44 protein-coding genes are annotated in these 55,900 nt (G+C 48.3%); 28 read left to right on the plus strand and 16 right to left on the minus strand.

Annotation, left to right across the window (positions count from 1 at the left end; all coding sequences use genetic code 11):
• Positions 1–277 precede the first annotated feature (277 nt).
• Positions 278–1,435, plus strand: coding sequence for a glycosyltransferase (locus tag B5F78_RS04385; RefSeq protein ID WP_087406145.1), 1,158 nt, complete (start codon positions 278–280; stop codon positions 1,433–1,435).
• Between the two features lie 53 nt (positions 1,436–1,488).
• On the opposite strand, the gene B5F78_RS04390 is transcribed toward B5F78_RS04385, so the two are convergent.
• On the minus strand, positions 1,489–3,690 hold the full coding sequence (locus B5F78_RS04390; protein WP_087406146.1) for a DUF5686 family protein: 2,202 nt from the start codon (positions 3,688–3,690) through the stop codon (positions 1,489–1,491).
• A 118-nt stretch (positions 3,691–3,808) separates the two neighbouring features.
• Between B5F78_RS04390 and B5F78_RS04395 the strand changes: the two genes are divergently transcribed.
• On the plus strand, positions 3,809–4,510 hold the full coding sequence (locus B5F78_RS04395) for a Crp/Fnr family transcriptional regulator (RefSeq protein ID WP_087207713.1): 702 nt from the start codon (positions 3,809–3,811) through the stop codon (positions 4,508–4,510).
• Between the two features lie 540 nt (positions 4,511–5,050).
• Here B5F78_RS04395 and B5F78_RS04400 read toward each other — a convergent pair.
• The 8 genes from B5F78_RS04400 to gltB form a co-directional block, all read right to left on the minus strand.
• Positions 5,051–5,461, minus strand: a complete 411-nt coding sequence (locus tag B5F78_RS04400) for a DUF1893 domain-containing protein (protein ID WP_087207715.1) — start codon at positions 5,459–5,461, stop codon at positions 5,051–5,053.
• 184 nt (positions 5,462–5,645) lie between these two features.
• The gene (locus B5F78_RS04405; RefSeq protein ID WP_087406132.1) at positions 5,646–7,022 is read right to left on the minus strand and encodes an aldo/keto reductase; all 1,377 of its coding nucleotides are present in this window, start codon (positions 7,020–7,022) and stop codon (positions 5,646–5,648) included.
• 123 nt (positions 7,023–7,145) lie between these two features.
• Positions 7,146–8,651, minus strand: a complete 1,506-nt coding sequence (locus B5F78_RS04410; protein WP_087406133.1) for a 4Fe-4S binding protein — start codon at positions 8,649–8,651, stop codon at positions 7,146–7,148.
• 370 nt (positions 8,652–9,021) lie between these two features.
• Positions 9,022–10,248 (minus strand): LL-diaminopimelate aminotransferase, encoded by a 1,227-nt coding sequence (locus tag B5F78_RS04415; RefSeq protein ID WP_087207720.1) that lies wholly within the window; start codon positions 10,246–10,248, stop codon positions 9,022–9,024.
• 170 nt (positions 10,249–10,418) lie between these two features.
• On the minus strand, positions 10,419–11,219 hold the full coding sequence (dapF, locus tag B5F78_RS04420) for a diaminopimelate epimerase (RefSeq protein WP_022041060.1): 801 nt from the start codon (positions 11,217–11,219) through the stop codon (positions 10,419–10,421).
• Positions 11,220–11,372: 153 nt separating this feature from the next.
• Positions 11,373–13,064: an asparagine synthase B gene (asnB, locus tag B5F78_RS04425; RefSeq protein WP_022041061.1), complete on the minus strand. Its 1,692-nt coding sequence runs from the start codon at positions 13,062–13,064 to the stop codon at positions 11,373–11,375.
• Positions 13,065–13,246: 182 nt separating this feature from the next.
• Positions 13,247–14,593 (minus strand): glutamate synthase subunit beta, encoded by a 1,347-nt coding sequence (locus tag B5F78_RS04430; RefSeq protein WP_022041062.1) that lies wholly within the window; start codon positions 14,591–14,593, stop codon positions 13,247–13,249.
• 108 nt (positions 14,594–14,701) lie between these two features.
• Positions 14,702–19,219 (minus strand): glutamate synthase large subunit, encoded by a 4,518-nt coding sequence (gene gltB, locus B5F78_RS04435; protein ID WP_087406134.1) that lies wholly within the window; start codon positions 19,217–19,219, stop codon positions 14,702–14,704.
• 586 nt (positions 19,220–19,805) lie between these two features.
• On the opposite strand from gltB, the gene B5F78_RS04440 reads away from it, so the two are divergent.
• From B5F78_RS04440 to B5F78_RS04495, 12 genes are all read left to right on the plus strand, one after another.
• Positions 19,806–20,225, plus strand: coding sequence for a SoxR reducing system RseC family protein (locus B5F78_RS04440; protein ID WP_087396225.1), 420 nt, complete (start codon positions 19,806–19,808; stop codon positions 20,223–20,225).
• Positions 20,226–20,248: 23 nt separating this feature from the next.
• Complete coding sequence (locus tag B5F78_RS04445) at positions 20,249–21,121, plus strand: Fe-S cluster domain-containing protein (RefSeq protein ID WP_087406135.1); 873 nt, start codon at positions 20,249–20,251, stop codon at positions 21,119–21,121.
• 14 nt (positions 21,122–21,135) lie between these two features.
• On the plus strand, positions 21,136–22,473 hold the full coding sequence (rsxC, locus tag B5F78_RS04450; RefSeq protein ID WP_087396223.1) for an electron transport complex subunit RsxC: 1,338 nt from the start codon (positions 21,136–21,138) through the stop codon (positions 22,471–22,473).
• Positions 22,474–22,508: 35 nt separating this feature from the next.
• Entirely contained in the window at positions 22,509–23,516 is a 1,008-nt protein-coding gene (locus B5F78_RS04455; RefSeq protein ID WP_022041067.1) for an RnfABCDGE type electron transport complex subunit D, read from the plus strand.
• A complete protein-coding gene (locus B5F78_RS04460) occupies positions 23,513–24,118 on the plus strand; it encodes an RnfABCDGE type electron transport complex subunit G (protein WP_087406136.1) in 606 nt (201 codons plus the stop codon). The genes B5F78_RS04455 and B5F78_RS04460 overlap by 4 nt, the downstream gene beginning before the upstream one ends.
• Positions 24,119–24,135: 17 nt before the next feature.
• Positions 24,136–24,723, plus strand: a complete 588-nt coding sequence (gene rsxE, locus B5F78_RS04465; protein WP_022041069.1) for an electron transport complex subunit RsxE — start codon at positions 24,136–24,138, stop codon at positions 24,721–24,723.
• Positions 24,724–24,807: 84 nt separating this feature from the next.
• A complete protein-coding gene (gene rsxA / locus B5F78_RS04470; protein WP_022041070.1) occupies positions 24,808–25,407 on the plus strand; it encodes an electron transport complex subunit RsxA in 600 nt (199 codons plus the stop codon).
• A 316-nt stretch (positions 25,408–25,723) separates the two neighbouring features.
• Positions 25,724–27,196, plus strand: a complete 1,473-nt coding sequence (locus tag B5F78_RS04475; protein WP_087396218.1) for a TolC family protein — start codon at positions 25,724–25,726, stop codon at positions 27,194–27,196.
• 10 nt (positions 27,197–27,206) lie between these two features.
• Positions 27,207–28,193 (plus strand): HlyD family secretion protein, encoded by a 987-nt coding sequence (locus B5F78_RS04480; RefSeq protein ID WP_087207736.1) that lies wholly within the window; start codon positions 27,207–27,209, stop codon positions 28,191–28,193.
• Between the two features lie 116 nt (positions 28,194–28,309).
• Positions 28,310–29,485 carry an ABC transporter permease gene (locus B5F78_RS04485; RefSeq protein ID WP_087207738.1) on the plus strand — a complete coding sequence of 392 codons (1,176 nt, stop codon included), beginning with the start codon at positions 28,310–28,312 and terminating at the stop codon, positions 29,483–29,485.
• A 12-nt stretch (positions 29,486–29,497) separates the two neighbouring features.
• Positions 29,498–30,748 (plus strand): ABC transporter permease, encoded by a 1,251-nt coding sequence (locus tag B5F78_RS04490; protein ID WP_087396214.1) that lies wholly within the window; start codon positions 29,498–29,500, stop codon positions 30,746–30,748.
• Between the two features lie 124 nt (positions 30,749–30,872).
• Positions 30,873–31,496 (plus strand): ORF6N domain-containing protein, encoded by a 624-nt coding sequence (locus B5F78_RS04495; RefSeq protein WP_022041075.1) that lies wholly within the window; start codon positions 30,873–30,875, stop codon positions 31,494–31,496.
• Positions 31,497–31,503: 7 nt separating this feature from the next.
• Here the strand turns inward: B5F78_RS04495 and B5F78_RS04500 are convergent, their stop codons facing one another.
• Positions 31,504–33,396: an AAA domain-containing protein gene (locus B5F78_RS04500; RefSeq protein ID WP_087406147.1), complete on the minus strand. Its 1,893-nt coding sequence runs from the start codon at positions 33,394–33,396 to the stop codon at positions 31,504–31,506.
• Positions 33,397–33,514: 118 nt separating this feature from the next.
• Between B5F78_RS04500 and B5F78_RS04505 the strand changes: the two genes are divergently transcribed.
• Both B5F78_RS04505 and B5F78_RS04510 read left to right on the plus strand, forming a co-directional pair.
• On the plus strand, positions 33,515–34,339 hold the full coding sequence (locus tag B5F78_RS04505) for an AAA family ATPase (protein WP_022041077.1): 825 nt from the start codon (positions 33,515–33,517) through the stop codon (positions 34,337–34,339).
• A gap of 12 nt (positions 34,340–34,351) precedes the next feature.
• The gene (locus tag B5F78_RS04510; protein WP_022041078.1) at positions 34,352–35,353 is read left to right on the plus strand and encodes a DUF4435 domain-containing protein; all 1,002 of its coding nucleotides are present in this window, start codon (positions 34,352–34,354) and stop codon (positions 35,351–35,353) included.
• 401 nt (positions 35,354–35,754) lie between these two features.
• Here B5F78_RS04510 and B5F78_RS04515 read toward each other — a convergent pair whose 3' ends face one another.
• Complete coding sequence (locus tag B5F78_RS04515) at positions 35,755–37,212, minus strand: aminoacyl-histidine dipeptidase (protein ID WP_087207744.1); 1,458 nt, start codon at positions 37,210–37,212, stop codon at positions 35,755–35,757.
• Positions 37,213–37,217: 5 nt separating this feature from the next.
• Entirely contained in the window at positions 37,218–38,228 is a 1,011-nt protein-coding gene (locus B5F78_RS04520) for a lysylphosphatidylglycerol synthase transmembrane domain-containing protein (RefSeq protein ID WP_225226262.1), read from the minus strand.
• Between the two features lie 89 nt (positions 38,229–38,317).
• Here B5F78_RS04520 and rsmA point away from each other — a divergent pair, with 89 nt between their 5' ends.
• From rsmA to B5F78_RS04535, 3 genes are all read left to right on the plus strand, one after another.
• The gene (gene rsmA / locus B5F78_RS04525) at positions 38,318–39,133 is read left to right on the plus strand and encodes a 16S rRNA (adenine(1518)-N(6)/adenine(1519)-N(6))-dimethyltransferase RsmA (RefSeq protein ID WP_087406137.1); all 816 of its coding nucleotides are present in this window, start codon (positions 38,318–38,320) and stop codon (positions 39,131–39,133) included.
• Positions 39,134–39,247: 114 nt separating this feature from the next.
• Positions 39,248–40,588: a magnesium transporter gene (mgtE, locus tag B5F78_RS04530; protein WP_022041083.1), complete on the plus strand. Its 1,341-nt coding sequence runs from the start codon at positions 39,248–39,250 to the stop codon at positions 40,586–40,588.
• A gap of 126 nt (positions 40,589–40,714) precedes the next feature.
• Positions 40,715–42,526, plus strand: a complete 1,812-nt coding sequence (locus B5F78_RS04535) for a DUF349 domain-containing protein (protein WP_022041084.1) — start codon at positions 40,715–40,717, stop codon at positions 42,524–42,526.
• A gap of 82 nt (positions 42,527–42,608) precedes the next feature.
• On the opposite strand, the gene B5F78_RS04540 is transcribed toward B5F78_RS04535, so the two are convergent.
• The 3 genes from B5F78_RS04540 to B5F78_RS16770 all read right to left on the minus strand — a co-directional run bounded on the left by B5F78_RS04540 (position 42,609) and on the right by B5F78_RS16770 (position 45,538).
• On the minus strand, positions 42,609–44,030 hold the full coding sequence (locus B5F78_RS04540; protein WP_087406138.1) for a sialate O-acetylesterase: 1,422 nt from the start codon (positions 44,028–44,030) through the stop codon (positions 42,609–42,611).
• Positions 44,031–44,032: 2 nt separating this feature from the next.
• Entirely contained in the window at positions 44,033–45,145 is a 1,113-nt protein-coding gene (locus B5F78_RS04545; protein ID WP_087406139.1) for an SGNH/GDSL hydrolase family protein, read from the minus strand.
• 114 nt (positions 45,146–45,259) lie between these two features.
• Positions 45,260–45,538, minus strand: coding sequence for a hypothetical protein (locus tag B5F78_RS16770; protein ID WP_140400033.1), 279 nt, complete (start codon positions 45,536–45,538; stop codon positions 45,260–45,262).
• A 288-nt stretch (positions 45,539–45,826) separates the two neighbouring features.
• Between B5F78_RS16770 and B5F78_RS04555 the strand changes: the two genes are divergently transcribed.
• From B5F78_RS04555 to B5F78_RS04565, 3 genes are all read left to right on the plus strand, one after another.
• On the plus strand, positions 45,827–47,545 hold the full coding sequence (locus B5F78_RS04555) for a hypothetical protein (RefSeq protein ID WP_087406141.1): 1,719 nt from the start codon (positions 45,827–45,829) through the stop codon (positions 47,543–47,545).
• A gap of 293 nt (positions 47,546–47,838) precedes the next feature.
• Complete coding sequence (locus tag B5F78_RS04560; protein ID WP_087396202.1) at positions 47,839–48,075, plus strand: hypothetical protein; 237 nt, start codon at positions 47,839–47,841, stop codon at positions 48,073–48,075.
• A 114-nt stretch (positions 48,076–48,189) separates the two neighbouring features.
• The gene (locus B5F78_RS04565) at positions 48,190–48,762 is read left to right on the plus strand and encodes a hypothetical protein (protein WP_087251344.1); all 573 of its coding nucleotides are present in this window, start codon (positions 48,190–48,192) and stop codon (positions 48,760–48,762) included.
• 283 nt (positions 48,763–49,045) lie between these two features.
• Here B5F78_RS04565 and B5F78_RS04570 read toward each other — a convergent pair whose 3' ends face one another.
• Positions 49,046–49,954: an IS982 family transposase gene (locus B5F78_RS04570; protein ID WP_087251341.1), complete on the minus strand. Its 909-nt coding sequence runs from the start codon at positions 49,952–49,954 to the stop codon at positions 49,046–49,048.
• A 117-nt stretch (positions 49,955–50,071) separates the two neighbouring features.
• Here B5F78_RS04570 and B5F78_RS17065 point away from each other — a divergent pair, with 117 nt between their 5' ends.
• The 6 genes from B5F78_RS17065 to B5F78_RS04595 all read left to right on the plus strand — a co-directional run bounded on the left by B5F78_RS17065 (position 50,072) and on the right by B5F78_RS04595 (position 55,672).
• Positions 50,072–50,221 carry a hypothetical protein gene (locus B5F78_RS17065; RefSeq protein WP_158100058.1) on the plus strand — a complete coding sequence of 50 codons (150 nt, stop codon included), beginning with the start codon at positions 50,072–50,074 and terminating at the stop codon, positions 50,219–50,221.
• 285 nt (positions 50,222–50,506) lie between these two features.
• Entirely contained in the window at positions 50,507–52,777 is a 2,271-nt protein-coding gene (locus B5F78_RS04575) for an outer membrane beta-barrel protein (protein ID WP_162608486.1), read from the plus strand.
• Between the two features lie 4 nt (positions 52,778–52,781).
• Entirely contained in the window at positions 52,782–53,426 is a 645-nt protein-coding gene (locus B5F78_RS04580; RefSeq protein ID WP_337959690.1) for a cysteine peptidase family C39 domain-containing protein, read from the plus strand.
• A gap of 120 nt (positions 53,427–53,546) precedes the next feature.
• Positions 53,547–53,741 carry a hypothetical protein gene (locus B5F78_RS04585; protein WP_087207762.1) on the plus strand — a complete coding sequence of 65 codons (195 nt, stop codon included), beginning with the start codon at positions 53,547–53,549 and terminating at the stop codon, positions 53,739–53,741.
• 376 nt (positions 53,742–54,117) lie between these two features.
• A complete protein-coding gene (locus tag B5F78_RS04590; protein ID WP_255376588.1) occupies positions 54,118–54,474 on the plus strand; it encodes a DUF4870 domain-containing protein in 357 nt (118 codons plus the stop codon).
• 94 nt (positions 54,475–54,568) lie between these two features.
• Complete coding sequence (locus B5F78_RS04595; RefSeq protein ID WP_087406148.1) at positions 54,569–55,672, plus strand: phosphotransferase enzyme family protein; 1,104 nt, start codon at positions 54,569–54,571, stop codon at positions 55,670–55,672.
• The last annotated feature ends 228 nt before the right edge of the window (positions 55,673–55,900 follow it).

Raw genomic sequence — 55,900 nt, forward strand, 5'->3', positions numbered from 1 at the left:
GGATGAGTTTTTGAGGCATTTTCGCTTCTGTGATGAGGAAGATAGCGGGCTATCTGACGAAGAACAGGGGCGAAAAGGACCAAAAAATCGCCCAAAGCACACACGAAAAAGGATACATCAAGCCAAGAAAAACTTTTTGGAGAAATTCAAAACAGCTTCTGAATTCAGTTTCTGAATACGGTTGCGTTCTTATAGATTATGTGGTGAAAAAATCAGCGTATGTTGCTATCGAATGAAGATTTGCCCTATTTTTGCACCGTTATTTAGAAGAGATGATATGATGACGATAGACTTTACTTCGATTGCTGCCCTGTTGGCGGGTATATGTGTCGTATTCTTTGTGGTTCAAATGAGTGTGATGTGCGGCTTTTACAGCAGGATTCACCGCCATTTCCGGAAAGATGCTGGAACGGATCCCGTAGAATATCCTCCGCTTTCGGTGATTGTCGTGACCAAAGATACGGGCGAGCTGCTGCACGATAGCCTGGCAGCTATTCTGGAACAGGACTATCCGGCATTTGAAGTGATTGTAGTGAACGATTTGTCGGCTGGTGAAGACGAACTGATATTGAAACGTCTGGCAAACATATATCCGAATTTGTATCATACGTTTATTCCAGAAACGGCACGTTATGTGAGCCGGAAGAAACTGGGAGTGGCGATGGGTATACGTGCCAGTCATTACGAATGGGTGGTAGTGACCAGTCCTTATGCCAGACCCGAAAGTAAGGAATGGCTGCGCAGCCTTGCCCGCGAGATGACACCCGAAACCGATATCGTGCTGGGTTACAGCAACTATGTGTACGGGAAAGGAATGTTTGCCTTGCGTGTCAGGACAGATGCTTTTTTCCGTTCGCTGCGTTACCTCGGCATGGCACTTGCCGGGCATCCTTATATGGGACTTGGGCATAATCTGGCATATCGCAAGCGTGCCTATCTGGAACACAAGGGCTTCAGCAGTCATTTGCAGTTGCAGCGTGGTGAAGACGATTTGCTGGTGAATGCCATTGCCGACAAGTATAACACACGGGTAGCACGGGGAAAGGAAAGCATTGTACGTCTGCCATTGCCTGTTTCCCGGAAAAGCTGGAGGGAAGAGATGTTGGGAAGCGTATTGACGGGACGTTTCTACCAGGGTGTGGCACCGTTGCTGAATGCGTTGGAAACGTGGACATGTTTCTTGTTTCACCTGGGATGTGCCGTTGCTTTTGCTGTAGGCCTGGTAAGCGGGCAATGGATATGGGCAGGTATGGCTGCAGGGCTGTGGCTGGTCCGTTTGCTGGCGGTGATGCATATATGGTATCATACAGCGTGGGATTTGGGCGAGAAGTTCGGCGTGTTTTTACCAATCTTCGATGTGCTGCGCCCGTGGTGGAGTCTGGCACACCATATCCGCTTCTGGTTTTGCCGGAAGGATGCTTTTCTCAGGAAATAGTTTTATTTTGAACACAGACCACACAGAATGTGCAGGGAGAGGCACTAGAATGATTAACGGTTGAATAGTTCGAAAGTGAATTTACATCCTACCGAAGTGAATTTGCCTTGCTCATTGCCTATGAAAATGCCGAAATCGAAGATGTGCGTGCCTATGCCATACCCTAATTCGATATAGGGGTTAAGGTGTGGCATAAAGAGGATGCCCCCATACAGCCGTTCTTTCTGGATGAAGGACAGCAGACTGCCTACCGGATAGAGTAGCAAGAACGGTGTTTCGTAAGTCATATTACCCCGGATGTAATGGCGTGAGGCATTGTACCAGCGTGAATCAAGCATCTGGAAGGTGCCGCCGATATCATCGTTCCAGCCTTGTGGCAGGTTGCGGTTGGCAAAATTGACATAATCTACAAAATACATGTCATCCTGGTTGGTAAAAAAACCTCCTCCTACGTGGTAGGCAATGGTATGCATACCCCGTATCCGGATTTTCTGTTCGGCAGAGAACTCGAAACGTTCGTAGGCTCCAGAGTTGTTCAGTACTTTGATGCCCCGTTCATAGTCGATAAGGAAAGTAGGATAGCGTGAACCTATATTTACTTTGCGGTTGCCGTTGGTATAATAATGGTACATGCATGGGGTCCATTCGATGCGCAGCCGGGGGGCGAAGCTATTGTAGCGTAACCTTACCCGCTGTGCCACTTCGGGAGTGCCGTTGACAGCATGACGCCAATGCATCGATACACCGGTCCATAACGTCAGCCCGTTGATGATTTCGATGTTGTGCGAAACGTTGAGATACACATCCTTGAAGTAATCCAGTTCCAGTCCGTCAAAGCTGAATGTACTGTCGGGCTGAGCCTGAAGCTGGTCGAGCACGATACTGCTGTAGATGCGGTTACCGTTTCCTACACTTACAGAAATGGCTCCGTGTTTTCGGGGATTGTAGACATATTCTCCGTCAAGTTTGGCATAAAATTCTTTTTTCGTGAAGTTATAGCCGATTTGCGGCACCAGATGAAGCAGCCGTCCGTTATGAAACAGTTTGTTGTATTTGAATTCTTGCCGGTAAGCGATTCCGTTACGGTGGCTATAGCTGATTAACAACGGGTTGATAAGCGGCGAACAGGAGATATTTCCTATTTTGTTGATGTCAATGTTATAGCTGCTTATCAAGGCATCGCCCATCTGCCCCAGAAGTACCAGGTTTTTGCGGAGTTTGGTAGGAGGAGCTTTCAGTGTATCTTCCGGACTTATTCTACGGCGTTCGTTATAAGCTTGGTAAAGGCTGTCTTCCATATCGCTGAGTGGTAGCGGACGGATACGTGCGAAAGAATCACGGTCGTGCATGAGCCGGGTGGTGTCGCAGGTTAGTGTGTACGAGTCGGTCAGGTTATATCGCTGTTGCTCTTTTGTCAACCATTTGTCGGGCAGGTCCGACTTTTTATGAAATTTTACCTCTTCGTAATTGAGCCAGCCAGTACAATTCATTTCCAGATCGTTGCGCAGGAACTTGAAGCGGATGTCGAGGTTCATCATGTGTGGCAGGTACTTGGTTTCTGGCGTGTCGCCCATATACATGGTGATGTGGAAAGTTATCAGGTCATATTTCCCTTGAAAATCGAGGTAGCGGATGGTCCAGTCACTGGAAGAAATCCAGCACGACCCTTCCAATAGCTGGGTACTGGGATAGCGTGGGATGATACGCAGCTTGTAGATTTTTCCGTTACGGCGGTAGGCGACCGAGTCGAGCAGGTAATTGTAATGGATGCTTGATTCCTTGCTGAGTGGGGAAAGTACTTTGTCTTCCATGATGGAAGGAGCATAGAGGTTGAACTTCAGGAAGTCGGCTATATCGAAGAAACGGCTTTCGCTTCCCGGAAACGTGCTCGATATCGACTGTACCTTCCGGTCGTAGATACTGGGAGCTGTATAGTGAAGCTTGCTGATGGACTCGTGGATGTATGTGTTCACTCCTTTCTCCAAACGGAACATCGAAGGGATGTACTTGATGATACGGTTTCGTTTGTGGATTTTCAGCAGGCCTTTCAAGTATAATTCAGCCTTGTATTCTTCCACTTCAGAGGCATAGAAGTTGGCGGCATTGAATATATGTGTCAGGATGGAATCGGGCACATCAGTCTTGTGAGGTAAAGATTTCTGAAACGAGCCTATCTCTCCCCGTGCCGGACATATTGCCAGTAAGAGCAGGACAATCCAGCATATAAAACCCTGTACAATTTTCATATTTGCCATTCTAAAGGCAAATATATAATAAATCCTCGTGTCACGGAGGCAATTTTTAGGGTTTGAAATAAAGATTTTCATTTTTTCTTACTACCTTTGTGCTCCACAACATCGTTTTATAGCACCTATGGTAAAGAAGGAACTGACAGAAGCCGAGATTGCCGAAAGTATCCCCGATTTATGGCAACCTCTTACAGAGGCGCAACGTGAATATCTTGCGCAGAACTTTACAATTCAAAAATACAAGAAAAATGAGGTTATTTATTGCGAAGGCGAAACTCCGCAGTATATGATGTGTCTGTTGAATGGCAAGGTAAAAATTTATAAGGACGGAGTAGGTGGGCGCAGCCAGATTATCCGGGTTGTGAAGAACAAGGAATATTTTGCCTATCGTGCCTATTTCGCGCATGAAAACTTTGTGACGGCGGCGGCGGCTTTCGAACCTTGTACGATGTGCCTGATTCCGATGGCTGTTATTGAAGAATTGGTGGTCCAAAATGCGGAGTTGGCGATGTATTTCATCCGTCAGCTGTCGAAAGATCTGGGTATTTCGGATGCGCGTACGGTAAACCTGACGCAAAAGCATATCCGTGGACGCCTTGCCGAATCGCTCTTGTTCCTGAAAGATACGTACGGATTGGAGGAAGACCAGTGTACGCTGAGTATTTATCTTTCGCGTGAAGACCTTGCCAATTTGTCGAATATGACGACATCGAATGCTATCCGTACTCTGTCGAACTTTGCCGCCGAGAAACTGATTATCATCGACGGGCGTAAAATCAAGATTGTGGACGAAGAAAAACTGAAGAAAATCAGTAAAATCGGATAACTCTCTCTTTAGGGGCACGATTGCCTCAAAAAACTTTCCCGCCACAGATTACACCGATTCCCATTCCATCGAACCTCCATCCAGACCGGTGCAATCCGTGGCTTTTCTTTTTCCCTGTCCGGTTGGTCCGCGCAGGCATATAGCTTCATTGGGCGCATCAGCCGGAAGCCTTTGGCAAAGCAGCCTGGTTTCAGCCTGGTTTTATTATACTGAAACTATAGTTTATTTGCATTGAAACTATAGTTTATATATCTTGAAACTTCAGTTTCAGTGCATTGAAACTGCTGATACTTATAATTCCTTCTGGAAAGGCAATGTAGCTGCCTTTCTCACTACGGAGGACACAGGTACACAGATTTAATGTGTCAATGAATAATAGGGCAATGTGCTAATTTATTTTCACATTAGCATATTGTTTAATTGACCTATTCTTCTGTGGCACTCTGTGGCCTCTGTGGTGAATAGTTATGTTTCATTAAAATCATAAATCTATACCGCATATAGTATAAGAAACTTTTTGGAAAAATTCAGAACAGTTTCTCATTTGTGCGCCATAACGAAATCGGTGATAATCTGGTAAAGCCGTTGCAGGTCGGTTTCTTCTCCGCATGCTGTTTCCAATGGGCAATATCCGGTCTGCTGGCGGTTGATGATGTGAGGCACTTCCTGTGCGCAAGACACTTTTACTCCATATTGTTCGAATAACTTTCGTGCGGGGGTGCTTAACACATCGGCATAGACTTCCGTCATTCCGCCCAATATCATCAGGGCGGCGGCTCCCTTGCCGATGACTTTGTCGGCTATGGTAGCACCTTGCATAAAAGCAGGGTCATTATTATATAAGGTATAAAGATCGGCTACGCCACGTTGCGTAAACGTGCGCGTCTCACCACGGTTGGCAATGACGCACGAATAACCTCCTGCATGGAGGAGGGAGATAAGTTGGTTCATCTTTTTTATTTACGATTTTGCGATTTACTATTTACGATTTATGCCAATCAGGAGTTAAGGAGTTAAAAGGAGTTATCACTCCGCTCCGCTTCGTTAGGAGTTAAGCCAATAGTTTTGTTGGTGGAAGCAGGAGTGAAGGTATTGGCTTAACTCCTTAACTTCTTAACTCCCTCTAACTCCTAATTCACAATGTTTCCTGCTTCAATTTTTCCACATACTGGTCGATGCGTTGCATTTCGCGTGGGATATCGATGTATTGCGGGCAATGCGGATTGCATTGCTCACACCCGATGCAGTGGGATGCCTGGCGCAACTTCGGCACGCTGCGGTCGTAGCCTATCAGGAAGGTGCGGCGTGCCTCGGCGTAGTTGGGGTCGAGCTTGCTTTGCGGCATATTGCCTTCGTTCACACATTTGTTGTAGTGGAGCAATACCCCCGGAATGTCGATGCCATAGGGGCAAGGCATGCAGTATTGGCAGTTGTTGCATGGGATGGTGGGGTATTTGAGCATCAGCTCGGCGGTATCGAGCAGGAATTGCTGTTCCTCCTGGGTGAGAGGAACCAGCGGCGAATAGGTGCGGATGTTGTCTTGCAGATGCTCCATGTAGGTCATGCCGCTCAGTACGGTGAGCACCATGGGCGGTGTGCCGGCAAAGCGGAATGCCCACGAAGCGACGCTGTTTTCGGGGTTGCGTGTCTTCAGACGTGCTACGATGTGTTCGGGCACTTTCGACAAGCGTCCTCCCTGCAGGGGTTCCATGATAACCATCGGAATGTTTCGCTTGGAGATTTCGGCATACAGGTAGTCGGCGTTGACGTTTCTGCCCGATGCGTGCTTCCAGTCGGAATAGTTCAGCTGGATTTGGATGAAATCCCAGTGCACCTGCTCGTGGTATGCCAGTATCTTGTCGAACTCTTCCTTGCTTCCGTGAAATGACCAGCCGAGGTGACGGATGCGTCCTGCCTCACGCTCCTTGATTAAGTAATCGAGCAGGCCGTTGTCGATGAAGCGGTTCTGGAAGCTGCGCTTGCCGGTGTTGCCCAGCGAGTGGAGCAGGTAGTAGTCGATGTAGTCCGTCTGGAGCTTCTTCATCGAGTCGTGGTACATTTCTACGCTCGACTTGAAGTCCGTAAGGTCGAAGTTCGACATCTTGGTGGCGATGAAGTATTTTTCTCTCGGGTGTCGTTTCAGGGCGATGCCTGTCGAGGTTTCCGACCAGCCCTGCACATATACGGGTGCAGTATCGAAGTAATTCACTCCGTGTTCGATGGCGTAGTCTATCAGGCGGTTCACCTCTTCCTGGTCGATGACGTTTCCGCCTTTCTCGGGTGCGGGGAGCGTAGGCCAGCGCATACATCCGTAGCCCAGAATGGAGACTTGGTCTTTTGAAGGCGGGAAGTTGCGGTAAGTCATCTTGCCTATTGGCACAGGGCTTTGTGCAGATGTCTCGGCTGATTCTTTGGGGGAGCATCCCGTCAGGGCTGCGGCGGTACCGGCGGTGCTGATGCCTACTATTTTCAGGAAATCCCTGCGGTTCATGCGGTTATCTTGTTTGTTCATAATAGCAATTTTTTATTCGTTCTGATTTTTAGAAACGCGGATTATCGCAGATTAACGCAGATTTATAAGGAAAATGAGTCTGATATATAGTCTGCGGAAATCTGCGTGAATTTGCGTTTCAGCTTAAATGATTCGGTGGACTTCGTGGCCTTCTACGTAGATGGCGCTGAGCGGGCGTGCCGGACACAGGTTCTCACAGGCTCCACATCCGATGCACTTCTCGGTGTCTACTGCCGGAATCTTGAGAGATTCGGAATCCGACGGGTCGGAAGGTATCATGGTGATAGCGCCTGTAGGGCAATGGCGCGCACAGTTTCCACATGCTTGTCCATCGGTGAGTGGGATGCAACGTTCTTTCACCCATACGGCGTGGCCTATCTGGATGGCAGACTTTTCGGCTTTATCTATCAGGTGAATGGCACCCGTCGGACAGACTTCCGAACATTTCGTGCATTCGGGGCGGCAATAACCGCGTTCGTACGATGCGGTAGGTTGCATGAACGTGTCAAGCGAAGAAGAAGGACGGAGCACTTCGTTGGGGCAGACCGATACGCAAAGCTGGCAAGCGGTGCAATGTTGCTGCATATTACGTGCGCTCTGCGAACCCGGAGGAGTAATCGGAGTCTGGCGTTTCGGTGCCTGCTTGTCGATGATGTCAGCAAGCCCGCCGTCCAGTTTGACGATTTCGGCTTTCTTTACAGCCTGTGCCTTGGCTGCGGAGGCAAGGAGCAACAACGACCCTGCCAGTACCTCACGCCGTCCCTTATCCTTGGGTTGCGAAGTAGGTTGTGACGGAGCGGCTTCTTTCTTTCCGTAGGCAAAACGATAGTGGATGGCATCGTGCTTGCATTGCTTCAGGCAGTCGAAGCAAGTCACGCACCGGCTATGGTCTACAGCTGCATTCGGAATATCAATGCAAGCTGCCTTGCAACGGCGTGCGCACAAGTTGCATTTCCTGCATTTCTCTTTATCGATTTCGATGCGGAACAACGAAAATTTAGAGATAACCCCCAACACGGTCCCTACAGGACAGATGGTATTGCAATACGTACGTCCGTTCCGCCACGCCAATACACCTATTATTATAAAGGTAAGCAGGGCGATGAGGAATGTCGGAAGGCTCTTCAGCCACACCTCGGTTTCATAGAAAGCGTAGCTGTCGGCACGTTCTGCAAAATAGGCCAGCAGGTTGTTTCCCCACTGGTAAACGGGAGCAAACAGGTTGTTGGCGATTCTTCCGTAGGCGCTATAAGGGGCAACCAGTGCGGCAATCGAAGTGAGTCCGCCTGCCATCAACGCCAAGAACACGACCAATACGCTATAACGCAACACGTTTTTCGCTTTCGAATACGTATAAGGAAGTTTTTTCTTCCCTCGTCCTATCCGCGCCACGATGTCTTGAAAGACTCCCAACGGGCAGATAACGGAACAGTAAATGCGTCCGCATACGAAAGTAAGCACTATAAGAAGGAGCACAACGCCGGCATTGAGTGCCAATACAGCCGGCAAGAACTGAATCTTAGCCATCCATCCGAACCATGCATGCAATGTCCCTGTAAAGTCGAGGAACAAAAGCGTGACGATGCAAAAGAATAGGAAAGCTATTACTTGTCTGATTTTTTGCAACATAATGAGTGGTCTTTTGTTATTTCATGTCACAAAATTAGAAGTAAATGTTTTTTATGGTATCAGGCAGATAACAAAACTTTCTTAATGCCGATAATTTATATCAGGTCTAAGTTTATTCTTAATTTGTCATGCTAGATTTTGTCACGCTGGATTTGTAATCCAGCGTAATGAAAGGCACAGAGGCACACAGAAAAAAATAAAATTTGAATATCCGCATTTCACCCAATTGCCTTGTAGGGGCGTATCGCATACGCCCGAATACGTCAACTAATCCACGTGGATGTCTTCAGGGCGTATGCGATACGCCCCTACATGGGATGTTTGCGGATATTCAATAAATAAAAACTCTGTGTGCCTCTGTGGTGAAATATCAGAGCTTGCCGATACGCCGGATGGCTTCCTCGCAATCCTCGCGCTTGCCGAAGGCGGTGAGGCGCAGGTAGCCTTCGCCGCTGGGGCCGAAGCCTACGCCGGGCGTGCTGACGATGTGGGCACGGTAAAGCAGCTCGTCGAAGAACTTCCACGAGGTCATCCCTTCGGGAGCCTGCACCCACAGATAAGGCGCGTTTATGCCTCCGAACACCCGGTAGCCGGCACGGGTCAGACCTTCGCGCATCGTACGGGCGTTTTCCATATAGTAGGCGATGGTTTCCTTCACCTGTGCCCTGCCTTCGGGCGAATAGACCGCCTCGGCACCACGCTGGGTGATGTAGCTGGTGCCGTTGAACTTGGTGCACTGGCGCCGGTTCCACAAGGGATTGAGCGGGACGCGCTCGTCATCGAGGGTAGCGGCGGTCACTTCCTTGGGCACCACGGTATAGCCGCAACGCACGCCCGTAAAGCCGGCGGTTTTCGAGAAGCTGCGTATCTCGATGGCTACTTTTTTCGCCCCGCGTATCTCGTAGATGGAATGGGGAACATCGTCATCGTGGATGTAAGCCTCGTAGGCGGCATCGAAGATGATGAGCGTATCGTTAGCCAGCGCATAGTCGACCCATTGCTTCAGCTGGTCGCGCGTGAGCGTGGTGCCTGTAGGGTTATTGGGATAGCACAGGTAGATCAGGTCGATGCGGTGGTCGGGGATGGCTGGGACAAAGCCGTTTGCGGCGGTGCAGGGCAGGTAAGTAATGTTGCTCCAGCGTCCGTCTTCACCCAACGTACCGGCACGCCCGCACATCACGTTGCTGTCGATATAGGCAGGATAGACCGGATCGGTGATGCCCATACTGTTATCCCAACGCAAGAGTTCGCCGATATTGCCCGTGTCGCTCTTCGCCCCGTCGCTGATGAATACTTCGGAGGGGCTGAGCTGGATGCCGCGCGGCGCGAAGTCGTGCTTGATGATGGTTTCTATCAGGAAATCGTATCCCTGCTCGGGACCGTAGCCGTGGAAGGTCGCGGATGATGCCATTTCGTCCACGGCGCGGTGCATTGCCTCGATGGATGCCTGCGGCAGGGGACGGGTCACATCACCGATGCCCAGGCGGATGATTTGTTCACCCGGATGGGTTACTTGATAAGCCTTTACTTTTTTCGCTATATCGGAGAAGAGGTAGCTCCCCTTCAGTTTCAGGAAATGTTCGTTGAGTAGTGCCATATTGAGTTTTTGAGTTTTTTTTGAAACGCAGATTTCCGCAGATTAACACAGATTATTTTGATTTACTATTTTTCGATTTACGAAGTACGATTTAATGCCCAATAGTAGATAGTAAATTGTCAAATCGTAAATTAAAATAATCCGCGTTAATCTGCGTTTCAAATAATCAATCACACGGTTATCACACCGTCGAATACTTTCTCGGCGGGGCCGGTCATGAAGAGGCGGGTGCCTTCGCCTGCCCAGCGGATGCGGAGCGTGCCCCCGTCCATGATGATGTCCGATTCTCCGGGGCAACGGTGGGTGTATGCCGATGCCACGGCGGTGGCGCACGCTCCGGTGCCGCATGCCATCGTGATGCCCGAACCGCGTTCCCATACACGCATGCGGACACGGCCGGGAGCCAATACCTGCGCGAACTCCACGTTCACACGGTCGGGGAAGAGCGGATGATGTTCCAGTACCGGTCCCACACGGGGCAAATCCACCTGCTCCATATCGTCCACGAAAATCACCAGATGCGGGTTGCCCATCGATACGGCAATGCCTTCGCGATAAGGATACCCCTCGCCCAAATCGACGGGATGAATATCCGCCGGGATGCCCATATCCACCGTCACGGCGTCCACCTTGCCGTCTTCCACATGCAGGCGGAGGGTCTTGATGCCCGAAAGCGTGTCGAGAGTCACTTCGGTCTTACGGGTCAGACCGTACTCGTACACATACTTTCCGATGCAGCGGCTGGCGTTGCCACACATCTTGGCTTCCGAACCGTCAGCGTTGAAAATGCGCATGCTGAAATCCGCCTTGCCGGACGAGCCTATCAGCACCAGCCCGTCGCTTCCGATGCCCGTATGGGGGCGGCTCCACGCCACCGCCAGCTCTTCGGGATTCGGCAGGGGATATATCAGGGTGTTGACGTAGATGTAGTCGTTGCCTGCCCCTTGCATTTTGGTAAATTCTATCTTCATTAATTAATAGTTAATAGTTAATAATTAATAATGCCAATCAGGAGTTAAAAGGGAGTTATCACTCCGCTACGCTCCGTTAGGAGTTAAGCCAATAGTTTTGTTGGTGGAAGCATTAGTAAAAGTATTGACTTAACTCCTTAACTCCTTAACTTCTTAACTCCTTAATTCCTGTGAAACTTTGGCGTATGCCTCCTCGTGCACCCCTGCTACAGCGCGTCCGCTCGGCTCGTTCATGTTCTTGAAAGCCTCGTCCCAAGCAAGCGCCTCGGCGGTGGAGCAAGCCACGCTGGGCACGCTGGGCACGCTTCGGGCGGCGCTCTCGCTGGGGAAATACTCTTCGAAAATGCTGCGGTAATAATACTCTTCCTTGTTCATCGGGGTGTTGACGGGGAAACGCTCGGCGGCATGTGCCATCTGTTCGTCGCTTACGGCTTGCGAAGTGACGGCTTTCAGCGTATCTATCCAGCTGTAGCCCACCCCGTCGCTGAACTGCTCTTTCTGGCGCCATGCCACTCCTTCCGGGAGCATATCCTGAAATGCCTCGCGCACGATTTTCTTTTCGATGGTCTTTCCGGGGCACATCTTGGCGGCAGGGTTGAGCCGCATCGCCACGTCGAGGAACTCCTTGTCGAGGAAAGGCACGCGCCCTTCCACGCCCCATGCCGCGAGCGACTTGTTGGCACGCAGGCAATCGTAAAGGTAGAGCTTGGAGAGCTTGCGGAGGGTTTCTTCGTGGAACGCACGCGCATCGGGCGCCTTGTGGAAGTAAAGGTATCCGCCGAACACTTCATCGGCTCCTTCGCCGCTCAGCACCATCTTGATGCCCATGCTCTTGATGACGCGTGCCAGAAGATACATCGGCGTAGAGGCGCGCACGGTGGTTACGTCGTAGGTCTCGATGAAATAAATCACATCGCGCACGGCGTCCAGCCCCTCCTGAATGGTGTAGTTGATTTCGTGGTGCACGGTGCCGATGTGGTCTGCCACCTCGCGTGCCTTCGCCAGGTCGGGCGCACCTTTCAGCCCCACGGCGAACGAGTGCAGCTGAGGCCACCATGCCTCCTGTTTCCCGTTGCTTTCCACGCGGCGGGAAGCGTATTTCTTGGCAACGGCGGAAATGACCGAGCTGTCCAGCCCTCCCGAAAGCAGCACACCGTAGGGCACGTCGCTCATCAGCTGGCGGCGTACGGCGGCTTCGAGTGCCTCACGCAGTTCTTCCACGGATGCCGGATTATCCTTTACGGCATCGTACGACATCCAGTCGCGGGTGTACCAGCGCGTCATCTTTCCCTCCTTGCTATCGTAATAGTGTCCGGGCAGGAAAGGTTCGTAGCGGTCGCAAAAACCTTCGAGTGCCTTCAGTTCGCTGGCACAATACACCTTGCCGTCGGCATCATAGCCGATGTAAAGGGGGATGACGCCGATGGGGTCACGGGCAATAAGGAAGGTGTCCTGCTCCTCGTCGTAGAGGGCGAAGGCGAAAATGCCGTTCAGTTCCTCCAGGAAGTGGATGCCCTTGTCGCGGTAGAGGGCGAGAATCACCTCGCAATCACTTCCCGTCTGGAACTGGTACTTGCCCGCATACCGCTTGCGGATGTCCAGGTGGTTATAGATTTCGCCGTTTACGGCAAGTATTTGTTTATGGTCGGGCGAGAAAAGGGGTTGCTTTCCGCTTTGGGGGTCGACAATGGACAAACGCTCGTGGGCAAGGATAGCGGTCCGCCCGCAATAGATTCCGCTCCAGTCGGGTCCGCGGTGACGTATTTTCTTTGCCATGGCAAGTGCCTTGTCGCGGAGCGGTTTGGTTTGTTCCTTGATATTGAATATGCTGACTATTCCACACATAAGTTTGTGAGTTTTTAAGTTTGTGAGTTTTTGGGGGTTGAGGTTGAAACACAGATTTTCGCAGATTAACACAGATTATTTTGATTTACTATTTTTCGATTTACGAAGTACGATTTAATGCCCAATAGTAGATAGTAAATTGTCAAATCGTAAATTAAAATAATCTGCGTTTCAATGCATCCTTAATTTTTAGGTGAAAGGAAACGGTCGATGCTTTCGGCGGCTTTCCGTCCTCCGGCGATGCATTTCACTACGAGGCTGGCGCCGGTAGCGGCATCCCCTGCCAGGAAAGCATTCGGGGGAAGCTGGGGAGCTTCCGGCTTCAGGAATCCCATGGCGAGCAATACCAAGTCTGCCTTGATGACTTCCTTCTTGCCGGTGGGTTTCATTACAGGGCGTCCTCCGCCTTCCGCAGGCACCCATTCCACTTCTTCCACTTCCACACCACACACGTGCCCGTTTTTCCCGATGAATTTAGTGGACGACAAACTCCAGCGGCGTGTGCATCCTTCTTCGTGGCTGCTGCTGGTTTTCAGCACTACGGGCCATTGGGGCCAAGGCGTGGCTGGATTATCTCCTACGGGCGGCTTGGGCATAATCTCGATTTGTGTCACGCTTGCTGCTCCTTGGCGGTTGCTTGTGCCGATGCAATCACTTCCGGTATCGCCTCCGCCTATCACCAGCACGTGTTTGCCTCGGGCATCGATGCGCTCTTCTTTCGTGAAGGTCTGTCCGGCAAGTACCCGGTTTTGTTGTGCCAGCATCTCCATTGCGAAATGGATGCCTTTCAGGTCTCGTCCGGGGATGGCGAGGTCGCGTGCCTGGGGGGTGCCGGTGCATACGCAATAAGCGTCGAAGCCTTCGGGCAGCTTCTGCACGTTGATTTCAGTATTGGGCTTGAACGTCACCCCTTCTGCTTCCATCAGCCTGATGCGCCGGTCGATGATGTTCTTTCCCAGTTTGAAGTTGGGGATGCCGAAGCGTAGCAATCCGCCGATGTATTCCAACTTCTCGAATACGGTTACTTCATATCCTTTCTTGTTCAGCTGGTTGGCAGCGGCAAGCCCGGCAGGTCCCGACCCGATAACCGCCACTTTCTTCCCGTTGCGCGGATAGTGTTTCGGCTTGATGTAGCCTTCGCGGAACGCCGCTTCGATGATGGCGGCTTCATCTTCGCGGATGGTGACCGGCGCATGAATACTCAGTTGCAGCACGCAGCTCTTCTCGCACAAGGCGGGGCAGATGCGTCCGGTAAACTCCGGAAAGTCATTGGTGCGGCTCAGTATCTGGAAGGCTTCTTCCCACTTTCCTTTATACATTGCGTCCTGAAATTCGGGCGGGCGGTTGCCCAGCGGGCATGCCCAATGGCAGAAGGGTACGCCGCAATCCATACAGCGCGAGGCTTGCAATTTGCGGTCGCTGGTATTGAGTGTCTGTTCTACTTCACTGAAGTCAGTAATCCGTTCGTGTATCGGCCGGTAGCCGGCTTCCTGACGGGGTATGGTTAAGAATGCTTTAGGATTTCCCATAATATATTAAATGAAGAATTAAGAATGAGGAATGAAGAATCAGGAACGAGGAATGAAGAGTGACATCTACCCATTCTTCATTCTTAATTCTTCATTCTTAATTTATATTTAGTAGTCTCTTTGCACTTCGGCAATCTTTTGCTGGAGTTTGCGCATCTGCTCTTCGGCAAGCACCTTCTTGTATTCAATCGGCGTCACCTGAATGAACTCGTCTACGTAACGGCTCCAGTTGTCGAGCATGGTGCGTGCCAATTGCGACCCCGTGTAGAGGTAATGCTGGCGTACCAGTTCGTGCAGTTCCTTACGGGCGGTGGAGTCTTCCAGCAAGGAGAGTTCCACCATTTCCATGTTGCAGAAATAGTCGAAGTTGTGGTTCTTGTCCCACACGTAAGCCACGCCTCCGCTCATACCGGCGGCAAAGTTACGTCCGGTTTCTCCCAATACGACCACCCGACCGCCGGTCATGTATTCGCAACAATGGTCGCCTACGCCTTCTACTACGGCTATGGCACCCGAATTGCGCACCGCAAACCGCTCTCCGGCACGTCCGTTAATATACACTTCGCCGCTTGTAGCACCGTAGAGCAGGGTATTGCCCACGATGGTATTCTTCTCGGCATCGAAATTGCTCCGTACAGGAGGCTGTACTGAAATGTGGCCTCCGCTCAAGCCCTTGCCCAAATAATCGTTGGCTTCCCCTTCCAGCTTGAAGCTGATGCCGTGGGTCAGGAAAGCGCCGAAACTCTGTCCTGCCGAGCCTTTGAACTTCACGTTGATGGTCTGGTCGGGCAAGCCTGCCTCACCATACTTCAACGCTACGGCTCCCGAGAGCATCGTGCCTACTGCACGGTCGGTATTGGCAATGGCATATTCCAGCGATACTTCTTTCTTGCTCTCCAACGCCTCACGGGCAGCGGCAAGCATCGCTACGTCTTTCACATTATCTATATCGTGCTTTTGTGTAGTGACATTGTGCAGTGCCGACCCGTTGTTCACCTGATGCAGGATGCGGCCGAAGTCGAGTAGGGCTGCCTTGCTTCCCATTTGACGGGGCTTGATTTCGATGAGGTCGGTACGTCCTACAATGTCATCGAGGTGCTTAAAGCCCATTTCGGCAAGATACTCGCGCACCTCCTGTGCCAGGAAGCGGAAGAAATTGACTACATATTCGTATTTCCCGCGGAAATGGTCGCGTAACTCCGGATTCTGGGTAGCTACGCCCACCGGGCACGTGTTGGCGTGGCACTTACGCATCATCACACATCCCAAGACAATCAGTGCCGCCGTACCGAAACCGAACTCTTCGGCTCCCAGCAATGCCATGCTGATAACATCCCGTCCGGTCTTCAGTTGTCCGTCGGTCTGCAGGCGTACCTGTCCGCGCAAACCGTTCAGCACCAGTGTCTGCTGAGTCTCGCTCAACCCTATTTCGGGCGGGATGCCCGCATAGCGCATTGATGAGGCGGGCGAAGCCCCTGTGCCTCCTTCGGCTCCCGAAATCACAATCAGGTCGGCTTTCGCCTTCGCTACGCCGGCGGCTATGGTTCCGATACCGCTCTCTGCCACCAGCTTCACGCTGATTTGGGCTTTCGGATTCACGTTCTTCAAGTCAAAGATGAGCTGAGCCAAATCCTCGATGGAGTAGATATCGTGATGGGGCGGAGGTGAAATCAATGAGATGCCCGGAATGGAATGGCGCGTACGGGCGATGACCTCGTTCACCTTGAAGCCCGGAAGCTGTCCGCCTTCACCGGGCTTGGCTCCCTGTGCCACCTTGATTTGTATCTCTTCGGCATTCACCAGGTATTCGGCGGTCACTCCGAAACGTCCCGATGCCACCTGCTTGGTCTTGCTACAGAGCGAGATGCCGTCGAACGTGTCGTGAAAGCGGTCCGAATCCTCGCCTCCTTCGCCCGTATTGCTCCGTGTGCCCAGCTTGTTCATCGCAAGCGTCATTGCCTCGTGGGCTTCCTTGCTGATGGCGCCGAACGACATGGCTCCCGTCACGAAATGTTTCACTATATCCTCTACCGGCTCCACTTCTTCTACCGAAATGGGGTTGCGCTTGAAGGAGAAGAAGTCGCGCAAGAAAATGGGATGCTCTTTCTCGTCCGCCTTGCGGGTGTATTCCTTGAACTTGGCATAGCTTCCCGTGCGTGTGGCGAGCTGAAGGGCACTGATGGTTTCAGGGTTCCAGGCATGTTTCTCTCCGTCTTTCCGGTAAGAGAACTGTCCGATATGCGGCAATAAAGGCTCTACTTCATCCGGCATGAACCCGTTGTCGTGGAACGTGATATAGTCTTTGGCTATCTCTTCCAGCCGGATGCCTCCCACCGAAGACGTTCCGGTGCCGAAATAAGCCTTCAGCAATTCTTCACTCAGCCCGACGGCTTCGAATATCTTGGCGCCGCGGTACGAACGGATGGTACTGATGCCCATCTTGCTCATCACCTTATACAATCCCTTGCAGATAGCCTTGATGTAGTTCTTTTCCGCGGTTTCATAGTTCATTTGGATTTCGTTGCGTTTCACCAGTTCGTCCAATACCGCAAATGCCATGTACGGATTGAAGGCACTTGCCCCGTATCCCAGAAGCAGGGCGGCATGCATCACCTCGCGCACCTCTCCGCTTTCTACAATCAGCGCGGTCTGTACACGTTTCTGCACGCTGATAAGGTGATGGTGCACGGCACTTACGGCAAGCAGGGACGGGATGGCGGCGTGTTCCGTATCGATGCCTCTATCCGACAGGATGATATAGTTTACGCCATCATCTACCGATTGTTCGGCTTTCTTGCACAACTGGGTCAGGGCTTCCTGCAATCCTGCCTTCCCTTTGCTGACTTCGAAGAGCGCAGGAAGCTTCACGGTATTGAAGCCCTTATAGCGGATGTTGCAGAGAATGTCCAGTTCGGTATTGGTAAGGATGGGATGCGGAAGGCGTACCATCTTGCAATGGCTTTCGCTGGGCAAGAGGATGTTGGTGCCCACCGCCCCGATGTATTCAGTGAGCGACATCACCAGTTCCTCGCGTATCGGGTCGATAGCAGGGTTGGTCACTTGTGCGAACTGCTGGCGGAAATAGTTGAATAGCAACTGAGGCATGTCGCTCAGCACCGCCAGCGGGGTATCGTTTCCCATGGATGCCGTAGGTTCGGCACCGTTGGTGCACATCGGTGTCAGCGTGCGTTCGATGTCCTCGCGCGTGAAACCGAAGGCACGGAGCTTACGCTCGAAATCGGGCACGGTATTTTCCACCTTCCGCCCGCTCTTCAGGGTGTTCAGCTCGATGCGGTTGGCAGAAAGCCATTGGCGGTACGGGCGTGCCGATGCAAGCTGTTCTTTCAATTCCCCGTCGTAATAGATTTTGCCTTCCTGGGTATCGATAAGCAATATCTTTCCCGGCTGGAGGCGTCCTTTTTCCTTGATGGTCTCCGGCTCGAAGCTGATGACACCAGCCTCGCTTGCCACCACCATCATGTCATTTTTCGTAATGAGGTAGCGTGCCGGACGCAAGCCGTTACGGTCCAACATACCTCCGGCATACCTTCCGTCGCTGAAAAGCAGGGCGGCAGGTCCGTCCCACGGTTCCATCAGGATGGAATGGTATTCGTAGAATGCTTTCAGGTCTTCGCTGATAGGATTTTTGTCGTTGAACGATTCGGGCACCAGCATCGCCATGGCATGAGGCAGGCTCAAGCCCGACATCACGAAAAACTCCAATACATTGTCCAGCGAGGCGCTATCACTCATGCCCGGCTGGATGATGGGACGGATATCCTTTACATTGCCCAGAGTAGGCGTAGAAAGCACACTTTCCCGGGCTTCCATCCATGCACGGTTTCCCCGGATGGTATTGATTTCGCCGTTATGCGCCAAGAGGCGGAAAGGCTGGGCAAGGCTCCACGTGGGGAAGGTGTTGGTGCTGAAGCGGGAATGCACGATGGCAAGCCCGCTGGTAAAGTAAGGTTGTGTCAGATCCTGGAAATACTCGCGTACTTGCACCGACGAGAGCATACCTTTATAAATAATGTTCTTGCTGGACAATGACACTATGTAGAAGTCTTTGTGTTGTATCCGCTTCTCGATTTTCTTGCGTATGATATACAAGGTACGTTCCAGGTTTTCCACGTCCGTGGCACCGGTGATGAACACTTGCTTGATAGCCGGCTCCGTCTCCTGTGCGCTTTGCCCCAGGATGGAAGAGTTGACCGGTACGCTCCGCAGGTGCATCAGGGTAAGCCCTTCACGCTCTATTTCCTCTATCATGATGCTCAGGATGCGTGCCTGTTCCTGCTCGTCCTTGGGCAGGAAGACCAACCCTGTGCCGTACTTTCCTTTTTCAGGCACCGGTATGCCTTGCAACAAGATAAACTCATGAGGAATCTGTACCATGATGCCGGCACCGTCTCCGGTCTTGTTGTCGGCACCTTCCGCCCCGCGGTGTTTCATATTCTCCAGCACTTTCAGTGCCGAGTCCACCAGTTCGTGCGACTTGTTGCCATGAATGTCTACAATCATTCCCACACCGCAAGCATCGTGCTCGTATGCAGCATCGTATAATCCCGTTTGTTGTACGTCTGTAGCTGCGCTGCTCTCCATTCTGATAAAAGTTTCCTCTTTCATTGGTGTTTGCTTTCTTTTTACTACTGTTTAGTCGTTTGTATCTATCTCTTTGCTCGCAAAGATACAGATACTACGTTCATCGTGTACACCTACAGGCCGTTTTTGTTTCAAGAAATATCAAGTGCCCGCCGCTGTACTTTCAATCTGCTCGAATAACCCTTGCCAATCAAACATATCATAAGCAAAACAAATTGTTTTAATTACAATATAAAAGAATAAGGCTTTTTATAGCTCAACATTCCATCGGCTTCTATTGCCACAGACATACTGTCAATAAGACAGTCCACATGACTGCATTGCTTGTAAGATTATTAATCTTCAAGCCGAAAGATTATTAATCTTCACGCTGTAAGATTAATAATCTTACAAACGATGCAGCATATGGCGGAGAGATACAGATACGCCGGCACTACTTATCCACCGAGGTCATCCCCTAATCGTCCATGCATTCTGATGCAATCAGAGGGAGAAAGACACATATCCGTTGGATTTTGCTTTTTTTAGCAGATAAATTCACCGTTAACGTTACCAGCGACTGAAAATTTATAGTATTTTTGCCTCGTATTGCAAAGTACAGATTACAAATATGCCAAGTAACATTAAACATCTAGGTATTGTGGAAAGCATCAACGGAACTCGCCTGAAGGTGAGAATCGAACAAACATCAGCTTGCGCGGCATGTAGCGTCAAGCAACATTGCCACGTGCCTGAATCAAAAGAAAAGATAATCGATGTGTGTAACCCACAAGGAGTGGTGTGTGCCGTCGGACAAAAGGTATTGATTTCGGGCACCACCGCGATGGGCATGAAAGCCGTCCTGCTGGCTTTTGTCTTTCCTTTTTTGGTTTTACTCTTGGCACTTGCTTCCGTCCTTCACCTTACGCACAATGAGTTGGTTTCCGCCCTTGCCGCACTAGGTGCACTGGTTCCTTATTACCTTATTATATATATATGCCGTAAGCGACTGAACCGTTCGTTTATCTTCCGGCTGGAAAATGTAGTCTAATCAAATAAACTAACTTTATACGTATGAATATGATTTTAATTGCGGTCGTTTCATTGGGAGCCATCGGACTGGTATCTGCCATCGTCTTGTATGTGGCTTCGAAGAAATTTGCCGTGTACGAAGATCCACGTATTGCCCAGGTAGCCGAAGTGCTTCCACAGGCAAATTGCGGTGGATGCGGATTTCCGGGATGTTCGGGCTTTGCCGCAGCATGTGTCAAGGCAGGCTCGCTCGAAGGGAAACTCTGTCCCGTAGGTGGACAACCCACGATGGAGAAGGTAGCTGCCATCTTGGGGCTGAAGGCAGAAGCCTCCGAGCCTAAAGTGGCTGTAGTAAGATGCAACGGCACATGCGACAATCGTCCCCGGCTCACGCAATACGACGGTGTGCGCTCGTGCGTAGTGGCAAACGCCACCGGAGGTGGAGAAACGGGATGTTTCTTCGGATGCCTGGGTTATGGTGATTGCGCCAATGCCTGCCAGTTCGGGGCCATCCGCATCAATCCTCAAACTGGACTGCCCGAAGTGGACGAGACAAAATGTACCGCGTGTGGAGCCTGTGCGAAAGCCTGCCCACGAAACATCATCGAAATCCGCCCACGTGGAAAGAACAACCGCCGTGTGTATGTGCAATGCGTCAACAAAGACAAAGGTACCCTTGCCCGTAAGGTGTGCGATGCCGCCTGCATCGGATGTGGCAAATGCGTGAAAACTTGTCCGTTCGAAGCTATTACACTCGAAAACAACCTTGCCTACATCGACCCTGCCAAATGCAAGGCGTGCCGCAAGTGCGAAATGGAATGTCCGCAAGGAGCCATCGTGGCGGTCAACTTCCCTCCCCGTAAACAACGGGAAACCGTTTCAGCCGAAATAGAACAACCCGAAGTAAAACCTTAAAAACAACAGATAAAGTGAAGACATTCAGAATTGGTGGAGTACATCCAGCAGCTAATAAATTGTCGGCGGGCAAAGCCATCGAACCCCTTGCCCTCCCCCGACAGGCGGTGTTCCCTTTGTCACAACACATCGGCGCACCTGCTACCCCCCTCGTTAAAAAAGGCGATACGGTAAAGGTGGGCACCCGGATAGCAGAAGCAGGAGGATTTGTCTCAGCCCCCATCTTCTCGTCCGTATCTGGCAAGGTGAACAAGATAGATAGCGTCATTGATGCCAGCGGCTATCGTAAGCCCGCCATCTATATCGATGTGGAAGGTGATGAATGGGAGCCGGACATCGACCGCAGCACCACTCTCCTAAAAACATGCGACCTCAGCCCCGAGGAAATCGTGTCACGTATTAAAGAAGCCGGCATCGTAGGCATGGGCGGTGCCTGTTTTCCCACACACGTCAAGCTCAGCCCTCCGGCAGGATGCAAGGCAACTTGCGTCATTATCAACGGCGTGGAATGTGAACCTTATCTGACCGCCGACCACCGACTGATGCTGGAAAAGCCCGATGAAATATTGGTAGGCATCTGCATCCTGATGAAGGCCGCCAAGGTAAATCGTGCTTACATCGCCATCGAAAACAACAAGCCAGATGCCATCCGCCTGCTTTCCGAAAAAGCCAAGGCTTATGCAGGTATCGAAGTGGTTCCTCTGCAAGTAAAATATCCCCAAGGGGGCGAAAAGCAATTGATTGACGCTGTTATCCGCCGGCAAGTGCCAGCTCCTCCTGCATTGCCCATCCATGTAGGTGCCATCGTACAAAACGTAGGCACGGTATTTGCCATCTACGAAGCAGTACAAAAACATAAGCCCCTCTTCGAACGCATTGTAACCGTCACAGGTAAGTCGCTCAAGACTCCTTCCAATTTTCTTACCCGACTGGGCACTCCGATGAGCCAGTTGATAGAAGCAGCCGGAGGTATGCCCGAAGATACCGGCAAGGTAATCGGAGGAGGTCCGATGATGGGAAAAGCACTGATGAGCACCGACATACCTATATGCAAAGGAAGTTCGGGCGTACTGCTGATGAACGAACATGAAGCACGCCGTGCAACTCCTCAACCTTGTATCCGTTGCGCCAAATGTGTAAGTGTATGCCCAATGGGACTGGAACCTTACCTGCTTGCCACCTGTTCGGCACATGGCGATTGGGACCACGTGGAACACGAACAGATTATGTCGTGCATCGAATGCGGATCGTGCCAGTTCACCTGTCCCTCACACCGCCCGATACTCGATAATATCCGGTTGGGAAAAGGCAAAGTCGGCGCCATCATCCGCGCACGCAACACCAAAAAGTGAATTATAAGTTGAAAATGATAAATTGGAAAATATAAATGGAAAATAAACTCATCGTATCTTTATCGCCTCACGTGCATAGCGGCGACAGCATCCAACGCAATATGTATGGCGTGCTGATAGCGCTCATCCCCGCCTTGCTCGTATCGTTCTTCGTGTTCGGACTAGGGGCTATCATTGTCACGCTCACTTCGGTAGCAGCCTGCCTCTTCTTCGAATGGGCCATCACAAAATACATCCTGAAGCGCGATGGAAACACCCTTTGGGATGGTTCCGCCGCCATCACCGGCATCTTACTGGCATTCAATCTACCTTCCAACCTGCCTGTATGGATTGTCATCATCGGTGCCCTCGTGGCTATCGGTATCGGCAAGATGACTTTTGGCGGACTAGGGTGCAATCCGTTCAATCCGGCACTCATCGGCCGTGTATTCCTGCTCATCTCTTTCCCCGTACAAATGACCTCGTGGCCTCAAGCCGGACAATGGGGAGCTTACCTTGATGCCGAAACCGGAGCAACTCCGCTTGCCCTGATGAAGCAAGCCATCAAGTCGGGCGACCCTTCCGTATTGAACGACCTGCCCAGCAGCCTGCTCCTGTTAATAGGTTTTCCTGAAAATTGTCAGGCAGGAGCCGGATGTCTGGGAGAAATCTGTGCCCTTGCCCTGCTTCTCGGACTGGCTTATATGTTGTGGAAAAAAATCATCTCGTGGCACATACCGATATCCATCCTTGCTACCGTATTCGTTTTTTCGGGACTGATGCACCTGGCGAATCCCGTCTATGCCTCGCCCGTACAACATCTGCTCACCGGAGGATTGATGTTGGGAGCCATTTTTATGGCAACCGATTACGTAACCTCGCCGATGAGCCATAAAGGAATGCTCGTCTACGGCGTGTGCATCGGTTTCCTTACGGTAGTCATCCGCACCTTCGGAGCATATCCCGAAGGCATGTCATTCGCCATCCTGATTATGAATGCATTCACTCCGTTAATCAACACTTATTGTAAACCCAAACGCTATGGGGAGGTAGCAAAAAAATGAAAAAACTGGAATCGTCATTGAAAAATATGATCCTGTCGCTGACTGGATTTTCTATTGTAGCCGGTGGATTGCTGGGCTGGGTCAATGCAGCTACTGCCGAGCCTATTGCCCAGGCCAATGCCAAAGCTCTGAGCGATGCCATAGCCGTGGTGATACCGGGATTTGACAACAATCCTGCCGAAGAAGCGGAAACAGTAGAAGTAGAAGGCACCACCTACAAGATATATCCTGCCACGCAAGGGGGCAAGCCCATCGGAGCAGCCGTAGAAGCTTCGGCAAATGGATTCGGCGGTACCCTCACCGTACTGGTAGGCTTCGATACCGAAGGCAACATCATCGACTATTCCCTGCTCAGCCATGCAGAAACTCCGGGACTAGGTTCGAAAGCCTCCGACTGGTTTAAGAAAGGAGCCAAAGGAGACATTACCGGTAAAAACCCCGGCACCCAATTCCTCACAGTAAGCAAGGATGGAGGCGAAATAGACGCCATTACCGCTTCCACCATCACTTCACGTGCCTTCCTGCAGGCAGTAAACAATGCCTGGTCTGCCTATATGAACGGCCAAGTAGATGCCACCAGTGGAGCTTCCCAACAACATTAACAAGAAAGGAGAACATTATGAACAATTTTAAGATACTGATAAACGGAATCGTCAAGGAAAACCCCACGTTCGTGCTCCTGCTAGGCATGTGTCCTACGCTGGGAACAACCTCATCCGCCCTCAATGGAATGGGTATGGGACTCGCCACAATGTTCGTGCTCATCTGTTCCAACTTTGCTATCTCTGGCATCAAAAACCTTGTGCCCGACATGGTACGCATTCCCATCTTTGTCGTGGTTATTGCTTCCTTCGTTACCATCTTGCAAATGCTGATGCAGGCTTATGTACCCGCACTCTACGCCACACTGGGACTGTTCATTCCCCTTATCGTAGTCAACTGTATCCTGCTGGGACGCGCCGAAGCTTTTGCCTGCAAGCATACTCCGATAGCCTCTCTTTTCGATGGACTGGGCATCGGCCTGGGCTTCACCATTGCACTTACCTTACTAGGCGGTGTGCGTGAATTTTTAGGCACAGGCAAACTGTTCGGCATTTCCATCCTGCCCGAACAATATGGCATGCTGGTCTTCGTTCTGGCTCCGGGTGCTTTCATCGCCTTGGGATATCTCATTGCGATTGTAAACAGATTAAAAAAGAATAATTAAAGAGTTCAAAGAGCCCATACTCCGCAGATGCAGCTCGACCATCGGCATTAACTTCTTAAACTCTAAAATAAAAAACAACAAACCATGGAATATATCCTTATATTTATCACCGCTATCTTTGTGAACAACATCGTGTTGTCGCAATTCCTCGGAATTTGTCCTTTCCTGGGTGTATCGAAGAAAGTAGAAACAGCAATGGGTATGGGAGCTGCCGTAGCCTTTGTGCTCACGCTTTCCACCATCGTCACTTACGTCATCCAGAAATTCGTACTCGACCCATTCGGACTAGCTTATCTGCAAACCATTGCTTTTATCCTTGTCATCGCCGCGCTGGTACAGATGGTCGAAATCATCTTGAAAAAAGTGTCACCGGCACTCTATCAGGCATTGGGCGTGTTTCTGCCGCTTATCACCACCAACTGTTGCATCCTGGGTGTAGCCATTCTGGTCATCCAAAAAGATTTCGACCTGCTGACAGGCGTGGTCTATGCTTTCTCTACAGCCTTGGGATTTGCCCTTGCCCTGATAGTTTTTGCCGGCATCCGCGAACAGCTTAGTCTGGTCAATATCCCGAAAGGAATGCAAGGAATGTCTATTGCGCTGATTACTGCCGGCCTGCTGGCAATGGCATTTATGGGTTTTTCGGGTGTCGACAAAGGACTTGCTGCCCTGATGGGACTCTGACACAGGTTTTACATATAAGCCAATTGTCCCTATTACAAAATACAATGTCCACCATTTGTCTGCCCAAGCAGAATCAAAATGAAAGGCACTTCCTTTGCCTGCATATCATATATTCATCGGTCATTGCAAATATATGCAACGGCCGGTGAATATACCTTCGTTTTGAGAATAAGCCTCCTGACCAAATGAGAACATTTTACAAGACCAAACAAAAAAAGCTAAGGTTTTTTTAAACCAAATCGTTTGCCTGTTTGTTTTATTGTCAGTACATTTGTTCTGCTTGCACAAGTAAGCAGAAAACCTAAACAAATTGGCAATGAAAAAAATTCTGACCATCATCCTGCTGGGCACACTTGTCACAGTGGCACAAGCCCAACGCATACTCACACTGGACAGCTGCAGAAACCTTGCCCTAGCAAACAACAAGGAGCTGCGCATCGCACAGGAAAAAATAAACGCGGCACATTATCAACAAAAAGCCGCTTTCACCAATTTCCTGCCCAAAATAAACGTGACGGGCACTTATATGCGCACGCAAAAGGAAATCTCCCTGCTCAGCAATGAACAACAGCAAGCCATCGGAAACATGGGAACAGCTCTTGTCCCTCAACTCCAACAACTGGGTGCACAGATGCAACAGATAGCAGCCACACATCCCGAACTGCTCCCCTTGCTCACCCCCCTTTCGGGCGTAATGGGGCAGATACCCGATGCACTGAATGGCGTAGGTGGAAGCATCGTAGACGCGTTCCGCACAGACACACGTAACCTCTATGCTGGTGCTGCCACCCTGACCCAACCTCTCTTCATGGGCGGAAAAATCATTGCATACAACAAAATCACCCGCTATGCCGAACAGCTTGCCGCCTCGCAACACGCCACAGGAATGCAAGACGTCATCCTGAATACTGACCAGGCTTACTGGCAAGTAGTCTCGCTGGCAAATAAAAAGCATCTCGCTGAAAGTTTTGTGAAACTGGTTCAAAGGCTCGACTCGGATGTAACAAAAATGGTAGAGCAAGGCGTTGCCACTACTGCTGATGCTTTAAGCGTCAGAGTAAAAGTGAACGAAGCGGAAATGACACTGACTCAAGTAGAAGACGGACTTGCCCTGGCAAAAATGGTACTTTGCCAATTGTGCGGAGTTCCGCTCGACACCGATATCCGTCTGGCGGACGAGGATATGAAAGACCTTGCCTTACCAACCACCTATACCGAAAGCAACGTGGGTACAGCACTTGCCAACCGCGAAGAATTGAAAAGTCTGGAACTTGCCGAGAAAATCTACCGGCAAAAGGTAAACGTGGCACGAGCCGAATTTCTACCCTCCATAGGACTAACCGCCAACTACCTGTTTACCAACCCTTCATTAGTAAATGGATTCGAGAACCGCTTTCGCGGCATGTGGGGCATAGGTGTAGTGGTCAGTATACCGGTATTCCATTGGGGAGAAGGTATTTACAAAGTACGTGCCGCCAAAGCTGAAGCCAACATTGCCCGCTACCGGCTGGACGATGCAAAAGAAAAAATCGAATTACAGGTCACTCAAAGTTCATACAAGGTAAACGAAGCCACCAAGAAACTGGTTATGGCAGAAAAGAATATGGAAAAGGCAGAAGAGAACCTGCGCTACGCCAATTTGGGTTTCCGTGAAGGAGTCATCCCCACCAGCAACGTACTGGAAGCACAGACCGCCTGGCTCTCGGCACAATCGGGAAAGATTGACGCACAAATCGACCTGAAAATGAGCGAAATCTATTTGAACAAATCAATGGGAACACTAAAATAAGACAAACAATATGGCAGAAAGAACGCAACGCAACAACATCATGCTGGCATTCATTACACTCGTAGCAGTGGTATTGATTGTAAGCATTATCGGCTTCATCACTTTCCGGAAAGGTACTGAAATCATACAAGGACAAGCCGAAGCCAACGAATATCGTGTATCGAGCAAAGTGCCCGGACGTATCCTGAAAATTTTCGTAGACGAGGGAGATGCAGTGAAAGCCGGTGATACCCTTGCTATCCTCGAAGCGCCCGATGTAATGGCGAAACTCTCGCAAGCGGAAGCCTTGGAACAGGCTGCCCAAGCGCTGAATGAAAAAGCCGAACGTGGCACCCGTGCCGAACAATTGCAAGCCGCCTACGAAATGTGGCAAAAAGCCAAAGCAGGCCTGGAAATCGCCGAAAAATCATACCAACGGGTAAACCGCCTGTACGAAGAAGGAGTGATGTCGGCACAAAAGCGCGATGAAACCAAAGCACAATATGACGCAATGGTGGCCACCGAACGTGCTGCCAAAGCTCAATATACAATGGCAAAAAACGGAGCACAACGGGAAGACAAGTTGATGACTGCCGCCAAGGTGCGCCAAGCGGAAGGTGCTGTGGCTGAAGTAAATTCATATGTCAGCGAAACGTATCTCACGGCATCTGCCGATGGAGAAGTGACGGAGATATTCCCTAAGGTAGGCGAACTGGTCGGCACCGGAGCACCCATCATGAATGTAGCCCAACTGGATGACATGTGGGTGACGTTTAACGTGCGTGAAGACTATCTGAAAGATTTCCATGTAGGGGGCGAGATTTCGGCGTTTATCCCGGCATTGGAAAAAGACGCCACATTTAAAGTGACCTATATGAAAGACTTAGGAACTTATGCCGCATGGAAGGCGACCAAGACCACCGGCGGTTTCGACCTGAAGACATTCGAAATTAAAGCCAAGCCCGTACAGCCGGTAGAGAACCTGCGGCCGGGCATGTCGGCGATAGTTAAAAAGTGAGTTTTTAAGTTTTTGAGTTCTTAAGTTTTTGAGTTGATAATAGAAAAAACTTACAAACCAACAAACTTAAGAACCCAAAAACTCAAAAACTTAAAAACTTAAGAACTCAAAAACTTATGCACACAACCATTCATAAACGCCTGTACCGTATAGCCGTACGCGAACTGCGGCACATCGCGACCCGGCCGATTTACCTCTTCTGCATGGTAATAGCACCGGTATTCTGCTACGTGTTCTTTACCACGCTGATGGCAAACGGCTTGCCTACAAACATGCCCGCAGGTGTTGTGGATATGGACAATACGGCGACTACGCGAAGCATCATCCGCAATTTGGATGCATTCCAGCAAACGCATGTCACGGCTCGTTATGCAAATTTCCACGAAGCACGCAAGGCGGTCCAGCGTGGCGAGATTTATGCTTTTTATTACATACCCGAAGGCACCACCGAGGAAGCCATCTCCGGAAGGCAGCCCCGCGTGTCGTTTTACATCAATTACGCGTACCTCATCGCAGGGTCGTTGCTGTACCGCGACCAGCGCACGATGTCGGAACTTGCTTCGGGTGCCATCGGGCAGAGCACGCTTTTAGCCAAGGGGGCTACCGAAGAGCAGGCAATGGCGTTTCTCCAGCCCGTCGTTATTGACACCCATGCGTTGAACAATCCGTGGCTGAATTATTCGGTGTATTTGTGCAATACCTTATTGCCGGGCATCCTGATGTTGCTCATTTTCCTGACCACCTCGTATGCGTTAGGCATGGAGCTGAAGGAAAATACGGCACACGTCCTGATGCGTCTGGCAGACAATTCTATCAGCACGGCATTGGTGGGGAAACTCTTGCCGCATACGGTTATCTTCTTTATCGTGACCGTATTCTATAATGTCTATCTGTACGGGTTCTTGCATTATCCTTGCAATAGCGGCATTTTCCCGATGCTTCTTGCGGGATTGTTGCTGGTGCTGGCTTCGCAGGCGGTCGGCATCTTCTTCTTTGGCATGTTCGGCACCCTCCGCCTTGCCTTGAGTGCGGCTTCGTTATGGGGAGTCATTTCATTTTCCATCTCCGGATTTACCTTTCCGGTCATGGCGATGCATCCCGTCTTGCAAGGGCTGGCGGTTTTATTCCCCTTACGGCATTATTTCCTGATATATGTAAACCTTGCCTTAAACGGTTATCCGCTCGTCTACGTATGGCAACCCATAGTGGCGCTTTTGCTTTTCTTGCTTCTTCCGTTCTTTGTGCTGAAGAAGTTGCGCACGGAAATGTTGCACTATGTATATATCCCCTAAAACCGATGGATTATGAAAAAATATTCGTTCAGACATACTATAAAGCAGGGCATCGCCGGATTGTTCCATATCTGTAAGGAAGAGCTGAAGATGACCGTCAAAGACCAGGGCGTAGTGATTTTTTTCCTCCTTGTGCCTTTGGCGTATCCGCTGGTCTATGCATTCATCTATACCAATGAAGTGGTGCGTGAAGTGCCCGTGGCTGTGGTCGATGCCGACCGTTCTTCCGTGAGCCGCGAATACCTCCGCCGGGTAGACGGAGGTCCGGATGTCCGTATCGTGTCTTATTGTTCCGATATGGAAGAAGCCCGGCTTTTGCTGAAAAAGCAAAAAATATACGGCGTGGTTTATGTTCCCGAAGATTTTAGCCGCGACTTGGCTTCGGGAGAGCAGGCGCATGTTTCCATCTTTGCCGACATGAGCGGCATGCTTTATTATAAGGCGCTTTTGCTTGCCAATACCGAGGCTTCGCTGGAGATGAACAAGGATATCCAAATCCGGCGTGCGGGCAATACCACCGGGCGGCAGGATGAGATTACGGTCCGCCCGATAGATTACGAAGCGGTATCGCTCTATAATCCGCAGGACGGATTCGCCAGCTTTCTTATCCCTGCCGTGCTTATCCTGATTATCCAGCAGACCTTATTGCTCGGGATAGGTCTGTCGGCGGGTACGGCGCGCGAGAACAACCGTTTCCGGGATTTGGTGCCCATGGTACGCCATTATCAGGGTGCCATCCGCATTATTTTCGGGAAGTCCTTGGCTTATCTTTTGGTCTATCTTGCCGTGGCGGCATATATCCTTTGTGCGGTGCCCAAGATGTTCCGGCTGGTCTTTCTTGCTTCGCCGGATACATTGGCAGCCTTTGTCCTGCCCTACCTGCTGGCATGCATTTTCTTTGCCATGGCATGTTCATGTCTCATCCGGAGGCGTGAAGACTGCATGATGATATTCGTGTTCACATCGTTGCCTTTGTTGTTCATCTCAGGCATTTCATGGCCTGGAGCGGCAATCCCGGATTTCTGGAAAGCGGTGTCGTGGATATTCCCTTCTACTTTCGGCATCAACGGATATATCCGCATACAGACGATGGGAGCCACACTGAACGATGTCTTGCCCGAATACCGGGCATTATGGATGCAGGCAGGCATTTATTTCCTTCTTACATTCTTCCTCTACCGGAGGGAAATCCTGTTGAGCCGGAAACATGCCTTAAAACGCTTGCATGAGTTCCGGAAGAAGCGGCAGGCGGTGTTGCGGTAAGGTTTATCCTATTTTAATGGGGCACAGATTTTTTTATTTATTCCGTTTGTGTTTTGTGATGTACTTATGATACGGTTTGCGTTATTGTCTATAAAGAACTTCAATAAATGACATAAACTTTATCATGGATAAAAACAACGGTTTAAACGAAAGGGCAGAACGCATCCCTCAGCGTACAGTCAATCTATTTGAACAGGTACGGCAAAAAATCATCCTAATTAGAGATTGTCAGGTGATATTAGATGTGGATGTTGCCGAATTATATGGGGTGGAAACAAAACGGGTGAATGAAGCGGTCAGAAATAATCCGGATAAATTTCCTCAAGGTTACGTATTCCAATTATCGGATGAAGAGATGGAATATTTGCGGTCGAAAAATTCGACCGCAAATCTATCACCCAAGACCCGTGTTCTCCCCAAAGCGTTCACGGAGAAAGGATTGTATATGCTTGCCACTATCCTGAAAAGTCCGCAAGCTACGCAAGCCACCCTTGCTATCATAGAGACATTTGCCTCTGTGCGCCAGCTCAAGCGTGAATTGCACGCCTTACACGGTGAAACGGATGGCAAATCGCAGCAATCCAAGATGCAACACATTGGAGAAATGCTTTCAAGCATAGTCATGCCTGACCTGGAAACATCCGAAACAGAATCAAGCCTTGAACTCAATTTCCTGATAGGCAAAATCAAGCATACGGTAAAACGGGTGAAAAGGCAAAATGATGCAGACCATACCGAAGTGGAATGACCACTTGTCATGCTTCATGCAGCCCCTTGATATACTCATACAGCTTCCGGTAGAAGGCGTGGCGCGTCAGGGTGGAGGCATCGCCCAAGATGATGAGCTTCATGCGGGCACGGGTGATGGCTACGTTCATCCGGCGCAAGTCGTTGAGAAACCCGATCTGGCCGTCCTCGTTGGCACGCACCAGACTGATGAGGATTACATCACGCTCCTGTCCCTGGAAACCGTCGACCGTATTGACCGTTATCGAGGAACGGAAAGGCTTGAAGAACGCGTCGCGCCGGAGCAGCTGGCGGAGGTATTGCACTTGTGCCTTGTAAGGGGAAATCAATCCGACATCGATGCGTTCTTCGAGGAACCGTTCCCTGCCGATGCGGGTGATGTAGGATTTCAGCTGGCCGATGGAGAGTTCAGCTTCGGCTTTGTTGATGCGCCCGTAGCTTTCGCCTACAAACTCTTCGCCGGCATCCATTCCTTCTGTGTTTATCCATTCGATGGGTGTATCGAAATCGAGTATGCTGCGGTATTTCACTTCGGGAGCCGACTGGAGCATGCCTCCGTAGAACCATTCGGACGAGAAACGCATAATCTCGTCATTCATCCGGTACTGCACTTTCAGGAGCGAAACCGTTTCAGGTTTTTGACGCACGATACATTGCATCAGCGTGTCACCCAAACCTCCACGCAAAGCGTCCAAACATTTCACTGTAGGCGGAAGCTGACAATGGTCGCCTGCCAGAATGACGCGGTCTGCCTTACGGATAGCTATCCAGCAGGCAGCCTCCAGTGCCTGCGCTGCCTCATCAATGAACAAAGTACCAAATTTCTGCCCCATCAGCAAACGATTAGCACTACCTACAAGCGTACAAGCTATCACCCGTGCCTCAGAAAAAAGAGCGGTATTGATACGCACCTCCAGTTCAGTAGCACGGTCTTTCAACGAATTAATTTTCGTACGGACATCTTCACGATTGCTTGTCTTACGTATCCGGGCATAGAGATCGCGAATAGCACGACGGATACCCCACAGTTGCGGATAGTCAGGATGTGACTCAAAACGGTGTTCATAAGTGAATGAAAGCATTTTGTCGTTTACGCGGGTCGGGTTTCCGATACGCAACACGTTCACGCCCCGGTCTACCAGCTTTTCGCTAATCCAATCCACCGCCATATTGCTCTGTGCACACACCAGCACCTGATTTTCGCGGTGCAGAGTTTCGTAAATTGCCTCAACCAGCGTAGTGGTCTTTCCCGTCCCTGGAGGGCCGTGCACGATAGCAACATCCTTGGCATGAAGCACCTTATTGACGGCTTCTTCCTGCGTACGATTCAGCCACGGGAAGCGCACAGGCTGGAAGGTAAAAGCAGAAGCAGGAACAGAACCGTGGAAGATGTCGCGCAACTCCGCCAAACGGTTGTTCTTCGCACCTATCACTTGCTTCAAAGCTTCGAACATCAGGCGGTAACTGGTTTCATCGAAATAAAGCTGTACACCCAGCACATCTTTGCCCTGCAATGCAGCCCAAGCATCGGCATTAGGAAGTGCCACTACCATTCGGTCCTCGTCAACATAACTCACCGTCGCCACAAAGTTGAGGTACGCAAGTTTCCCCGTCATGTCCTGCGTAAAAAAGCACACTGGACGCCCATACTCGAACAAGTGTTCTATCTCCTTATCTTCCTTCCGTTCCACTTCCACTACCAACTGATTCAAGGCATTGTAATAATTTCGTCCGATGCTGACGGGATACCAACACATCCCGCGTTTCACCTTCCTGCCTACGCCCATCAATTCAGTCTGTTGGCGAAACTGTTCTTTCTCGTATTCGTACTCCATCCGCAACAAGTCGTATTGATGCTGCAGATACAATACTGGAGAGTGTATCGTAGATTGTTCTTTCATATCCGTAAATGATTTCAAGATACAAAGGTACGAGTTCTCTGAAAAAGAAAGGCTGAATTGTTGATAAATTCCATTATTATCTGTATTTTTACCTGCCAACCAAAAAAACATAGAAGTTATGAAAAAGCAGGCAGATTACATCAAACGCATTGATATTAAAAGGATGTGGGGACGCAAAGACATTTCATGGAACCTGCGCCCCGATGTCAATATCCTAAGCGGTGTGAACGGCATCGGCAAGAGTACTATTCTGAACAACTCCGTCCGAAGTCTGACCGCACTGGAAGGAGGAGCCTTGACTAACGGATTTCAAGAAGGGGTATCATTCAGTTTCTCGCCCGAAGATGCCACATACATCAATTTCGATGTCATCCGCAGCTTCGACCGCCCACTCATCAGCTCGGGCTTACTTGAAAAAATAGGCAACCAAAACGTAAAAACCGAACTCGACTGGCAACTCTACCAATTACAACGCCGCTACTTGGACTATCAGGTAAACATCGGCAACCGCATCATCGAAATGCTGACCAGTGGCGACCCCGCCCAACAAGCCCAGGCACCTGAAATGTCGAAAGCAAAAACACTGTTCCAGGACCTGATAGATGACCTGTTCAGCGACACGGGCAAGAAAATCAACCGCAAAAGCAACGAAATCCTGTTCGAACAAGACGGCGATGAGCTCACCCCTTATCAGCTCTCATCAGGCGAAAAGCAGATGCTGGTTATCCTACTCACCGTATTAGTACAGGACAAACAGCCCTATGCCTTGTTTATGGACGAACCTGAAATATCACTGCATGTAGAATGGCAACAACGCCTCATCACCCTCATCCGTCAACTGAACCCGAACGCACAAATCATCCTGACCACCCACTCGCCAGCTGTCATCATGAACGGCTGGATAGATGCCGTAACCGAAGTGAGCGACATTACCACTCATTAAAAAACAAACACCATGGGAAAAAGACTGACCGACAACTTGTCCTCGATGTATCTGGGCGCAGCCAACAGCCTGAAGCCTAAACACGCGCGGAGAAAAATCGTAGCTTATGTAGAGAGCTATGACGATGTGTCTTTTTGGCGCTCCCTATTGGCTGAGTACGAAAACGAAAACCGTTATTTCGAAGTGATGCTTCCTTCACGAACTTCGCTGGCAAAAGGAAAGAAAAGCGTATTGATGAACCAGTTGGGAAAACAATTAGGAGAAAATATGATAGCCTGTGTAGACAGCGATTACGACTACCTGCTGCAAGGACGTACCCAGACCTCACGTTATATGATAGAAAACCCCTACGTGCTGCAAACCTATGCCTACGCCATCGAAAACTACCATTGCTATGCCGAAGGGCTGCACGAAGTATGCGTCACGGCAACACTGAACGACCATGTCCTGATAGACTTTCCGGCATACCTGAAACTCTACTCACAGATAGCCTATCCGCTTTTCGTATGGTCGGTATGGTTCTACCGCCGGCACAATTTGTCAGAGTTCTCTCTGATGGATTTCTGTTCGTATGTCAAAATAGACCAAGTAGGCATACATCATCCCGAATACAGCCTTGCAGTTATGGCCAAAAAGGTTAACCGCAAACTGCGTGACTTGGAGCACCGCCATCCCGAAGGCATTCCCGAAGTGGAAGCGATGAAGGAAGAGTTTAAGCACTTAGGAGTATATCCCGAAAACACCTACATGTTTATCCAAGGACATCACATCCTCGACAATGTAGTGATGCGCCTCCTGACACCGGTATGCACTTATCTGCGGCGCGAACGCGAACAACAAATCAACGACCTCGCCCTGCATGAAACCCAACGGCGCAACGAACTGACCGCCTACCAGCGCAGCCAGGTCGATGTGGCATTAGTCATACATAAAAACACCAACTATAAAGAGTCGCCCACTTACCAGATGATACGGCGGGACGTAGAAAAATTCTTGCGGATAATCAAGGCATAAGCCGTACTATCACCTACGAGGGTCGGTATCACATGCCCCTTAAATCAAATATAAAAATAGGAATATCCGCATTTTGCCCAATTGTTCGTAAGGGCGTATCGCATACGCCTTGAAAATGTCCGTGTGGATAAGTTGCTACATTCGGGTATATGCAATATGCCCGAATGCGAATATCCATAAAACATTAAAAAAGCATACAGAATTCTTTTCTCATATTATACCATACCACGATATGGATTTGTGCATTTTTCTGAACCTTTTGCACCATTTCCGTAGAGATGATGTGCACATCGTCTTTATCATGTGACATATACAAAATACACAATTTAATGCCGCAGGAAGTATTAAAAAGAAATGTGCCAATTACGGCACACCTCTTTTTTCTATGCTTATCGTACACGTCACTTCTCCGGTGTATTGGCAAGCGTAGCCGTCAGGAAGTCGTAGAATTTAGATACGGATGCAATTTCACACTTCTCATCGGGCGTATGCGGACCTACCAGTGTGGGACCGAAAGAAATCATGTCCAAACCTGGGATCACCGCACCTATAATGCCACATTCCAGCCCTGCATGGATGACCTTCACTTCGGGAGCTGTACCAAACTGAGCCTGATAAGCCTCTTTCATCGCGTGAAGAATGGGTGAATTGACATTCGGTTCCCAACCCGAATAGCCGCCAGAACGTTCCACCCGCATACCTGCCATCGAGAAGCAGCTTTCGAGTGCCGTATTGCGGTAATCTTTCATCGACTCACGTGCACTGCGGGTCAATATCTTGACAGAAGCCTTCCCGCCTTTAACGTCTACGATAGCCAGATTGGATGAAGTCTCTACCGTATCGGGAATGGTCGGGATATATCGTTCCACACCGTTAGGGCAAGCATAAATAGCATCAACCAGATTATCGCGGATTTCTTCGGGAACCATGTATTCGGGCAAATCCACACGCTCTGCCTTAAACGACAAGCCATCCTCGATGGTGGCATATTCATCACGCCACACCTGTTCACACTCGCCCACATATGCCATCACATCATCTACCTCCTCTTCAGGCACCGTAATCACCACCTCACACTCACGTGGAATGGCATTACGCATATTTCCACCTTCCCACGACACAAGGCAAGCCTCATCATAGGCTATGACCTGATTCAGGAAACGAGCCATCAGTTTATTGGCATTGGCATGTCCCCAACCTATCTGAATACCCGAATGTCCTCCGCGCAATCCTTTCAATGTCACTTTCAGAGCCACATCTGCAGGATCGGTCTTTTCTTCCTTATATTCCAAGGTTGCGGTCAGGTCCTCCCCTCCGGCACATCCGATATACAATTCACCTTCTTCTTCCGAGTCCAGATTCAGCAAGATATCCCCTTCAATAGTTCCCGGCTTCAAGCCGAAAGCACCATACATGCCCGTTTCTTCATCTGCCGTAATCAAGGCAACCAGCGGACCGTGCTTCAAGGTTTTGTCTTCCATAACCGCCATGATAGCAGCCACCCCCATACCGTCATCAGCACCCAGCGTCGTACCTTTGGCACGCACCCAACCGTCTTCCACGTATGCCTGAATCGGGTCTTTCTCGAAATCGTGTTCGGTGTCCTTGTTCTTTTGAGGAACCATATCCATGTGTGCCTGCAAAATTACGGTCTTCCGGTTTTCCATACCTGGAGTGGCAGGCTTGCGATATATGATATTTCCAGCCTCATCCTGAAAAGATTCCACACCCACACTCTTGCCAAATTCCAACAAGAATGCCTGAATTTTCTCCAAATGTCCTGACGGACGAGGAACTTGTGTCAACGAATAGAAGTGCTTCCACACATTCTGTGGAGCAAGCGAAAGAATGTCACTCATAGATTTTAAGTTTTATGTTTATTTGTAAGCGGCAAAGCCACCAATCCGTAAATACCTAACAAAATTAATAAAAAGGTTTGAATTCCGTGTACCAGCAAAGCAAATATTCCGGCATCTTCCTTACTGACGCCATACATCATCATCATTGTTATCACAGCAAAATGCCACGGACCGGCACCGTTGGGCGTAGGGACAATCACGGCAATACTCCCCACTACAAACAATACCAGTCCTGCCATCCAACCCAAATGTGCCGAAAAGCCGAAACAATAAAAAGTCAAGTAAAAATGCAGGAAATAACATGCCCAAATGGCAACTGTATACAGAATATAAAGCCACGGACGATGTACGTTGCGGATAGAAAGACATCCCACCCATACATTCTGTATCAATCCTTTCATCCGGGCAAACACAGCCAAGTTACGCACCAGCCAATATGCCAACACAAGAGCAGCCGCTATGCAGAGCAAGGTAATATAAAAGTTGGTCGAAGTAAACAGATGGAGAAAAAAAGCCCCGTCGGTCCCAGTTATCCGGAAAAAACGGGCAAAGATACCTGACTGTAAAATTAAAGTCACCACCGTTATCAACACCACACACACCGAGTCGATAAGACGTTCGGATACGACTGTACCCAAAGATTTAGAGAAAGACACCTGGTCGAATTTCGACAAGATACCACAACGGGACACTTCTCCCACACGGGGAATCACCAGATTGGCAGCATACGACACGAATATGGCATACACACTGTTTGATGCTTTCGGATATTCGCCCAAAGGTGCCAAAGCCAAGTTCCATCTCCATCCGCGAAACACATGCGACAGCACTCCAAACACCAGCGAAAACAACATCCAACCATAATTCATACCATGCCCCAACACATAAGACACCTTCCGGAAGTCGAACCCATGATACGTCCATACCAAGATAGCCGCACCCAGAACCAAAGGCAAAACAATTTGCAAGACCTTATTTATAAGTTTTTTTATACCACTCTGTTCAATTTTACTCATGTATTTAAGATTAATGCTTAACTTTGCAATATGCAAAGATAATATCTTGCTCGAATAAAATCGTTATTTATAAAGAAAATACATACAGAATGAAGTCAGTCAGGCCAAAAAAATTTTTAGGGCAGCATTTTTTAAAAGATTTACAGATTGCCAGCGATATTGCCGACACGGTGGACACCTGTCCAGAATTGCCAATCCTGGAGGTAGGACCCGGCATGGGCGTATTAACCCAGTTCCTTGTCAGGAAAGGCAGACCGCTGAAAGTAGTAGAACTTGATTTCGAATCGGTCGCCTATTTACACAACAACTTCGCAGAGTTGGGCGACAATATCATCGAACAGGATTTTTTACAGATGGACTTGTCTAAACTGTTCGACGGGAAACCCTTTGTCCTGACGGGCAATTACCCTTACAACATATCCAGCCAGATATTCTTTAAGATGCTGGACAACAAAGACCTCATCCCCTGCTGCACCGGAATGATACAAAAAGAAGTGGCAGAACGCATCGCTGCATCACCAGGCAACAAGACATATGGCATCTTGAGTGTCCTGATTCAGGCATGGTACAAGGTAGAATACCTGTTCACGGTCCACGAACATGTGTTCAATCCGCCCCCCAAAGTGAAAAGTGCCGTCATACGCATGACACGCAATGACACGACACACCTGGGATGCAATGAAAAGCTGTTCAAACAAATCGTTAAGACGACATTCAATCAGCGGAGAAAGACATTGCGCAATTCCATCTCTACCATTTTAGACAAAAGTCATCCGCTCAGTGCCGATACAATATTCAACAAACGTCCCGAACAACTTTCGGTACAAGATTTTATCAGTCTGACCAACCGGGTGGAAGAAGCACTGGTTTCAATTGACAATCAACAATTAATAATTAACAATTAACAATTAACAATTAATGATTGGCAATTGAAAGAATCTGTGGTAACCCCAAAACTTAAGAACCCCAAAAACTTAAGAACTCAAAAACTTAAGAACCACCTCTAATATATATAAGGTATGGAAAACGAAGAAATAAAAAAAGTATCCGAACTGATTGAAAACAAAGAATCAGACAAGCTGAAAGAGCTCCTGAACGATTTGCACCCTGCCGATATTGCCGAATTGTGTGACGAACTGGATGCAGAAGAGGCACGTTCCATATACTTGTTATTAGACAATGAAAAGGCAGCCGACGTATTGATTGAAATGGATGAGGACGCCCGTAAACGTTTCCTCGAAATCCTGCCTTCAGAAACCATTGCCAAAAGGTTTGTCGACTATATGGACTCGGATGATGCAGTAGACATCATCCGTGATATGGACGAAGACAAACAGGAAGAAGTCCTTTCGCATATCGAAGACATCGAACAGGCAGGCGACATTGTCGATTTGCTGAAATACGATGAAGATACTGCCGGTGGTCTGATGGGTACCGAAATGGTCATCGTAAACGAAAACCTGAGTATGCCCGAATGCCTGCGCGAAATGCGCATTCAGGCAGAAGACATGGACGAAATCTATTATGTATATGTAGTAGACGACGATGAGCGCCTGCGCGGCGTATTCCCGCTGAAGAAAATGATTACCAGCCCTTCGGTGTCGAAAGTAAAACATGTGATGAAAAAAGATCCCATTTCGGTACATGTAGACACCCCCTTGGAAGAAGTGGTACAAGTCATTGAAAAATACGACCTGGTGGCTCTTCCGGTAGTCGACAGCATCGGCAGACTGGTAGGACGCATCACGGTCGATGACGTAATGGACGAGGTACGCGAACAAGCCGAACGTGACTACCAGTTGGCTTCCGGTCTGTCACAAGATGTCGAGTCACACGACAATGTATTTCGCCAAACCACAGCACGCCTGCCCTGGCTGCTGATTGGAATGTTGGGAGGAATCGGAAACTCAATGATTCTCGGCAACTTCGACACGACCTTTGCCGCCCATCCCGAAATGGCACTCTACATTCCATTGATAGGTGGTACAGGCGGAAATGTCGGTACCCAATCGTCCGCACTGGTCGTGCAAGGACTGGCAAACAGCTCTTTAGATGCAGGCAATACCTTCAAGCAAGTACTTAAAGAATCGGTAGTGGCACTCATCAACGCCACCATCATCTCCATGCTGGTATATATCTACAACTTCATCCGTTTCGGTGCCAGTGCCACGGTCAGCTATTCGGTATCCATCAGCCTGTTTGCCGTTGTGATGTTTGCTTCCATCTTCGGCACTCTGGTTCCCATGACTCTGGAAAAGCTGAAAATCGACCCTGCCATTGCTACCGGACCGTTTATTTCCATTACCAACGACATCATCGGAATGCTGATGTATATGGGTATCACCGTGCTTCTGGCATAAGAAAAAAGAAAAAAGTGAGGGTACACTTAAAAATAATTATCAAAAAAATATGAAAATCAGATTTTATTCTTTTAATTTGTAATTGGTGAAGAATTAAAACCAGATATTCTCTAAAATCTACATACGATGGAAGTAAACGAAACAAACCGCCCACTAACTGAAGTTCAGGAAAACAACGTACCTGAAACTTCGGTTCCCACTGTTGAATCTGTTGAATCAACCGACAAACCGGTGTATGCACCTAAGCAAACACAGGAAGAAGTGGTAGAACGTCTGACAGAAATCAACAAAGACGCCTGCAATGCAGACAAACAAGAAATCGATTTTTTAAAACAAACTTTTTACAAACTGCACAAAGCTGAACAAGACGCAGCGCGTAAAGCCTTTATTGATGAAGGCGGTAATGCGGATGACTTTGTCCCTGCCCCCGACCCGTGGGAAACAAGGTTCAAGGAAATCATGAGCTCCATCAAAGAAAAGCGAAGTGTTATGGCAGCCGAACTGGAACAGGAAAAAGAAGAAAACTTGCAGAAAAAGCTTGCCATCCTCGATAAGATGAAAGCACTGATTGAAACAACAGAAGACACCAGCAAGATATACAACGAGTTCAAGCAGCTTCAGCAGGAATGGAATGACATCAAGCAAGTACCCGTCGGCAAGGTGAACGAACTATGGAAATCATACCAACTCTATACCGAAAAGTTCTACGACATGGTGAAGCTGAATAACGAATTCCGTGAATACGACTTCAAGAAAAACCTGGAACAGAAAACCCACTTGTGCGAAGCTGCTGAGAAACTGGCAGAAGAGCCCGATGTAGTATCTGCTTTCCATCAGCTTCAGAAGTTGCATCAGGAGTTCCGCAACATCGGTCCCGTGGCAAAAGACTTGCGCGAAAGCATCTGGGCACGCTTCAAAGCTGCTTCTACTGCCGTAAACCGCCGTCATCAGCAACACTTCGAAATGCTGAAAGAAAAGGAGCAGAACAACCTCGACCAGAAGACGGTCATCTGCGAAATCGCTGAAGCGATGGAATACGACAAGCTGAAGACTTTTGCCGACTGGGAGAACAAAACACAGGAGATTCTTGCCTTGCAGGCAAAATGGAAAACCATCGGCTATGCACCGCAGAAAATGAACGTCAAAATATTCGAACGTTTCCGCGCTGCATGCGATGAGTTCTTCAAACGGAAAGCCGCCTTCTTCAAACAGATTAAGGAAAACATGGCAGAAAATCTGGAAAAGAAAAAAGCACTGTGCGAAAAGGCGGAAGCCTTGAAAGACAGTACCGACTGGAAACAGACCGCCGAAATCCTCACTCAATTGCAAAAGGAATGGAAAACCATCGGTCCGGTGGCAAAAAAACATTCGGATGCAGTATGGAAACGCTTCATCGGTGCCTGCGACTACTTCTTTGCACAGAAGAACAAAGCAACTTCTTCGCAACGCTCGGTAGAGATAGAAAACATGGCAAAGAAAGAAGAAATCATCAAGCAGCTGGCTGCTCTTGATGCTTCGGGTACTACCGATGACAATACGGCTGAACAGACACGCAGCCTGGTGAAAGAATGGAACTCCATCGGTCATGTACCTTTCAAGGAAAAAGACCGCCTGTACAACGAATTCCACAAGCTGGCTGATAAATTGTTTGACAAGCTGAACATCTCGGCATCCGAACGGAAACTGAGCGACTTCAAGTCGGGATTAGGCAAAGGGGATAACCTCTACCGCGACCGTGAAAAGCTGGTACGTACCTACGAAGGATTGAAAAGCGACATTCAAACCTACGAGAACAACCTGGGCTTCCTCTCTTCTGCATCAAAGAAGGGCAATACACTGGTAGCCGAGGTAACCCGAAAGATTGAACGCCTCAAAGGAGACATGGAACTGGTGCTGAAGAAAATCGAAGCCATTGACGAAAAGCTGAAAGAAGCGTAATATATTTGTAGTTCACCACAGATTACACAGATTAAAAAAAATTATTTTATCAATCCGTGTAATCTGTGGTGAATTATTGTTATCACCAGTTATCCGTACGGAACGGGAACAAAGGCAATTCACGGGTACCTGCCACATTTCCCGGTTGGAAATCACGGAAACAATAACGTACGGCTACCGGATTAGCCACCTTGTCGCAAGTTACTTTTATCTGAAGGTTGTTGTATACTTCCGCCTTGGCAGGATAAAACACCTTGTCGCTGCCTGCCACTTCAAAACCTTCCATATCACTCAGCCGGCTGAACCCGTCGGGCGCATCATTGAACGAAAGAATCACACTGCCGTCCTTCACCTCCATCGACTTATACGAAGGACCTGCCGACACAATACCTTTTACACCATACGTCTTTGCCAAAGCCATATAGGCAAGACGTTTTCCCACATCGGTCTTGTTTTTCGGATGAATATTTTTTGCCTCATAAGGTTCCACCAGGTCATTGGTCGAAATCAATGCACTGTTCGGGATAATGGATTGCGCCTTAAACTGCTGTTCACGCAGGAGCGCACTGCCCGTACCTTCGTAGGATCCGAACGGAGCAATCTCTACAAAATAGAAAGGCAATTCGCCCAGTCCCCATTCACTACGCCACAAGTCCACCATTGTCTTCAGGCGTTCGGCATAGTCGGGATGACCTACGTTCGATTCGCCTTGGTACCATAAGAATCCCTTGATGGTATAGTTCTGCAAGGGCTTCAACATCCCGTTATACATAATAGTCGGGCTCATATAATGCCACCAGTCGTGCGGCTCCTCCTTGCGGATGTCCCGCTTCAGGTCTATGTCGGAATAATTCTTCACGATACTTGCCGGAAGCCACCCCTCCACCGTCGAGCCTCCCCAACTGCAATTGATGATACCGACAGGTACGTCAAGTACCCTGTTCATCATCATTGCAAAGTGGAATGCCGTAGCGCTGAAAAAAGGAGCATTCTCTGGGTTGCTCACCTTCCATTTGCCCGGACAGGTCTCTACAGGTTCCAGTTGTCCGTTCTTTTCAACGGTTGCCACCCGTATGCCCTTCCATTGTGCCGCAGTGGCAATAGTCTCGTTCGCACCTTCTATAGGGCAGTTCCAGAAGCCGTTCAGCGGCATCTCCATATTCGATTGCCCCGAACAGAACCACACCTCACCTATCAGCACATTGTCCAGCTTCGTTTCTTCGCCATCCGAAAAAGTAATGGTCTGCGCCTCATACGTAGCGGCAGGCGTCTGCACCTTGGCAAGCCATTTGCCGGCTGCATCGCTCTTTACCTTATATACCCGGTCACTCCACGATACCCGCACGCTTACCTCCGTATTCGGATTCGCCTTTCCCCATAACTTCACTTCAGTCTGTTGCTGAAGCACCATGTTGTCACTCATTATGTCGGGCAACGTAACTTTTGCCCATGCGCTTGCCTGCATAGCTGCCAGCAAACAAGCCATTACAATCCTTTTTCTCATATTTATTTCCAATTCATTAGTTCCTTCAGGTAAGCCGTAAGCTCGTTCGCCATTTTCTGTTGCTGGCGCATCGACGGATGCCAGTTGGCTCCATATCCCAACGAACCGGTCTGCGGCGACATATCAAAACGGTATACCTCCGTATCGCCAGCCTCCTTGCGCTCTGCCACAACCTTGTCCATCGCCCGCTTCACGTCTGCTAACGGTTTTCCGCTCAGCATCGAGCCACTCAGCAGCACGAGTTTCGCTTTCGGATAGATAGTGCGCAGATGTGCTACGAACTTCCGGTATCCATCGGTCAGCAATGCGAAATCATACTTCCCGTCACCGGCATCATTGGTTCCCAAATTGATGCAGACCACATCGGGTGTATACAGGCTATGGTCCCATAACTCTGTCGGGTCGGTAAACATCACCTGTTCGTACATCGCCGGCAGGCAATCCTTGCTTCCCGACACAGGTGCTCCGAAATTACGGTAAATGCCGATGCCCGAACGTGCCACTACCAAGTGCTGTGCATTCAATGCACGCGCCGTGCGTGCCGCATACGTATAGAAATGGTTTTCCGTCTCGTAGGTGAAAGGGTCGTTCCGGTCGTCCGACTCTACGCCATAGCCGCACGTAATGGAATTGCCGATAAACTCAATGCACCGTTCGGGCAAGGCGGGAGCCTCAGCCAGCGTACATCCCTTATCCAGGTAAAAGCCCTTGAAGACCGGCTTCAGCTCGTACCCTTCCAAAACATACATGATGCGTGCCCGGTGCGTCCCTTCGGGCAAACCCTCGACAAGGGTCACAATAGAATCGTTCTTCGTAAAACCGATGCGGTAAGGCAACCCGTCATCTATCTCCACCATAAAGTCCCCACTGCCCGGCTTTGCCTTCATCTGCAACGAAGTGCCCTCGAAATCGGCATAGATGCTTACACCCGGATAAGTGAACGTGACCGCCTGCGGAATGCGGTGGCTGACACGTCCCATATAGACAATGCGTGCGTCATCGGCAGACACAAAAGTTTCATCCTCCTTGGGTATACCGGCAAAAGCGGAAAAGCCGGAAAAGAAAGCCGGAATCATCCAGCCTAAAGCATAAATCATTCGTCTGTGTGTTTTCATCTTTCATGTATTTTTGCAAAGATAGCGAAGATTATCCACACACGCTAATAGAATCTTATCCAAATCTGCTCAAATCGTATCAAAAAGCTTCCGGTCCTTCATTTGTGCATTTTCTCACCACCGATTACACAGATTAAAATAAACGAATATCCGCATTTTACCCAATTGCCATGTAGGGGCAGGATTTGCCTGCTCCTCGTACCATGCCATTTCCATAGAGACGGTGCGCACATCATCCTTGCATTTGATGGCATATCGGTAAGGAACATTTGGCTTTGCATGTAGCCTATATCTTTGTTTCAGGCGGCATACTTTTACGTTCTCGATATGGAAACCGTACGTTCTCGATATGGAAACCGTACGTTCTTGATATGGAAACCGTACGGTTTTCATATGAAAACCATAAAAGGAAGCCGCCTGAAACGATAATGTAATCCAAATGCGGAAACAATTGTTCCGGGAAAAATGCACAAACTTATGCCGTGCATGGTATAATCAAATAATCAAATTGAATGTCCGCATTTCACCCAATAAGAAGTTATTTCAGGAACCTTTTCACACCATTGGCATTTTGCGGAATTAATCAAAAAAATGACAAGTTTATGACCGTGCGAAGTATAGACCCCTTTCGATTGTCCATCGAAATGCGTACCTTTGCCTCCCGTAAGGAAACAAAGCGGCATGAAGAAATTGCTTTATTGGGCGATATGGCTGATAGGAATCACCGCTTGCGTGAATCCCAAAGGCAAGGAGGTGCTGGCGGAAGCCGAAAGGCTGGTGCAGGCATCTCCCGATTCGGCTTTGCTTGTATTGGAACAGGCGGAGAAAGAAGTCGCTACCTATCCGCGCCGCAACCGCATGCGCTACCTGCTGCTTCGAGCCGAGGCGATGAACAAGGCTTACCTTCCGTTGGATAGCATTACGTATATGGATGAAGTGCTCGACTATTACCTCTCGCATGGCAACCGTGACGAGCGGATGCGTGCCTGCTACCTGATGGGAAGCGTCTGGCGTGACCGGGGAAATAGCCCACTTGCCCTGCAATACTATCGCGATGCCATTGGTGAAGCGGATACAACGGAAACCGATTGCGACTATGCGCAGGTAAGCCGCATCTATGCGCAAATGGCACTGTTATTCGACAGGCAACGTTATCCGCAGATGGAATTGGAGCAATGGAAACAAGCCATGCGTTATGCCCTGTTGGCAAAAGATACGCTGATGTATATCCAGTGTCAAGATTATATAAGTGGCGCTTATTTCCTTTTAAGCAAAGAAGATTCGGTCGTGTATTTTACTCAACAAGCTTACCGTAATTATTCGAAATATGGCAGGAAGGATTGGGCTGCCGCCACTCAAATCGTTATGGCAGACTATTACTTGAGGTATGACAGCCTTGATAAAGCCAAACAGGCATTGGACGAATACCGGAACAACTCGGGCTTTTTTGAGAGCGACGGAAATGTCTCTTCGGGATATGAAATCTTCTATTATTATATAGGAGAATATTACGAGAAGATGGCACGATTGGATTCGGCTGTTTTCTATTATCGGAAACTGCTGAATTATCCGGCTGATATAATGAATGCGGAAAGCGGGTATAAGGGTTTGATGTCGGTCTATACCCGGATGCATGAGGTCGATTCGGTGGCTAAATATGCTCATCTGTTTGCCAATGCCAACGATACGGCAAATCTTCGCAACTCAGCCCATGAAATCAGCCGTACGCAAGCCTTGTACGATTATTCCGAAAGCCAGCGGATAGCGGTAGAGAAATCGGAGGAAAACCAAAGGCTATGGCTGGGGCTTTGTGCCTGCTTTGTGATGTTGTCGTTTGGAGGAACTGGAATTTATTTGTATGAGCGGAAACAAAAAACGACCCGTATGCTTGCAAACCGGAAGTACACCGACCTGATGATGCAATACCATCAGGCTACGGAAGAATTGCAAAGTATCCGTTCCAACAAACAACAATTCCAGCAACAGAAAGAACAGGAAATCGAAAAGCTCCAGCAGATGCTTGCCGTTTACCAGGAACATACCCATGCCGGTCAATGGGAATTGGAGCAAAGCCTCTTGCAACATGACATTGTCAAGCGTATGCACCAACATGCTTACAAGCTGGCAGTACCTTCGGATGCCGAATGGAATGACTTGCAAGGCGTGGTGGAAAAATCCTTGCCGGAGTTTTATGCCAAGCTGAGTGCTAACGAAGCTCAACTGACTGACCAAGAGTGGAAAGTCTGCCTGTTGGTAAAGCTGAACTTTATTCCTTCCGAACTTACCGTTTTGCTTAATCTCAGTAAGCAACGTGTCACCAATATCCGCACACGTCTGAATCAAAAATTGTTCGGCGAAAGCGGAAGCCGGACTTTCGATGCCAATCTTCATAAGCTATAGTGCAGAAGAGTACTAAATGTACTTTTATTCAATCATCTTATATTCAATTGTTTAAACTTTCCTATCATCGGTTGTGTACTAAGTGTACTCATTTTCTTTGACAGGTTTCTGTTTTATTCTTATGTTTGCGGTGTAATTTTAAAAACGTAAAGAATATGAATAGATTTTCTTTCTTTTTGTTATTAATGCTACTGCTTTCTTCACAAAGCATAAACGCTGGTAGCACATCAGGTGGGATGCCGATAGAAATTTATGCAAGTTTTACGAAACCTCATTCAGCTAAAGGTCATATCATGAGGTCTCCTGCTAAAGTTCCTGATGTATATTTAAAGGATTACCTTGTAACGTTTGATGCTTTCAGCAGTGCTTGTACGTTAGAATTGGTAGATACTGAAACGAATGAAACCGTTTACAACCAGGTTATCCCTGCCGGAGGTACATCTTGCCTGTTGCCTTCTACGCTGAAAGGACGTTACCTTATCCGATTCGTCTCTGAAAGCGTAGCTTATTGGGGATACATTGATTTATAAAAAGAACATAATAAAGTCGACTTATTATATTCCAGACCAAACTGGTAAAAAGGAGCGGAAACCGAAAAGCTTATAGAGTAGGCAAACAAATACACTCAAAAAACTAAATGAAATATGAAAATTAAATTAGTATTTTTATGTATAGTAGTAATTATGTTAAATGCTTGTTCTGTAGAGGATAGTGCAAATGAAAATTATAATCAAGGATTTCCAGAAGCCCAAGCATTTATATCGGAAATGACAGTTGATGAAAACGATGCGAGTCGAAGTAACGATGTTAAGTCTTTTAAAATCAGTTTCCGAGATTCTATTTCGGGATTTTCCTACGGTTACAATCTTTTATGCTATGACACAGATAAATATGGTGCAGATTTTAATGACGATAATATTCCTGAATTAATAATGGTGTCCCAAGGCAATAAGATTGTCGGACAAATGAATGGTTATACAAATGTCCTGCATATTACCCGAGAAAATAAAGATGGATATATTCTTTATTCATTTCAAGAAGAAACTCCTCAAACTCGTGTAACATACACTCATCTTTCTTGGTGGGGATGTGTCACTCGTTTGGTCTCAACACCTGAAGTATCTTTTACAGGAATGTTTACTAGCAGCATTGCTATGGCTGGGGCTTTAGCCATCATATGTTTAGATGATAACAATCGTTGGGATGTAATCGAATGAGTAAAAGCAAAATGATAGGCTGGAGCATATTGGTGCTATATGGAATCTCATTATTTGTCCTATTCCATTGCCATTTACTGACGGAAAAGATGAAAGACTTATTTACTATATATGTCTTTAGTATTCCTACTATAGCGTGGTATCTGATAGGAAGAAGTAAACACAAAGAATAATACAGTCAACTTATTATATTCCAGACCAGACTGGTAAAAAGGAGCGGAAACCGAAAAGCTTATAGAGTAGGTACATTTTGTGAATTATCATAACGTGAGTTCGATATAATTCAAAACATCGTAAGCTGCCCGTCTTTGACAAAATACAGGTCAATGGCGGGCTTCTTTTCAAAAAAGCAGTATGCTGCAATAGCAGAAAGTGAATTGGCAATGAAGTTGTTGAAGGAGCGGTGTCTGGAGTGTTCAATCTGTGCAATATTTTTCAACTCATCATTGACCGTTTCTATTAAAGCCCGCTTTCTCAACAGGATTTTGTCCGCTACACTACTCATCAGAGAATTCTTCATATTGTTCTTCACTTTGGTTATCAGCTGTATTCCGTTAAGGAAAAGGTTCTCGAACAAAGCCTGCCCGATGTATCCTTTGTCCGCACACAGTTTGCCCTTTATGTTTTTCAGGAACTTTTCCTGTTTCAACGGCTCACGGTCATCCACATTTCCCGGCGTGAACATGAAATTGAGGATTTCCCCTTTGTCGTTGATAATCAAATGCAGTTTGAAGCCGAAAAACCATCCCATGGAACATTTCCCACGCTCCGCAAGACCCTCAAATGTCTTGTGAATCAATATACGCTGGTTCCGGCATACACGCAGCGGAGCGGAATCCACAAAACTGATGCCAGTACAGGTACCCAGCAGGACCTCCTTGATGAAGACGGTAAGCAGCAACAGGACTTCTTTCTCCAGTTCCACAAAACGGTTATAGGACACACATTGGGGGAAGAGGTGTATCAGATGTTTGCAGATATATTCCTTGTAATAATGCTTGAAACACCGGAAACCTCCTGAGTGGAACAGAATCAGGATGACCATGATTCCCGCATCGTTCATCCGGTTCGGCTTGTTCCGATGCCTGTGATTCTTGTCTTCAACCATATATTTTTCCTGAACTTTGGCAAATTCCTTGCAAAAATCATCCGCCATACAATAAATCTCCGTAACTTTAGCCGCTGAGAACATAGTGGTAATCGTTTAAATGTTATAACTTGATACTTTAAATTTAATGATTTTACCGCTATGTTCCTAATTTTCAAATGAATAATTTTATTCCTTATATCGAACTCACGTTATCATATTATGGATAAAGAAACTAAAATCCCAAAATTATCAAAGGATGAAGCAGGCAAACTGCGTGGCGGCTTTTCAATTGAATCTGCCAAAGTAGAAACAATGCTTGAGTTGTCGGATGCTGCCTGTTTGTACGATATGCTTTCAACAACGAAGTGAATCGGTGAACGGTTCTTGCCCAATCCCTCGTGTTTATGAAAATGCTACAATCAATATCCGTAAATATTTTTACGACGTGATTGCATTGAAGCATCAAGCAGCAACATAATCATTTTGACAAAACAGAAGTATATAGTCGTTTTTCTCTAACAAAAGGACGTGTAAAATCAAGAAAAAGATTAAATTTGCAGATAAAAGCATCTGAAAATAATTTGTTGCATGAAGCGGTATTTATTACTAATTTTATTATGTGTTTGTTCGATGTGCCGGATGATGGCACAAGATATGATTTCAGGGAAGGTAGTAGACGAAAATAGGAATCCGTTGCCTTATGTGAGCGTTGTCCTTCAGCATGTACAAGATTCATCGTATGTCTGTGGAGTCACCTCGGATACGGAAGGGGTGTTCCGTTTACCGGTTCAGCCAGATAGGGAATATGCATTATTGGTATCCTATATCGGTTATACCACAGTCCGTAAAACCTGCAAGGCGGGCAACCTCGGAACGATTATGATGAAGAAAGATGCCTTGATGCTGGAGGAAGTGAATGTCATCGCTTCAAGAATCCGCCACAATGCGAATGGCTATACCGTTAATCTCCGTTCTTCGGATATAGTGAAAGGCAAGCAGTCTGCCGATGCTTTGGCATTTCTTCCGGGGATAACCAAAGAAGATGACAGTTATAAAATCAACGGGCTTCCTGTAAGTGAGATTTATGTGGACGGTATAAAGCTTGCCAATATGGATGAACTGAAAAATCTTCCGGCGGATATGATAGAGCGGGTGAAAGTGAACTATCTGGCAGGGAGCAATCAGAATGCGGCTCTGACAGGAGGAACGATTGATATTTCCCTCCGCCAGCCACCCCAAGGCGGGTATTACGGCTCTCTGAACGGAGGAGCCACATTCTATCCCGATTACGGGTTCAGTAATGAGAACGTAGGCGGTGTCATCCGTTACCGTTATAAGAATCTGAATGTTTATGATAACCTTTCCTTGAATTTCAATCAGCAGGAAGAAACAGCTGACCAAACCGTATGGAACCAGTCGACCGATTTGCGTACGCAAATTGATGAAGAGACAAAATACCGGGGACACAACATCAACAACCGTTTAAGCCTTACCCAACAGATAAACGGGAACCACTCTCTTGGCGCCAGCTACTATGTGGCGACAAACCGGCTTAAGGCATCTTCACTTACCATTGGCAGCCAGGAAAACGCCATCCGCCCGGCTATCGAAAGTAAAGACAATTACCTTGATCAGGAAGCGACCTTAAAATATACTGCCAAACTTAGCCGGAGAGGAACAACACTGGATATAACAGGCGACTATTTTAACCGCCAGTCGGATAACCGTACAGGCTATTCGTATGGCGACAACACATCGGATGTGTCGGAGGATGAATCTTCACTGGATATGTATAAACTTTCGGTTGACGTGACCGACCCTCGCAGCCAGAAGCTGGTATGGAAATATGGTGCGTCCGTGCACTATATTGTCTCTGATTATCATCCTGCTATCGATGCTTCCAATCAAACCGACCGTTTCCCGACAAGCTCAACCGCAACACGAACAAAAGGATTGACTCCGTTGGCGTATGTGTCCGCTATAGGGCAAATCTGGAAAATCAATTACAGTGTAGGCGTGAACTGGCAATTGAATGAAATTAAATATAAAACCTTGGATGATGGAATAGAGTCATCGGATACACAATGGGGGATTAATCCGACCGTACAACTGATGATGCCGTTGGATAAGAAAGGCGAGTATATGCTGATGCTGAATTATAAGCGTACCCTTGACGACATCCCGTATGCGGCGATTTCATCTACGGTCCGTTGGAGTGACCCATACAATTATACGGTTGGCAATCCCGACTTGAAAGCCCCTACGGCGGATATGCTTATCGCCGGTGCCTCTTTGTTCCGCAATTTGCTGAACCTGACAGCGGTGTATTCGCATACGAAGGACAACATTTATTGGGAAACCAGACAAAATCCGGGCGCATCTGATGTGTTTTATACAATTCCGGTAAATCTTCCATCGGCAGATTTCTATGGCATAGGAGTGGAACTGAATCTGAATCCGGTCAAGCCGTGGAGGATGAAAGCCTCCGGTCGTCTGGAAATCCATCCGGAAGATGTTACATTAGACGGCGTCTACTATGGGAAAACAAGACTTCGCCAGTATTATGCCATATACAACACCTTTGCCTTCAATCACGGCTGGGGCGGCATGTTGAACCTGATATGCGAGCCGACTTTCAAGACATACGACCGTACTTACCATACTATCTATAATATCGGCGGGCAGGTTTATAAAACGATGTGTAAAGATAAGCTGCAATTGACTTTCATGTTCAATGCTCTTGGCGACCGCCGCAAATATGACCGCAATGCCAACGGCAATAAGGTGACCTACGATTTTACTACGCCTGTGCAGTATGTAGGCGTTTCGCTTATATGGAGATTTTCAGGAGGCAAGCAGGTGAATGTAAATGCGATAGAAAGCGGTTCGCAGAACTTTAAGGAAATAAAGGACGTTATTAGATAGAGTAATGGCTCGGTTTCACTTTATAAAACAACATGATGCCATGCAATGTGGAGTAGCATGCCTCCAAATGATTTGTAGGTATTATAAAAAGATATATTCGACTGATACATTGCATCAATATTGTTTTGCGACCAATGAAGGCGTATCTTTATTGGGTATCAGTGATGCTGCCAAGAAATTAGGGTTACGAACTGTTTGTGGACGTATTACAGTTAATCAGTTGAATGCCTCATCACTCTCATGCATCCTCCACTGGAACCAGAACCATTTCGTGGTGCTCTATAAAATAAGGAGAGGAAAAACCTTCTACATCGCCGACCCGGGCAAAGGGAAAATCAGATATACCAAGGAAGAATTCAAGAGCCATTGGATAAGCACCACCTCGCAAGGGGAGGAAAAAGGGGTAGCCATGTTTTTGGAGCCTACCCCGGAGTTCGGCAGACTAAAAGGGGAAGAGGCGGAAGGCATACACTCGTTCCGCTTCCTGATGGGATACCTGAAGCAATACCGCCGGTGCTTCGTGCAGATTGCCTTGGGGCTGCTGGTTGGGAGCCTGCTGCAGCTCATCCTGCCTTTCCTTACGCAGGCGATCGTTAACTTGGGCATCAAGCACCAAGATATCAAGTTGATTTTAGGGACTAGGTACTAGGGACTAGGTTTTAAATAGCTTTGTCAGCGGAAACCTTAGTATTTGAAACCTAGTCAACTAGTCACCTAGTCCCTAGTCACCTAAAAAACTTAAAAACTCAAAAACTTAAAAACTCAAAACATGACCGACAAACGCATTGAACTCCGCTCGGAAAAAGTACGCCGCATCATCGGCACCATCCCTCCGGCATTGGTACGCTGGAACATCACTGTATTGATTGTCATTCTGTCCGTTCTGATTGCGGCAGTATGCTGCATACCTTATCCCTACGGAGAAGGGGAAAGCATCCTGCAGCATATACTCGGTTGCTTATAAGCCATTTCAGGAAGGAAAGGAAATATCAACAGAAATACTTGCTTTTATAGAAACACAAAATGTACGGACCGTACCCGCATTGAAGAAAAATCATTGCTGACGAGTACGCTGCAAGCGTTAGAGACTGTTTTGAATGGACGCAATATCTGAAAACAGACAATTATAACCCAAGCATGATGTTTCAATTCTTTTTCTCTATGTTACATCCAATAAACCCCATGTAACAAATGCATACATTATGCTTCCTTGTGTACTAAATGTACTTGGATTCCTTCAGTGTATTTACGTATTTGTTATATATTTGCGGTATCAATCACCAATAAAACTTATCTATTATGGAAAATCATAACATTCATACATTTTATTCTGCTTTCATCTGTGCATACTGATAGGTGCCCTATTGCCTATCCCGTTCGGCAACATCTTACTTCCCTGGTTCTACTGGTTGTATAAAGGCGGCAGAAAGAACAGAGAAATATCAGAACAAGCATGCAGGGCATTGAATTTCCAATTCCTGTGCGGATGTCTCGTTTTCGTTTATGCCATCATTGCCTGGACGAGCTTCATCAATATGATGGCAAGCGGGAATAAGCCCGATTATGCCTGGCTGGCACCCATCGCATGTTTCTACACCGCTGCAAGCGTGTTGTATCCTTTCTTCATTCTGGTTTATATGAACATCACTAGAAAAAGCAGACAGTTTTATCCGAAAACAATCTATTTGTTCAAATAACCGGCTGATGATCAGATAATGAAAGATTTCTGACTAGAGCCTGCTACAAATCCACGGGAATGTCTATCTTTGCAAAAAACGTGCGACAATGAACATGACCGAACTGCAAAATGTTACCTCCCGATTTCCTCAGATAAAAGAGATAAAGGGCATCCAGGCTTTACAATCCGGACTGATTAACCGGACTTACCTTGTCGAGACAAATGGTCCGGACAACTATATCCTTCAGCAAATCAACCACCACGTATTCACCAATGTGGAATTGCTGCAACACAACATCGAATGTGTGACCCGGCATATCCGAGCCAAACTGATAGCACGCGGAGAACCGGACATCGAACGGAAAGTATTGCATTTCCTGCCTACCACGGAAGGAAAGACCTATCACTTCGACGGGACGCACTACTGGCGAACCTGTGTGTATATCCGCGATTCGTACACACAAACCAAGGTGACACCGGATACAGCCTATCTGGTAGGGTTGAAATTCGGAGAGTTCGAAGCGATGCTTGCCGACCTGCCCGAGAAGCTGGAAGAAACCATCCCCGACTTCCACAATATGGAGTTCCGGATGCAGCAGTTAAGAGAAGCCATAAGAACGGACCAGGCAGGACGAAAGGGAAAAGTGCAGGATTTGATAGACGCACTGGAACGGGATGCCGATGACATGTGTGCTGCCGAACGGCTGTACCGTGCCGGCAAATTGCCTAAACGGATTTGCCATTGCGATACGAAGGTAAGCAATATGCTGTTCGATGCGGAAGGCAAGGTGCTCTGCATCATCGACCTGGACACGGTGATGCCCTCATTCGTGTTTTCCGACTTCGGCGACTTCCTGCGCACTGCCGCCAGCACGGCTGCCGAAGATGAACCAGACACGGAGAAAATACATTTCAACATGAATATTTTCCGGACTTTCACCCGCGGATATCTTGAATCGGCAAGCGCATTCCTCACACCGCTCGAAATAGAAATGCTGCCCTATGCCGTCCGCCTCTTCCCCTATATGCAGGCGGTACGGTTCCTGACCGATTACCTCAACGGGGACACGTATTACCAAACTGCCTGTCCTGAACACAATTACGTCCGCACACGGGCGCAATACAAGCTGTACCAAGAAACATGCAAGGCTGTTCCCGATATGCAACAATACATCTCACAGCAAATGAAAAACCCTTTAAGAGGAAACGCAGATTAACACGGATTTCCGCAGATTATTTTTACAGACTATTATCAGACTTACGATTTGATTTCAGCCGCATTTCTCAGAAGCTGTTTTGAATTTATCGTGCGATGATTTGGGATGAGTTTTTGAGACATTTTCGCTTCTGTGATGAGGAAGATAGCGGGCTATCTGACGAAGAACAGGAGCGAAAAGGACCAAAAAATCGCCCAAAGCACACACGAAAACGGATACATCAAGCCA

Origin of the sequence: Bacteroides sp. An279, from assembly GCF_002159615.1 — a bacterium.
Lineage (GTDB): Bacteria > Bacteroidota > Bacteroidia > Bacteroidales > Bacteroidaceae > Phocaeicola > Phocaeicola intestinalis.

What these genes read in the sequence shown, in the direction of transcription:
- B5F78_RS04385 (WP_087406145.1), top strand. Translation starts at nt 278, where the DNA reads ATGATGACGATAGACTTTACTTCGATTGCTGCCCTGTTGGCGGGTATA.
- B5F78_RS04390 (WP_087406146.1), bottom strand. Translation starts at nt 3,690, where the DNA reads ATGGCAAATATGAAAATTGTACAGGGTTTTATATGCTGGATTGTCCTG.
- B5F78_RS04395 (WP_087207713.1), top strand. Translation starts at nt 3,809, where the DNA reads ATGGTAAAGAAGGAACTGACAGAAGCCGAGATTGCCGAAAGTATCCCC.
- B5F78_RS04400 (WP_087207715.1), bottom strand. Translation starts at nt 5,461, where the DNA reads ATGAACCAACTTATCTCCCTCCTCCATGCAGGAGGTTATTCGTGCGTC.
- B5F78_RS04405 (WP_087406132.1), bottom strand. Translation starts at nt 7,022, where the DNA reads ATGAACAAACAAGATAACCGCATGAACCGCAGGGATTTCCTGAAAATA.
- B5F78_RS04410 (WP_087406133.1), bottom strand. Translation starts at nt 8,651, where the DNA reads ATGTTGCAAAAAATCAGACAAGTAATAGCTTTCCTATTCTTTTGCATC.
- B5F78_RS04415 (WP_087207720.1), bottom strand. Translation starts at nt 10,248, where the DNA reads ATGGCACTACTCAACGAACATTTCCTGAAACTGAAGGGGAGCTACCTC.
- dapF (WP_022041060.1), bottom strand. Translation starts at nt 11,219, where the DNA reads ATGAAGATAGAATTTACCAAAATGCAAGGGGCAGGCAACGACTACATC.
- asnB (WP_022041061.1), bottom strand. Translation starts at nt 13,064, where the DNA reads ATGTGTGGAATAGTCAGCATATTCAATATCAAGGAACAAACCAAACCG.
- B5F78_RS04430 (WP_022041062.1), bottom strand. Translation starts at nt 14,593, where the DNA reads ATGGGAAATCCTAAAGCATTCTTAACCATACCCCGTCAGGAAGCCGGC.
- gltB (WP_087406134.1), bottom strand. Translation starts at nt 19,219, where the DNA reads ATGAAAGAGGAAACTTTTATCAGAATGGAGAGCAGCGCAGCTACAGAC.
- B5F78_RS04440 (WP_087396225.1), top strand. Translation starts at nt 19,806, where the DNA reads ATGCCAAGTAACATTAAACATCTAGGTATTGTGGAAAGCATCAACGGA.
- B5F78_RS04445 (WP_087406135.1), top strand. Translation starts at nt 20,249, where the DNA reads ATGAATATGATTTTAATTGCGGTCGTTTCATTGGGAGCCATCGGACTG.
- B5F78_RS04455 (WP_022041067.1), top strand. Translation starts at nt 22,509, where the DNA reads ATGGAAAATAAACTCATCGTATCTTTATCGCCTCACGTGCATAGCGGC.
- B5F78_RS04460 (WP_087406136.1), top strand. Translation starts at nt 23,513, where the DNA reads ATGAAAAAACTGGAATCGTCATTGAAAAATATGATCCTGTCGCTGACT.
- rsxE (WP_022041069.1), top strand. Translation starts at nt 24,136, where the DNA reads ATGAACAATTTTAAGATACTGATAAACGGAATCGTCAAGGAAAACCCC.
- rsxA (WP_022041070.1), top strand. Translation starts at nt 24,808, where the DNA reads ATGGAATATATCCTTATATTTATCACCGCTATCTTTGTGAACAACATC.
- B5F78_RS04475 (WP_087396218.1), top strand. Translation starts at nt 25,724, where the DNA reads ATGAAAAAAATTCTGACCATCATCCTGCTGGGCACACTTGTCACAGTG.
- B5F78_RS04480 (WP_087207736.1), top strand. Translation starts at nt 27,207, where the DNA reads ATGGCAGAAAGAACGCAACGCAACAACATCATGCTGGCATTCATTACA.
- B5F78_RS04485 (WP_087207738.1), top strand. Translation starts at nt 28,310, where the DNA reads ATGCACACAACCATTCATAAACGCCTGTACCGTATAGCCGTACGCGAA.
- B5F78_RS04490 (WP_087396214.1), top strand. Translation starts at nt 29,498, where the DNA reads ATGAAAAAATATTCGTTCAGACATACTATAAAGCAGGGCATCGCCGGA.
- B5F78_RS04495 (WP_022041075.1), top strand. Translation starts at nt 30,873, where the DNA reads ATGGATAAAAACAACGGTTTAAACGAAAGGGCAGAACGCATCCCTCAG.
- B5F78_RS04500 (WP_087406147.1), bottom strand. Translation starts at nt 33,396, where the DNA reads ATGAAAGAACAATCTACGATACACTCTCCAGTATTGTATCTGCAGCAT.
- B5F78_RS04505 (WP_022041077.1), top strand. Translation starts at nt 33,515, where the DNA reads ATGAAAAAGCAGGCAGATTACATCAAACGCATTGATATTAAAAGGATG.
- B5F78_RS04510 (WP_022041078.1), top strand. Translation starts at nt 34,352, where the DNA reads ATGGGAAAAAGACTGACCGACAACTTGTCCTCGATGTATCTGGGCGCA.
- B5F78_RS04515 (WP_087207744.1), bottom strand. Translation starts at nt 37,212, where the DNA reads ATGAGTGACATTCTTTCGCTTGCTCCACAGAATGTGTGGAAGCACTTC.
- B5F78_RS04520 (WP_225226262.1), bottom strand. Translation starts at nt 38,228, where the DNA reads ATGAGTAAAATTGAACAGAGTGGTATAAAAAAACTTATAAATAAGGTC.
- rsmA (WP_087406137.1), top strand. Translation starts at nt 38,318, where the DNA reads ATGAAGTCAGTCAGGCCAAAAAAATTTTTAGGGCAGCATTTTTTAAAA.
- mgtE (WP_022041083.1), top strand. Translation starts at nt 39,248, where the DNA reads ATGGAAAACGAAGAAATAAAAAAAGTATCCGAACTGATTGAAAACAAA.
- B5F78_RS04535 (WP_022041084.1), top strand. Translation starts at nt 40,715, where the DNA reads ATGGAAGTAAACGAAACAAACCGCCCACTAACTGAAGTTCAGGAAAAC.
- B5F78_RS04540 (WP_087406138.1), bottom strand. Translation starts at nt 44,030, where the DNA reads ATGAGAAAAAGGATTGTAATGGCTTGTTTGCTGGCAGCTATGCAGGCA.
- B5F78_RS04545 (WP_087406139.1), bottom strand. Translation starts at nt 45,145, where the DNA reads ATGAAAACACACAGACGAATGATTTATGCTTTAGGCTGGATGATTCCG.
- B5F78_RS16770 (WP_140400033.1), bottom strand. Translation starts at nt 45,538, where the DNA reads ATGAAAACCGTACGGTTTCCATATCAAGAACGTACGGTTTCCATATCG.
- B5F78_RS04555 (WP_087406141.1), top strand. Translation starts at nt 45,827, where the DNA reads ATGAAGAAATTGCTTTATTGGGCGATATGGCTGATAGGAATCACCGCT.
- B5F78_RS04560 (WP_087396202.1), top strand. Translation starts at nt 47,839, where the DNA reads ATGAGGTCTCCTGCTAAAGTTCCTGATGTATATTTAAAGGATTACCTT.
- B5F78_RS04565 (WP_087251344.1), top strand. Translation starts at nt 48,190, where the DNA reads ATGAAAATTAAATTAGTATTTTTATGTATAGTAGTAATTATGTTAAAT.
- B5F78_RS04570 (WP_087251341.1), bottom strand. Translation starts at nt 49,954, where the DNA reads ATGTTCTCAGCGGCTAAAGTTACGGAGATTTATTGTATGGCGGATGAT.
- B5F78_RS17065 (WP_158100058.1), top strand. Translation starts at nt 50,072, where the DNA reads ATGGATAAAGAAACTAAAATCCCAAAATTATCAAAGGATGAAGCAGGC.
- B5F78_RS04575 (WP_162608486.1), top strand. Translation starts at nt 50,507, where the DNA reads ATGATTTCAGGGAAGGTAGTAGACGAAAATAGGAATCCGTTGCCTTAT.
- B5F78_RS04580 (WP_337959690.1), top strand. Translation starts at nt 52,782, where the DNA reads ATGGCTCGGTTTCACTTTATAAAACAACATGATGCCATGCAATGTGGA.
- B5F78_RS04585 (WP_087207762.1), top strand. Translation starts at nt 53,547, where the DNA reads ATGACCGACAAACGCATTGAACTCCGCTCGGAAAAAGTACGCCGCATC.
- B5F78_RS04595 (WP_087406148.1), top strand. Translation starts at nt 54,569, where the DNA reads ATGACCGAACTGCAAAATGTTACCTCCCGATTTCCTCAGATAAAAGAG.